Below are 57671 nucleotides of genomic sequence, written 5' to 3'. Positions count from 1 at the left end.
AGGACGCGCCATTTCTTGACATTGCCAAGCGCTTCTCCGAAGCTGACCTTCCCCGAGGCAAGAGCATGGGCAAGTCCTGACCTCAGAGCAGGCATCCTTTCGAGAAGCGCGATGCTCGTCGTCAGGCCACCCGTTCCACGCCGATATCTCCGTTTCAGCGGCCTCTTCCAAAGAGATTCCGCCTACTCCATCGATTTGGGATATAGTTGGGAGAACAGGGCAGCCCCCGCAGCCGAAAAGGAGAAGGGGCGTGGATATCGCGAAATGGCTACGGAGCCTCGGCCTGCAGCAATACGAGCAGGCTTTTCGCGACAACGACATTGAAGCTGAAACGCTTCCCCAGCTCACGGCCGACGATCTCGTGCTCGCCGCTATCGCCGCCCTGCGCGCGAATTCGGATACAGCGGCCACCTCGACCACGCGATCCCTGGCGGCGATCTCAGGGACAGCCCCGCCGCTTCCAGAGGCTGAGCGGCGGCAGCTAACGGTGATGTTCGTTGACGTCGTCGGCTCGACGGCACTCGCAGGCCGCCTAGATCCGGAGGACATGCGCGAGATCATCGGAACCTACCATCGCTGCGTCGCCAGACTGAACCGAAATTCCTGGAGTAGGATACAGTTAAGTACCTTCCTTGCCGAGGAGTTACACCCTAGCTAGACTAGGTTGAGAACCCATAACTGACATCGGCAAGATCGCTCGATTGTTGAGCGCTGGCAAAGCGGCGTGAAAAAGCCCTCGATTGTTGCAATCCAACGCCTCGACGTGGTCGCAGGCCTGACGGCCTCAGCCGTCGTCCTGCCAAAGGCGATGGCCTACGCGACGGTTGCGGGCCTGCCGGTGAGTGTCGGACTTTACACGGCCTTCGTGCCGATGATCGTCTACGCGTTGCTTGGCACATCGCGCGTCCTGAGTGTAAGCTCTACGACCACCCTTGCGATTCTCGCTGGGACACAGCTCGGGCTCGCAGTTCCGGACGGTGATCCGGATAAGCTGATCACGGCAACTGCGACGCTCACCGCGCTGACCGGAGCCCTGCTGATCGGGGCCTCAGTGCTTCGCCTCGGGTTCGTCGCCAATTTCATTTCGTCTCCCGTTCTGACCGGCTTCAAGGCCGGTATCGGTCTTGTGATCTTACTCGATCAGGTGCCGAAGCTGCTCGGCGTGCACATTGCGAAGGAAGGCTTCCTCCGCGACATTCTGAGTGTGGCGCACCATTTACCCAACACGTCGCTGCTCACTTTGACCATCGCCATCGCGGCAATACTGGCGCTGTTGGCTATGGAGCGGCTCTGGCCCCATTCGCCGGCTCCCCTCGTAGCGGTGAGCGCGGGGATTGGGCTCTCATGGTTCGTCGGTTTGGATTCTCTGGGCGTCGCGATTGTGGGGTTCATCCCACAGTCGCTCCCTTCGATCACCCTGCCGACTCTCAGCCTCGTCCAGCAACTCTTGCCGGGCGCGCTCGGCATCGCATTGATGAGCTTCACTGAATCGATCGCCGCCGGGCGAGCCTTCGCCGCCCCCGCCGAGCCGCTCATCAAGGCCGACCGCGAGCTTCTTGCAACAGGGGCCGCCAACTTGGCGGGTGCGTTGTTCGGCGCCATGCCGGCGGGCGGTGGTACTTCCCAGACTGCCGTGGTCCGCGCGGTCGGGGGACAAACGCAGAAGGCATCTCTCGTCACGGCCTGTGCCGCGGCGGCCACCATGCTGCTCCTCGCCCCGCTGCTCAGCCTGTTGCCTCAGGCTGTGCTGGCGGCAATCGTGATCGTCTACTCGATCGGACTGATCAAGCCGGCCGAGTTCGTGTCGATCCGCAAGGTACGGCGAATGGAGTTTCGATGGGCGCTGGCGGCCTTCCTTGGCGTACTTGCCTTCGGCACGCTGCAGGGCATCGTCGTGGCGATCGTTCTGTCGCTCGTTGGCTTGGCCAGTCAGTCGGCCAACCCAAATGTCTACGTGATCGGCCGCAAGCGGGGCACCGACGTAGTCCGTCCGTTGTCACCCGAGCACCCGGACGATGAGACATTCGAGGGCCTGCTTATCCTCCGGCCGGAGGGACGGCTCTTCTTCGCCAATGCCCAACGGGTCGCGGATCAGATCCAGGCCCTGGTCGTCGAGCACAAGCCGCGCGTCCTCGCGCTCGACATGAGCCGGGTTTTCGACATCGAGTATTCCGCCCTCCAGATGATAATGGAGGGTGAACGCCGCATAACCGAGCAAGGAATGACGTGTTGGATAGTGGCGCTGAACCCCAGCGTACTCGAATACATCCGGGCCTCTGGCTTCGCCGATCGACTAGGACCCGAGCGTCTATTCTCCAGCGTACGGGGAGCCATCCAGCACTATACGACGAGTTTCAATCAAAACTAGGCACCCATTGGCGCTCGGTCGTGAGCCACCTCTCGGTGGGCGTGAATATGACTGGGGATCCTGCCGTGAAGAGCGGTCGGATGGAACTTCGCTGATCATCCCATGTACTCTGTCAGGCGCGAGACAGGCAGCATTGGCTTGGCTCGAAGGAAGGCACGTACGAAGACCGGGCATTCAGCCGGCCACAGCCGGTGTCCTAGCTGAGATAGTAGGTCAAAGAATAAGACTACATTCCTCAAAGATCAGTGTTGCAAGTCATATGCTTGACCCGTCGATCGTAGTTGCTCAAGTGTTTTTCCTGCGCAACTTCCCGACCCGTCTCCGCCCACCGGATCGGCCTTGCCGCTTACAGTTATGGTGCCGGCCTGCCTGTCTGGCGAAATATAGACGGCAACCCCGTCTTGGCCAATTGTGGACAAATAGAAAGCACGATGCAGGCCGCTAACCTCGCAATGTACTAAGAAAGGAAAGTCATCAAATGATCCCTCGCTGGCATGCGCGATGGCCGCTAACTGCGACAACGCAGTGGCGGCGAAAGTTGCTCTTATGACCATACCACGCGCCTTCACGCGAGGATTCCGCCAAGACGCGACATATGCCATTTGATTGGACCCCACTTTGCTCGCCGTTATTTTTGATGCCGGTTGTGACGGTGGTGTGGACAACCACGCTATTCCCACATCTGCTCTATGAGTGGCTCTTCGAAAACCAAGTTTCGCGCATAAAGTGTCATCTGGCAAGTTTAGGCTCAGCGCATAAGTCCGTCACCCAACTAAGGACTCACTTCACCCTTACAGAGCCAGACGGGCGGATGCGGACCCGAGCGCCACCAACGTCTTACTGAGGGGCGGCGCGCCGACGTTCTTTGGATTCTGTGTTGCGTGCGTGTATCTTGTGGTCCTGCCCAGGGTCAACGACAGGAGGGTCATACGACTGACGGCAAGACCATGCGGGCTCTTCGATTTGTCGGGTATCAGAAGCCCTTTGAGTTTTGCGACGTACCAATTCCGGAGGCTGGGCCAGGCTCTGTACCCGGGTGGAGATCACCGGGAAGAATGCGCCGTTCATAAGATGGCACGGGACGCGGCCAGTGGATTAGTCACTGAACTGGTTCAAGGTTCCGCAACCCGTCGCTGACTAGCTGCAGCGTGGCGATCAGGCGCTTGTATTCCTCGATGATATCAGTCGAGAAATGCGCGAGTTGGACTGCATCGCCCCAATGGTGTGACGCTTCCCACGCAATCATGTCGCGGCAAAGCTCAATCTGTTGCTCGCGGATTGCTATTCGGTCGGCATTGGTTGGACGCAAGCGCCATGCTCCCGATCAAGAGCCGCCGGCTACGCGCTCGGCTATTGCGAACGCCTGCAGGTTCTTGACCTTGCCGTGGTCCTGATCGGCGGTTGCAATAATCGAGAAGAACGCCGCGCAGGCGATATCCTTCTTTGACGCGTTCGGATGCGCTTTCATTGCCGCCTTGGTCAATTGCTTGGGCGTCATGTCTGGCGTCACGACCCGCATCAGGGTGTCGCAATAGCCTGCATCTCAGCAAAACTCCACTTGGCGACGCCAAGCATATTAGCAGGATTGCGGGGAAACGCCATCAACCAAAGTTTGGTCTGTCAAACAATCGCCGCGTCTTCCGGAGGCCAAAGCCGGGCCAGCGATCTCCATGCAGCGGGGCCCGTCACTTCCAGAAGGGGCGGGTCTCGTCGAGGCTTCCCCACAAGGTTTTTGCGCCAGCCCAGCCAAATTCGGCGCGCGCCTGACTCGCTCCGATCACCCATCCGATGGCGCGTTGCGCGGCCGGATCGCCGGCGCCGGGCGCTTCCGCTCCCGTCAACATGGCTCTGGCGACCGCCGCGTCGTTCAGATCGCCGAAGACCGTCTGAAGTTTCTTCAATTGCTTCAGGAACGGTTCAGCACGTTTCGCCGGGTACAAGGGAGAGAAGAACTCAACCGCATAGCGCAGCTTCTTTAGTTCCTTGCGCAACTCGTGGCGCTGCTCCACTTCGAGAGTCTCCAGTCCACGTGCGTGCTTGCTAACTTTCTTCCAGCGCTTGCTGAGTGCCTTGCCAGCCAACTCGACGACCGGCGCTGCAAGCCGCTCGGTCTGGCCAAAATCTTGAGGAACGAGCCAGCCTCGCGCCTCCACGAAACGCGCCAGGTCGATCAGGAACGCCTGCACGCGCGCGTCGGGGAGAACCTTGCGAAGGTGATCGCGCAGTCCCCCCGCCTGCTTCGAGAGAGCATCGGCAAGCGGCGGCAGACCCGGTTCATCCGCGTGGGCCTCGGCCTCCCGCCGTACGATATTGTTCGCCACCATATCGATATCCCTGAGACGCCCGACCTCCTGGCCAAACCAGCGGGCTTCCATGCTGAGCCGCGTCATTTCCGGGCTCTTCAGAACGGAAGCGCAGACAGAGAACGCGCTTCGCAATCGGCGCAGGCCGATCCGCAACTGGTGCGGCCCTTCGGGATCGTCCAGCTCCCGGATCACCACGACATTCGTGGCGACCTGATCGAGGCACTCGCGAAGGACGTCGCGTGCCGCCTGCTCGGCGATCTGAGCCCGATCGAGTGCAACGTCCTCGGCATTGCGGGGCGCGAGCGGCGGGTCGATCCATCCCTGTTCCGCGAGCAGATAGCCGCGCGCCGCCTTGGAAAGGCGGGAGAACCTCAGGCCCCCCTCAGGAAACAGTAGATGTGCAATGTCGAACAATCCGCCGGGGCTGCCCTCGATGATTTCGATCTCGAGTTCACGCAACTCGGCCGAGCGCCCCCCGGCGTGGATTTCGCCGATGTCTATTGCCAGTTCCGCACGCGTGCCGTCCTCAAGGGACAACTCGCTGGCGGAACGCCTGATCACGGTCTCGCAGACGAACTCAAGCGGCGCGCCGTTCACGCGGCGAACGACCTCCTCTCGGACCGCTGCGTCCGGAATCGCTTCGAGACACAGCCGCCCGCCCGGAGCCGGGTTCTCCACCTCGCCAACCTGCGACAGACCGCCATGCTGCTCTGGCTTGGTCTTAACGGTCTGTATCCAACGCCGCCCGTCGCGCCGGAGTCTGAGCGCAATTCCTGCCTTCTTCAGCGCATGATCAGGGGTGTCGAGATAGATGCTTTTGAGCGTCCTGGTTTTCGGGCGGCCAGTAACCAGCTTCAACGCCTTCGCGCGCACGCCCAGTTGGCTCGACGTCAGTTCGTCGAGGAGAAATTTTAGCTCGATCTCGCTCATGGCCGAGTGTTGTAGTATTGTCAGGCCCGGTGCAAGACTATAGAGTAGCTTAAGCTAATAAAATAGTTATGCCAACTAAGGATTCAACCCGGTGGGCTTGCGCCTTCCCGTGCTTACGAGCCTTTCCGGTTATCAACCGGGCTGGGTGCGGAGCGATGTCCCTGCCGGGCTTGCAGTTGCCGCGGTTGGGCTTCCCAGTGCTATCGCCTATCCTGCGATAGCGGGCCTGCCGCCTGAGACCGGCATCTACGCGAGCATCGCGCCGCTGGTTGCCTACGCGATCTTTGGCCCCTCGCGTCAGCTCATAGTCGGTCCGGACGCGGCTACGATGACGGTGCTTGCGGCGGTTTTGGTCGCGGTTACCGCGAGCGTGCCAGTCGGGCTCGAAGTGGACCGAACTGCGATCGCAGCAATCCTCGCGCTTGGCGTCGGTTTGTTTTGCCTGGCGGCGTGGGTGCTTCGGCTCGGCGTTCTTGCAACCTTCCTGTCGCGTCCCATCCTGACGGGGTTCTTCATCGGCATCTCGCTTTCGATCCTGATCGGCCAAATCGGTCGCTTCACCGGACTCAAGATCGAGGCGGAAGGCCTGCTCGCACCGGTCCTCGAACTTCTGCGCAAGGCCGGATCGATACATTGGCCGTCTCTTCTGCTGGCCTTGGGGATGTTCGGTTTGTTGCAGATCGCGCGGGCCATGCGTTTTCCGGTTCCCGGGCCAGTGCTGGTCGTGGTCCTCTCCGTAGTGCTTTCGGCCGTTTTCGACTTTGAAGGACGCGGCATCGCCGTAGTCGGCGATATTCCGACAGGGTTGCCCTCGTTGTCGTTGCCAGCGATCGCTGACCTTCCGATCCAGACATTGGCCCTCGGCGCCGCGGCGATCTTCCTCGTGAGCTACGGCGCCGGCATCATTACGGCCCGCAGCTTTGGGGCAATAGGCGGCTACCCGGTCGATCCAAACCGCGAACTCATCGGATTTGGCGCTGCGAACATAGGGGCGGGCCTTTTCGGCGCCTTCCCGGTGACGGCCTCCGACTCGCGCACGGCGGTCAACCTTACCGTTGGCGGACGCTCGCAGGTGACGAGCATCGTGGCTGCCGCGACCCTGATCGCGACACTGCTGTTTCTCGGTCCGACCCTAAGGATTATCCCGATCCCTGCGCTCGGGGCGATTCTTGCGGCTACTGCAATCAGCCTGATAGATCTCGCCGCCCTTAGGCAGATTTGGCGCATCAGCCGCATGGAGTTCGTCTTCGCCCTTATCGCGATGTGGGGTCCGATCGGTCTGGGCGTCCTTAACGGGGTTGTCATCGCGATCGGCGCGACGCTGGTCTATGTTTTGCGCAAGCTGATGTTTCCCCGCGACGCTATGCTCGGCCGTGTTCCAGGCCATGACGGTTTCTACAAACTGCATCGAACGCCCGAGGCTCGTCAGGTACCCGGCCTCGCCGTATGCCTCATTCAAGGCAGCCTGCTGTTCTTCAACACCGACTACGTCGCATCGCGGCTGCGGTCCATTGCCCAGGAATTGCCGGCCGACACACGCTGGCTGCTGATTGATGCAAGTGCAATTTCCCAGATCGACAGCTCGGCAGCGGCAATGCTGGAGGAGCTATGTGACGAATTGCGCAATCGCGGGATCAGGCTTGGCGTAGCGGAGCTTCACGCCGAAGCGCGCGATATCCTTGTTCGCGCCGGCGTGATCGAGCGCATTGGCTCCGACATGGTCTTCGACATTCCCGAAGAGGCGTATCATGCGTTCGAGGCCCAAGCGTGACAGTTCAGGGACTCTCCTGCTGTCACCTAACTGTCATTTTAATGGCTGCGTGTCAGTGGAGTGGAGGAAGACATGAGTAAGAAGAATAGAGACAGGGCGGCGGCTACGATATCCGAACCGGCGGAGGAAGCAAAATCGGGAGGAAAAAAATATGCGAAGGAACTCGCCCGGTTGCAGGTCGAGCTTTCCCACCTTCAGGCCTGGGTAAAGAAGTCTGGTGCCCGCATCTTGATCATTTTCGAGGGCCGTGACGCCGCCGGGAAAGGCGGCGTGATCAAGCGCATCACCGAGCGCGTCAGCCCACGCGTGTTCCGCGTCGTCGCCCTGCCGGCTCCGACCGATCGGGAGAAGACCCAGATCTACATTCAGCGCTACGTCCAGCACCTGCCCGCCGGAGGCGAGATCGTGATATTCGACCGCTCCTGGTACAACCGTCCTGGCGTTGAACGCGTCATGGGCTTCTGTAGCGAGAAGCAGGTGCGGCGCTTTCTCGAACAGGCGCCAGGTTTTGAAGCCACCCTTGTCGAAAGCGGCATAACGTTGCTCAAATACTTCCTCGATGTGAGTGAGGAAGAACAGGAGCGGCGTTTCCGACAGCGGGCCGACGACCCCCTTCGACAGTGGAAACTGAGCCCGATGGATGTCGAATCGTACAACCGCTGGTGGGATTACACCCGCGCTTACGACGAGATGATCCGTGCAACAGACACAAGGCATGCGCCCTGGTGGATTGTGCCGTCAAACGACAAGAAGCGCGCGCGCATCAACTGCATTTCGCACATTCTGAGCTCCATCCCCTATGAGCGCGTCGAGTTCGAAAAACCTAACTTCAGCAAACGCCAGAAGCGGCCCGACAACTTCGTGGACGATGCAACTCCGCGCAACGTGGTGCCGAACGTGCTTTGACCCAGCTATACACGCAGTTCAGAACCATTTACCGGTTCCTATTTGGTTTCGGGCTCCCAATTTAAGAAGAAGCCGACGTCGCCAGGGATTCCGCCGGGGAAGTTAATAATCATGGCCTTAAGCTTGTAACCCTGCGGCTTCGCATTCTTCTGGTAGCGCTCATAGAACTGCTTGGCCTTCCCCTGGAGCGTTTCGGGCCATTGCGGATCAGCGCTGTTGATGGCTCGGCCGCTGTCAGTGCAAAGGCCCGACGGAAAACTATATACTAGTGCTTCGTACTTGCCGTTCTTGACAGCGTTCATCACCAGGCGGCGGACCATCGCGATTTCATTCTCGTTCACCTGGTCCTTGAGGAAACTTTCTGTGAACTTCGTGAGCTCCTGATTTTTTTTCGCCCGCAGCTTTTCCTGCTTGTCTGCCTCCGCCATCTGCTCCTCTAGGAGAGCCATTCGCAGTTGCTCAGCGCTCGGCGGCGCCGCATTTATGTCTAAAGCTGTGTCTTTGATGTTGGCCATTTTCTCCTCCACTCGAAACCGTTCGAGAATAGAACACAGAGGCAGATCGACGTCTTGCCAATCTCGTTCGTTGGGCTCAATTCATGCCCACCCAACCGCAAGACGTAAATCAGCAGGGTAGTCGACTGAGGCAGGCTTCCAGCCGCACGTTGAAGGAATCGGCCGCCGCGGCAAGAAGTCTTGTCTTCGCAGTCCAGCTACCATTCCATGATGCCATGTGGGCACATCAAGGTCAAATTCGCGATAGGCGGTAGAATGTGTCGCGACAGGCCGCGCTAGTAGCAATTACCGGAATCGGCTTCCCGGGGCGAGCATGGGCGATAGGACCTGTTTGAGTGATACCCATTGCCATAATACCGGTCGCCATAATACCGGTTGCGGTAATACCGGTCGCGGTAATACGGTTCGCCATAATACCGGTCGCCATAATACCGGTTGCGGTAATACCGGTCGCGGTAATACGGTTCGCCATAATAGGATCCGCCATAATAGGCTCCGCCATAATAAGGTCTGCCATAATAGGATCCGCCATAATAGGCTCCGCCATAATAAGGTCTGCCATAATAAGGTCTGCCATAATAAGGTCTGCCGTAATAAGGATCGCCGTAGAAGCCGCTTCGGTAATACCCGCCGTAGTAGCCGTTGTTGTTGGCGATCATGCTGCCGAGCAGCGCTCCAGCGACAAATGCGCCGGCGGGAAACCAAAAGTCGTTGTGCCTATGGTATCCCGGACGATAGTGGCGATAGCCGCGATAACCCCTGTACCAGCCATCTCGAATTTGGATGACATCGGACTGCGCGCTTTGTGCCCTGGGCACGAAGATCGGTGCGGCATCAACTGGAACAGTGCTTGTAAGTGCAAAAGTGGCGACCAGGGAGGTCGCTATACCTGACAGGAACCTCATGATCGCGTCCCTCGCTGGTGGCAATGTTTGCCGTATGCGAAACGTCGTCATTAACTGAAAGAATCCAAATTTGTTCCCGAGACCGGCAAATTGTCTCAAGCCGCTCCGAACCTTTGACGGTCAGACAGGCCGCCGTCCCCAGAGCTACGGGCGCCGGCAACATCGATTCGCCTGCGTCCGGATGGGGATCCCCGCCGCCGAAAAACTCCCGATGCGTTTTAAGCGAGAATACCAGACCCAGTGAGTAGATGATCAGTTCGGTGAGGTTGCCCAGCGTCGCATTGAGAAGGCCGCCCACCCGTATCGCCCGTTTTGGTCGCCATCGACTCGGTGGCGTAGCTCAGCAGCGCGGCCAGCGGCACGATCGCCAGCACGGAAAGCACAAAAAGCAGCGTGTGTGCTTCGGGCTCGAGTGCTTGGGCGACGAACACCGCAGGCGCAAAGGCCAACAACCAGAGAACGGGATTGTCACGGATTTCTTTGAGCAAGGGGGGCCATGGATACGATCAGCGAAATACTGTTTGTCTTAGAACGAGCGCTGGCTGGTCCATGGCTTCAACCCCGCCAGCAGGCTTCCGAGCCATCAGTGCTGGTTGCCAAAAATGTCAGCTATCAGGCAGCGAAATGGGCTGATGAAGGGCGGCTTCGGGTCAACTTATTCCGTAGCGCGAGCGAATCTGGACGACTGGAACGGGTCGAAATCGGTATTTATTTCGTCTTCGGTACCAAGCGTCAGATTTCAACACTAGTGTCTATTTCGCGCCGAGCCTGGCCAGCACGGCCTTGGGGATGTTGTATTCCCGGATCACTGCGTCGTGCTTGCGCAAGCCGCACAATTCGCGCTGGATGAAATAGCCATGGACCGCCTCCGCCGCGTCCCTGAGCAGGCGAGCACGACGTTCGCCATCCTCGCCATGTTCACGCAACCTCGCCAGCGTTTCATCCACCCGCCGGCCGGCGCGGCCGAGCGCCGCCGCCTTTTCGCCGAGGATTTCATGGCCGAGCAGGTCGAGCGCGCTCTCCCGCGCTCCCGACCGTCCGAAATTCGATGGCATTCTCACCGACATGATTCACTCCGTTTTTTGCTGAAATCTGGCCCTACTCCGCCGGCCGCGTCTCCTCCAGCACGCTCTCCTCGTTGAACAGGAAGCCGCCGGACTGCCGCTTCCACAGCCGCGCATAAAGCCCGTCGATAGCGACCAGTTCGTCATGCGTGCCTTGTTCGACGATGCGGCCGCCGTCGAGCACCACCAGGCGATCGAGTGCCGCGATGGTCGACAGCCGGTGCGCGATGGCGATGACCGTCTTGTTCTCCATCAGCCGCACCAGATTTTCCTGGATGGCCGCCTCGATGTCGGAATCGAGCGCCGACGTCGCCTCGTCGAGTATCAGGATCGGCGCGTCCTTGAGGAAGACGCGGGCGATCGCCACGCGCTGGCGCTGGCCGCCAGACAATTTCACGCCGCGCTCGCCGACAAAGGCCTCATAGCCCTGGCGATCGCGATTGTCGCGCAAGTCGAGGATGAAATCGTGCGCCTCGGCCTTCTTCGCGGCCGCGATCACCTCGGCGTCGGTTGCTTCCGGCATGCCGAGCTTGATGTTGTCGCGCAAGGAACGGTGGAAAAGCGCGGTATCCTGGCTGACGACACCAATGTTGGCACGCAGCGAATTCTGCGTCACCTTCGAGACGTCCTGGCCGTCGATGGTGATCTTGCCGGCCTCGAGCTCGTAGAGGCGCAGGATCAGATTGGCCAGCGTCGTCTTGCCGGCGCCGGACGGACCGACCAGTCCGACCTTCTCGCCCGGCCGCACGACAAGATCGATGCCGTTGAGCACGCCGAATCCCTTGCCGTAGTGGAACTCGACGTTGTTCACTTCGATCCGGCCGCCGGTCACGACAAGCTCCTTGGCGTCGGGCGTATCGGTCAGGCCGAGCGGCTGCGAGATCAGCGCCTTCGAGTTTTCCAGCACGCCGAGATTCCGCAGGATGCTGTTGAGCTGCATCATCAGCCGGCCGAGCAGCATGTTGAGCCGCAACACCAGGGACAGCGTGAAGGCGACGGCGCCGACGGTGATCGAGCCTTCGAGCCAGAGATAGACGGCAAAACAGGCGATCGCGGTGATCATGATCCCCGACAGCGTCGTCAGCGCCATGCGCACGCCGGTCAGCCTGCGGGTGAACGGGCGCAGCGCATCGAGATAGATGTTGAAGCCGCTCCTGATGTATCGGTCGTCGCCATCGGCGGAGAACAGCTTCAGCGTCTGCACGTTCGAGTAGGAATCGACAAAGCGGCCGGTGATCATCGAACCGGCCTCTGCGGTTTGCTCGGCATGCTTGCGGATCGCCGGCAGATAGCGCTTGGCCAGCCAGCCGAAGGCGGTGATCCAGATCACCACCAGCGCCGCCAGCCGCAAGTCGAGGCCGGCGACCAGCACCAGCGTCGTCACCGTATAGACGACCATGAACCAGACGACCTCGATGAAGCTTTGCATCAAATCGCCGGTCGCCTGCCCGGCCTGCCAGACTTTTGTTGCGATGCGGCCGGCGAAATCGTTCTGGAAGAAGTTGTAGGACTGGCGCGAGACATGGCGGTGCGCCTGCCAGCGCACCAGATTGTAGAAGCCGGGGGTGATCGTCTGCTCGTCGACCAGCGCCGCCAGGCCTACGACGATGGTGCGGACGACCAGCACCACGGCGGCCATGAAGACAAGTTCGGGACCGGCGGCAATCCACAGCGCATCCCAGCTACGCTCGCCAGGGAGCTGGTCGAGAATGTCGACCAGCCTGCCGACGAAGTAGAACAGCCCAGCCTCGACCAGCGGCGCAATGCCGCCGATGACAAGCATGGCGAAGAAGGCGACCTTCGCCTGGCCGACATAGTGCCAGAGGAAACCGCTGACGCTGACCGGTGGCCGAAGGCTCGCGGGCTCCCTGAACGGATAGACCCAGTTCTCGAACCAGCGATAGACGGCAATCATCATTCTGGTGCCATCATTCTGCGGCCCATCATTCCGCTGCTTGACCCTTGACCATGGCATCGTTGGCGGCCGCACGCTCGTCGAGCAGGAAGCCGCCCGACTGACGCTGCCAAAGCTGCGCATAGAGCCCGCCGCTGGCGACGAGTTGCTCATGCGAACCCTCCTCGATGACGCGGCCCTTGTCCATAACGACGAGCCGGTCCATCGCCGCGATCGTCGAGAGCCGGTGCGCGATGGCGATGACGGTCTTGCCTTGCATGAGCTTGTAAAGGTTCTCCTGGATCGCCGCCTCGGCCTCTGAATCGAGCGCAGACGTCGCCTCGTCGAGGATGAGGATCGGTGCGTCCTTCAGCATAACACGGGCAATCGCGATGCGTTGCCGCTGGCCGCCTGACAATTTGACGCCACGATCGCCGACATGCGCATCGAAACCGGTGCGGCCACTGGCGTCCGAAAGCCTTGATATGAAATCAAGCGCCTCGGCGCGGCGTGCTGCCTCGACCAGCATCTCGTTGCTGGCGTCCGGTCGGCCATAAAGGATGTTCTCGCGCACTGAGCGATGCAGCAGCGAGGTATCCTGCGTGACCATGGCGATCTGGGCGCGCAGCGAATCCTGCGTCACCGCCGCGATTTCCTGGCCGTCGATCAGGATCTTGCCGCTTTCAAGGTCGTAGAAGCGCAACAGAAGGTTGACCAGCGTCGACTTGCCGGCGCCCGAGCGGCCAACGATGCCGACCTTTTCGCCCGGCTTCACCGTCAGCGACAGGCGTTCGATCATGCCTTTCTGCTTGCCGTAGTGGAAGCGGATGTCTTCGAAACGGATCTCGCCCTTGGTCACGACAATGTCCTTGGCGCCAGGCCTGTCTTCGACGACGCGCGGCAGCGAGATCGAGCTGATGCCGTCCTGCACCGTGCCGATATTCTCGAACAGGGTGGACATCTCCCACATGATCCATTGCGACATGCCCCAGAGCCGAAGCACGAGGCCGATGACCAGGGCGACGGCGCCGATCGTCACCACCTGGCCGAGCCAAAGCCACAGCGAGATCGCAGTGACCGAAAACAACAGCAGTGAGTTGAGGACGTAGAGCAGGCCGTAGAGCTGCGTCACCAACCGCATCGATCGGTAGACCGTATCGAGAAAGCCGGCCATGCCTTCCCGGGCGAAGGACGCCTCGCGCCGCGCATGCGAGAACAGCTTGACCGTCTGGATGTTGGAGTAGCTGTCGACGACGCGGCCGGTCATGGTCGAGCGCGCGTTGGCCTGCTCCTCGCCGACCTTGCCCAACCGCGGGATGAAATAGCGCAGCAGCAAGACATAGCCGGCAAGCCAGACGGCAAGCGGTCCCGCCAGCCGCCAGTCGGCCGAGCCGACGATGAACAGCATGCCGAGGAAATACACCACGACATAATTGAGCACATCGATAAGCTTGATGACGCATTCGCGCACGGCGAGCGCCGTCTGCATCAGCTTGGTCGCGATGCGTCCGGCGAACTCGTCCTGGTAGAAGGCCATCGACTGCTTGAGCAGGTAGCGATGCACCTGCCAGCGGATACGCATCGGATAGTTGCCCATCAGCGTCTGCTGGTTGAGGAGCGCATGGAACCAGACCGTCGCCGGCAGCGCGAAAACCACGATGAAAGCCATGCCTGCGAGCTTCCAGCCCTCGGTCTGCAGGAATGTCTCGCGATTCTGCACCGACAGCCAGTCGACGATCCTGCCCATGAAGCCGAACATCCACACTTCGGCAAGGGCGATAGCCGTCACCAGCATCGCATCGATTGCGATGTAGGGCCAGGCGCCGCGCGTATAGTGGACGCAGAAGGCGATCAGCGTCTTCGGCGGCTCGACCGGCTCCTCGGCAGGGAACGGATCGAGCCTTGTTTCAAACCAGCGGAACATTGTCTTGGTACTCACATGCTCGTTTTCGCTCTCGCCGCGCGGGAGCGTGTAGCGTCCTGGGAGCGCATGGCGTCATGGGTCGCGTGGCAGCAAGGACCGGCGTCCCGGAATCACCCGGGCCGCCGATCCTGCTTCGCGCAATATAGGATGTCGCGGGCTTTTCGCCGACAGGCTCGTTTGACGATCCTGACAGCGCTGCGTCGACGACCCGGAGTTTCGCGCCGGATTTCGCGCCAGGGCGGATCAGCCTGATAATCCGGCGCACCAGCGACGGCCGGCTGCGGTCGGGAACCGCGCGCGAGAAGTCGACGTCCGGCAGCATGCCGCGATGCGGGCGCCGGCGGGTTTCGGCGTGAACCGCCGACGAGTAGGTTTCGCCGACCAACAGCGCCCAGGTCGCCATCCTGCGCTCGTGCAGGTTTCTTGAACCGGGAATTTTGCAGGGATCGAACATCGGTCCGTCCTCCATGTGAAAATCGGGAGAAAAATCCGGCCTGTTCGCAGCTGAATGGCCAGCGAAAGGCTGGGGTTGAACAGCGGCGTGCTCAGGCGGGGCGTTCAGCCCCTTCGACAGCTTGAAAAACATCGCAGGATTCCTTCGAAGACCGAAAAAGGGTTTCGGCTAAGAATCGGTGCGATCGAAGTCTAAAAGGTCAGGAGAATCGTCGAACCGAAACCGCCGGCAGGCTGGTAAGCCCACATGAGGGGCGCTGGATGTGCATGATCATCATGAATTACCCCTCCATCGGTTCGGGTTGACAATGCCCGGCGTATAACCGACTTCGCAGAAAATGACCACCCGCCGGTCCAGAAATTTCCAAAACGGCGAACCTGTTGTGGCCGATCTGCCACTTATTAGAAGGATGCGGAAATGAACAACCGTCTCCGCATTGCGCTCTACCAGCCGGATATCGCCGGCAACACCGGGACAATCCTGCGGTTCGCGGCTTGCCTCGGTCTCGGCGTCGACATCATCGAACCGGCCGGCTTCCCGCTCTCCGACCGGGCGCTGAAACGGGCCGGCATGGATTATCTCGAAATGGCGGCCCTGACCCGGCATGTCGAATGGCAAGCCTTCGAGCACTGGCGCAGAGGCGAAGCGCGGCGGCTGGTGCTGCTGTCGACCAGAGCCGCGACCGCCTACACCGATTTCGCCTTCGCCGGTGCCGACATTCTTCTGTTCGGCCGCGAATCCGCAGGCGTGCCTGACCCTGTCCACGAGGCGGCGGATGCGCGACTGATCATCCCGATGCAGCCGGGCGCGCGCAGCATCAACGTCGCGCTTTCCGTCGCCATGGTGGCCGGCGAGGCGATCCGACAGCTCGGATAGGATTTGCAGATCCTCAGCGGGTGCAGCGATTGTGGCGGCTTTCTCGCCGACGACCGCACCGTCACTTGTCATTCTCACCCAGGCGCACATCGCCTTCTCCTGCGGTTTGCATTTCAAGGGTTTCTTCGTTACAAGCTCAACTTAACTTGAGGTCAAGCGGAAAATTCGAATGGCTGCGGTGATGGAACTGACGGTCGGCCAGGTGGCCACGCGTAGCGGGGTGGCAGTGTCGGCGCTGCATTTCTACGAGGCGCGCGGACTGATCCGCAGCCACCGCACATCAGGCAACCAGCGGCGCTACGGCCGCGACGTGCTGCGGCGGGTGGCGATCATCAAGGTGGCACAGGAGGTCGGCATCTCGCTGGCCGAGATTGGCGAGGCATTGGCATCGCTGCCTGAAGGCCGCACGCCGACGCGCGAGGACTGGAATGTGCTTTCAACCGCCTGGCGCGACCAGCTCGATCGCAAGATTGCCCAGTTGAAGAAGCTGCGCGACGGGCTGACCGACTGCATCGGCTGCGGCTGCATGTCGATCGACAAGTGCCCGCTGCGTAACAAGGAAGACCGGCTGAGCGCCCAAGGCCCGGGAGCAAGGCGGTTGTTGGTCGCTCGCTAATCCGCCGCCGGCAATCGCCTGATGGTGAATTCGATGACGTCGCCCGGCCGCTCGAACCAGCTTTCGATCTCGGTCCAGTAGGCCTGCTTGGGAAAGCGCTCGAACCACTCTTTCGCCTTGAGCCGCGCATCGGAGCGCGGCAGGACGAAGGTCTCGCGCAAAAACCCGTCGCGCGGCATGCGCTCGCGCTCGGCACGCGAACGGTCGAGCCTCTTCTTCAGGCCATCCAGCGGCGGTCTTGCCGGAGTGCGCACGAAAGAACTCCATTCACACTTGACCCTTGCACCTAAGAGATTAGGGATCGCGGCCGGAAAAGACGAGTCATTTGTCGGGGTACGCCCGACAACAGGAGACAGCATTTGCAACGACCCGAAATACCGGCGGGGCTGCCGGCCGACATCGAACAGAAGAAGATGAAGGCGCGGCTGTGGTTCGAGACGCTGCGCGAGCGCATCTGCGCCGCCTTCGAGCAGATCGAGCAGGACCTGCAGGGGCCGCAGGCCTCATGGTCGCCCGGCCGCTTCGAAAAGACGCCGTGGCAGCGCGACGCCGGCAAGGGCGGCGGCGGCACCATGTCGATGATGCGCGGCCGCGTCTTCGAGAAGGTCGGCGTCCACACCTCGACGGTCTATGGCGAGTTCTCGCCGGAGTTCAGGAAGCAGATGCCGGGCGCCGAGGAAGACCCGCGCTTCTGGGCGAGCGGCATTTCGCTGATCGCCCATCCGTGGAACCCCAACGTGCCGGCGGTGCACATGAACACGCGCATGGTCGTCACCTCGCGCCAATGGTTCGGCGGCGGCGCCGACCTGACGCCGGTGCTCGACCGTCGCCGCAGCCAGGAGGACCCGGACACGGTCGCCTTCCACCGCGCCATGCAATTTGCCTGCGAGAAGCACGCTGGCGTCGCCGACCACGCGAAATTCAAGGCCTGGTGCGACGAGTATTTCTATCTGCCGCACCGCAACGAACCGCGCGGCACCGGCGGCATCTTCTTCGACTGGCTGCATTCGGACGAGGACAAAGGCGGTTGGAACGCCGATTTCAACTTCGTCCAGGATGTCGGGCGCACTTTTCTCGTCGTCTACGGGCATTTGGTGCGGGCCAATTTCAACGACAACTGGACCGAGGGCGACCGCGAAGAACAGCTCATTCGCCGCGGCCGCTATGTCGAATTCAATTTGCTTCACGATCGCGGCACCATCTTCGGGCTGAGGACCGGCGGCAACGTTGCCGCGATCCTGTCCAGCCTGCCGCCAGAGGTGAAATGGCCGTAAACTCTCGGTGAGTTGGACGTGAGTCGTAATCAGGTCCAAATCGCAGGATTCTGGCGGCGAATGTGGCGCGCAGAATATCTTTTTCGTCTAATATCTACTTGAAAAAACAAGACTATTTTTCGTTACGGGCCGGGAAACGCCGGCGGTTCTCGCCTCCCTGGAACCGCGACCCGACGCGACCGGACGGCCCATGATTGAGTGGGGCACCTTCCAAAAATGGTGCCTTCATTTCCAGGAGAGCATGCCATGCGCAAGCTTATTATGTCGGTTGCGGCTGCTGCCGTTCTTGCCTCTGGTGGCGCTGCCTTCGCAGCGGTCAAGCACACTACGGGCACGGTCAAGATCTATGATGGAACGGCCATGAGCCTTGTTCTGGATAACGGATCTACCTTTACGCTGCCCAAGGCCTTCAAGAATCCTGGCCTGAAGGTCGGCGAAAAGGTCCGCGTTTCGTGGGACATGAGCGGCAAGCACAAAATCGCCGAGGCAGTCAGGATCGTGAAGTGATGGCCTGGCCGCTGGAGCAAGACGGGGTCTTGCCTCCGGGGTAGCGTCAAGAGGGCGGAGCAGCGATGCTCCGCCTTTTTCGGTCTCTGCAGCAACCAAAACCATCCGATCGTGTTATGCTGGTTCGGCCAGCGCATGACCCGAATACCGAGCCGGTTTCCGACAGGGATCATGCGTCGATCAAAGGTGCTGGAGCTTCCGTGTCAGAGCAGATGCGGCGCTTCGAGGAGGAAAAGGGAGAAATCCGATGAAGGAATTCCACTGCGGCTCGCTGGTTCCGGGTTGTGACTGGCATACGCGCGCCGACGAGGAAGCCGAGATCATGCGTCGTGCCGTCGAGCATATGCGTGAGACGCATGGCGAGACGATCATTCGCGAGACGATGATCGAAGCGATCCGTTCGCGCATCGAAAAGGCTCGCGACGCGGCCTGATTTGCCTAATTTTCGAGTGCTTCTGCGGCGCGGTTGAGAAGTGCGCCGCGATCCAGCGCAAAGCCGGACTCGATCCACTCGTTTTCGAGGTTCTTCAGGGTTGCGCCGAGTTTCGGCCCGGGCGACGCGCCAAGCCTCGTCAGATCGGCGCCCTTGAGCGGAAAGTCGGGCTTTTTCCATTTTCCGGCAAAGGCCAGCAGCCGCGAAAAGCCGCCAGCTTCGAGCAGCGCGTCGTTGTCCTCGACGGCGCGGGCTCGAGCGGAAGCGAGCGACAGCCGCAAGCGATCGACAAGGCCCTGACGATCGCCGCGATAGAGCCGTTTTGCGAGTTCCGCTTCGGTCGTCTTCGGCCCGACGGGCGCTGTCAGCGCCCACTGCCTGAGACGACCGGCGTCGCTGACGGAGAACCTCAACCGCTCGGCGAGCGTCTTCATCCGCGCTGCGTCCGGCGGCACGATCGCTTCCAGCCTGAGCAGCGGGTCCGGCATCCAGTCGAGATCCTTCTCCGCCCTGGTCAGCGCATGGATCGCATCGATGCCCCATTTCTCGCTCTCCGGCAGAACGCTGGTGAGCACGCCCGCCTGGCGCATCCACAGCAGGGCGCGCGATGGATCGGGGGCCGACAGCAGCTTCTTCAGTTCGGACCAGACGCGCTCGACCGAGAGTTGGCCAAGCCCCTCCTTGAGCCGGGCGCAAGCCTTCAGCCCTTCGGCATCCGGCCGGCCGTCGCCATACCAGGCGAAGAAGCGGAAAAAGCGTAGGATGCGCAGATAATCCTCGCGGATGCGCGCCTCCGGATCGCCGATGAAGCGCAGCCGGCGCGCCTCGATATCGGCAATGCCGCCGACCAGGTCGACGATCGTGCCGTCGGCCTCGGCATAGAGCGCGTTGATGGTGAAATCGCGTCGTTCCGCATCGGCCTTCCAGTCGCGCCCGAACAACACTTTTGCCCGCCGTCCGTCGGTCTCGATGTCGGCGCGCAGCGTGGTCACCTCGAATGGCTTGCCGCCGGCGACAATCGTGATGGTGCCGTGCTCGATGCCGGTCGGCACCGCCTTGAAACCCGCCGCCTTGGCGCGGCGGATGGTCTCGTCAGGCACGGTTGTGGTGGCGATATCGACGTCGGCAACCGGCTGGCCGATGAGCGCATTGCGCACCGCACCGCCGGCGACGCGCGCCTCCTCGCCGCCATCCGCCAAAGCCGCCAGCAGGCGCTGCAAATGCCGTTCCCCGAGCCAGTCGGCTTTGCCCGCGAGCGACACCCGGCCGCTCACGTATAGAGCCTTTCATAGAGCGTGCGGATGATGCCCGCGGTGACGCCCCAGATGCGTTGTCCGTCATAGGGCATTTCGTAGAAGACCCATTCGAGATCGTTCCACATGCGGCTGTCGCGGCCGTGGTTGGCCGGGTCCATCAGAAAGCGCAGCGGCACTTCGAAGGCGGCGTCGACCTCCTCGGAATTCAGCGTCAGTGAAAAGTCCGGCCGCACTATTCCCAGCACCGGGGCGATCCGGTAGCCGCTGCCGGAGACGTAATCGGGCATGCGGCCAATGATCTCGACCCGATCCTGGCCAAGCCCGATCTCCTCGAATGTCTCGCGCAATGCCGCCGCCTCCGGGCTCGGATCGGTAGGATCGATCGTGCCTCCGGGAAAGGCCACCTGCCCCGAATGGCTGCGCAGCTTTTCCGCCCGCTTGGTCAGCAGAACCGTTGCATCGCGTCCATGATCGACCACCGCGATCAGCACGGCGGCATCGCGCAGCGCCTTTGCGAGCTTCAAACGCGGATGTCCCGGGTTGAAGCGATGGTCGCCATAATCGTCGGCGGCATGCGCCAGCGGCTGCGCCGCGACGCGGGCGCGAAAATCTGCGGCCGAAAACGGCGCCGGCGTCACTTGGTCCATAGTGTCACCTGGTTCATCGCGTCACCTGGTCCATCATGCCCCGGTTCATTTGGCCCCGGTCCATTTGGCGTCGCCCGCTCACGCGCTCAGCCGCTGCAGTTTTTCCGCCGGCATGATCGGATAGACCGCACCCTTCGAGCGGACGGCAAACATCCTTCGGCCGCCGACCTCGATCTCCTCGCCATGCTCGACCAATTCATACATGACCGGCCGCGCCAGCAGCGCCTCCAGCCGTCCGCGCACCAGCACATAGGGTTTCAGGCCGCCGGTTGCCTCCTCGTCGAGAAAGCGCAGCGGATGCTCCGGCCCGGCCTCGACCACATCGCCGACATTGGTACGAAAGGTGATGACCTGGCCATCGCCGGTGCCGCAAACATCCATCTCGACGGCTATGAAGGGCGCGTCGACCACGCGGATGCCGACCCTTTCCACCGGCGTCACCAGGTAGGTCCTGCCGTCTTCGTCCTTGCGCAGCACGGAGGAAAACAGCTGCACCAGCGGCATGCGGCCGATCGGCGTGCCCTGGTAGAACCAGGTGCCGTCCTGCCGGATCTCCATGTCGAGATCGCCGCAAAAGGCCGGATTCCAACGATCCACCGGCGCCGGCCCGTTGCCCGCGCGGGCGGCACGCGAGATCAGCGCCTCCAGTCCGCGCGCCTCGGTCGCTGCCGTCAAACTTCCTTCACGATCGTCGGCGCGTTCTGTCATGGTCACGAAATAGTCACTGTTGTTCCGCTTGTCAGCCTAAGTCAGTGATTTAAGTTCAAAGACGGGCGCCACGCGAGGCCGAATCGCGGCACTCTGTGGCGTCGAAGCTGCAAGCCGGTATTTCCAACGAGAAGGATCGATGCTGCATGAGCGTGATGATCAAGGAAAGCCCGATCAGCGAAGAGGACATGATCGCCCTGGCCGAGACGGCGCTGGCCGACATTTCCAGGGTTCGCGAGGGCGTCGGCCGCGTCATCTTCGGCCAGGAAAGCGTCGTCGAACGCACGCTGGTGGCGCTGCTCGCAGGCGGCCATGCGCTGCTGGTCGGCGTGCCCGGCCTCGCCAAGACCAAGCTGGTCGAGACGCTGGGCATCGTGCTCGGCCTCGATTCCCGCCGCATCCAGTTCACGCCCGACCTGATGCCGTCCGATATTCTCGGCTCCGAGGTGATGGAGCAGGACGAATTCGGCAAGCGCTCGTTCCGCTTCATCTCCGGGCCGATCTTCGCGCAACTGCTGATGGCCGACGAGATCAACCGCGCCTCGCCGCGCACCCAGTCGGCGCTGCTACAGGCGATGCAGGAATACCACGTCACCATTGCCGGTGTCCGCCATGACCTGCCGGCGCCCTTCCACGTGCTGGCGACGCAGAACCCGCTGGAGCAGGAGGGCACCTATCCGCTGCCCGAGGCGCAGCTTGACCGTTTCCTGATGCAGGTCGACATCCTCTATCCGGAAATCGAGGCGGAGCGCCGCATCCTCCTGGAGACCACCGGCATTGAGGACGCCAAGGCGCAGAACGTGTTGCAGCCGGCGCGGCTGAAGGAGATCCAGACCCTCATTCGCCGCATGCCGGTGCCGGAAAGCGTCGTCGAGGCGATCCTCCAGTTGGTGCGCTCGGCGCGCCCCGGCCAGGGCAATGCCGAGACCGACAAGCACGTCGCCTGGGGCCCGGGCCCGCGCGCCAGCCAGTCGCTGACACTGTGCGCCCGCGCCCGCGCCCTTTATGACGGACGGCTGGCGCCGTCGATCGACGATATCAGAGCGCTGGCCGAGCCGGTGCTGCAGCACCGCATGGCGCTGACCTTTGCCGCCCGTGCCGAGGGCACGACCGTGCGTGACGTGGTGGCGAAACTGGCAAAAGGCATCTGATGGCGCGTATAGGCGAGGCCCAGGCTCCGGCAGCGACGCGTGACGCGCTCGCCCGCGGCCGGTTGCGGGCATCGCTGGTGCCGGACCTGCTGGTCGAGGCGCGTCGCATCGTCAACACGGTGATCGCCGGCTGGCACGGCCGCCGCAAGCGCGGCATCGGCGAGAATTTCTGGCAGTTCCGGCCCTATGTCGAGGGCGACTCCTCGCGCATCGACTGGCGCCGCTCGGCCCGCGACGACCACATCTATGTGCGAGACCGCGAATGGGAGGCCGCCCATACGGTGTGGCTGTGGGCAGATCCCTCGCCTTCCATGCTCTACAAATCGACCGGCGCCACCGTCTCGAAGGAGTCCCGCGCGCTGGTGCTGGCGCTGGCCATGGCCGAGCTTCTGTCGCGCAGCGGCGAGCGTATCGCCTGGCCCGGGCTGACCGATCCGTTCACCGCCCGCAACGGCGCCGAGCGGATCGCAGCACAACTCAGCCATGCCGGCGAATTGCCGGCAAAGCCCGACCTGTCCGCCATCCGCCGCTTCTGCGACATCGTCATCGTCAGCGACTTCCTCGATCCGGTCGAGGACACAATCGCCTGGCTTGAGGTGCTCGCCCGCCACGGCGTGCGTGCCCATCTGATCGAGGTCGCCGACCCGGCCGAGGAGAGATTCCCCTATGCCGGCCGCACCGAATTCACCGATCCCGAGACCGGCGACAAGCTGACCGCGGGCCGCGCCGAAACGCTGGGCGACGACTACCGACTGCTTTACATCGCCCGCCGCCAGGAACTGACCGACTGGTGCAAGCGCCTCGGCTGGAGCTTTACCGTCAACCACACCGACCGCCTCGCCTCCGATGCGCTGGTGCGTGTCCACATGGCGATGACCGTCGATGGCAGCTCAGCCGGGAGGATCCGCGCATGAGCTGGCTGCCACTCTCCTTCGGGGCGCCGATGGTGCTGTGGGGCCTTCTGGCCCTGCCGGTGATCTGGTGGCTTTTGCGGTTCACCCCGCCCAAGCCGCAGACCGAGGTCTTCCCGCCGCTGAAGATCCTGGCCCGCGTGCTGAAGCGCGAGGAGACGCCGCAACAGAGCCCGTGGTGGCTGACGCTGCTCAGGCTGCTGATGGCGGCCCTTATCGTTGCGGCGCTGGCCGAACCTGTGTTCAACCCGCGTGAAAGACTGCCGGCCGAGGGCACCGCGCTTGCGCTGGTCATCGACAATGACTGGGCAAGTGCCGCCGACTGGGGCCAGCGCGTCGCCACTGCCGAACGGCTGATCGCCGATGCCAGCTCCAACGACGTGCCTGTCATCATCGCCTTCACCGCCGAAAAACCGAATGCCGAGATCGGCCCGTTCGACGCCGCCACCGCGCTCGACCGGCTGCGCGCGGCAAAGCCGCGGCCGATCCCGACCGACCGCCCGGCCGTCTATGCCCGCGTCGCGACAACCCTGGAGAGCTTGCCGGGCGCCAGCGTCGCCGTGCTCGCCGACGGTCTGGCGGCGGAAGGCGACGAGGCGGCCTTCAACACGCTTCTGTCGAAGAACGCCGCCCGTGTCGTCTGGGCCGCCTCCGACCGGCCCGGCCTGATCGGCCTGACTGGCGCCGACAACCAGGTGGACGGCTTCGAGCTGACCGCCATCCGCGCGCCGGGCGATCCGGCGCCGGCTCAGGTGACCGCCGGCGCCTTCGACGACAAGGGCCGCCGCATCGCCGACGCCACGCTGACCTTCTCGCCGGGCGAATCCACCGCCACCGGCACGATGGCGGTGCCTTTCGAGCTGCGCAACGACTTCGCCTCGATCACGCTCGACGGTCAGCGGCAGGCCGGCGCCGTTCGCGTGCTCGACGAGAGTTCCAAGCGCCGCCGCGTCGGACTGCTGTCGCAGGCCGAAGCCGACCAGGCGCAGCCGCTTCTGTCGCCGCTGTACTACATCCGCCGCGCGCTGCAGCCCTTCGCCGATCTGGCCGAGCCGTCGAGCGCCGACCTTGCCGACGCCATCCCGCAGCTCCTCGACCAGAAGCCGGCGATGATCGTCATGGCCGATGTCGGCACCATTCCGCAGCAGGTGCGGCAAAGGCTGGTCGACTGGGTCGACAATGGCGGCACGCTGGTGCGATTCGCCGGCTCGCGGCTGGTCGCCGCCGGCAATGACGACGACCTGCTGCCGGTCAGGCTGCGCACCGGCGAGCGCTCGCTCGGCGGCGCGCTGTCGTGGACGACGCCGCAGCCGGTCACCGATTTTCCGAAGACCGGCCCCTTCGCCGATCTCGCTCCACCGGCCGAGGTCACCGTCACCAGGCAGGTGCTGGCCGAGCCGACGCCCGATATCGTCGAGCGCAGCTGGGCCACGCTTGCCGACGGCACGCCACTGGTGACCGGGATGAAGAAGGGCAAAGGCACGCTTGTCCTGTTCCATGTCACGCCGGAGGCGACCTGGTCGAACCTGCCGATCTCCGGCAGTTTCGTCGAGATGCTGCGCCGCATCGTGCAACTGTCGCGCAACCAGGGTGCGGCGGTCGCCAATGCCGAAGCCGCCGCCGCCTCGCTGGCGCCCTACCGCATGATATCAGCCGATGGCACGCTGGTGCCGCCGACGCCGGATGCACGGCCGCTGGTGCCGGGTGCCGGCCCGCTGCCGGTGACGTTCGAGAATCCGCCCGGCCTGTATGGCTCCGACACCGGCGTCATCGCTCACAATCTGCTCAATGCCGAAAGCCGCTTGGCGCCGCTGGTCCGTCCTCAGATCACCGTGCCGGTCACCACCGTCCAGTACGCTTTCGACGAATCGCACAATTTGAAGGGCCCGCTGGTGGCGGCAGCTCTCCTGCTGATGGTCCTTGATACGCTGGCGGTGTTCTGGATGGGCGGCCTGTTATCGCGCCGGCCGCGCCGCGCCGGCACGGCCGCCGCAACCACCGCCGCCCTGCTGATTACGCTCGGCGCCCTGGTCGGCCACACCGACATCGCCCGCGCCGACGATGCCAAACCCGGTGATGAGCGGGCGATCGAGGACATTTCGAAAACCCGGATCGGCTATGTGCAGACCGGCGACCGGAGCGTCGATTCGATCAGCCAGGCCGGGCTGGAGGGCCTGACCCGCTTTCTGATCGAGAAGACCGCGCTTGAGCCGGGGGCGCCGGCCAGCGTCGATATCTCGAAGGACCAGCTTGCCTTCTATCCGCTGATCTACTGGCCGATCGATCCTGCCGCGCCGATGCCGAGCCAGGCCGCGATCGCCCGCGTCGACGCCTATATGCAGCAGGGCGGCACGGTGCTGTTCGACACGCGCGACCAGTTCGCCACCGGCATCGGCGCGGAGCAGGCCAGCCCGGCGACGGAGCGGCTGCGCGACATCCTCGGCAACCTCAACGTGCCGGCGCTGGAGCCGGTGCCGTCGGACCATGTGCTGACCAAATCCTTTTACATCCTGCCTGAGTTTCCCGGACGCTTCGCCGGTGGCCCGCTCTGGGTCGCGGCGTCGCTCGAAGCCAGCAACACCGAGAACCGCCCGGTACGCACCGGCGACGGCGTCTCGCCGATCATGATCACCGCCAATGATCTCGCCGGCGCCTGGGCGGTCGACGAGAATGGCGACCCGCTTTTGCCGACCGTGCCGTCGGATCCGATGCAGCGCATTTATGCGCTGCGCGGCGGCGTCAACATCATGATGTACATGCTGACCGGCAACTACAAATCCGATCAGGTGCATGTGCCGGTGCTGCTCGAACGGCTGGGGCAGTAAGCCATGAACTTGTCGCTCGCCTTCGAACCGCTCATCTCCTGGCCGCTGCTCGGCCTGGTGCTGGCGCCGCTGTTGCTGCTGGCATTGGTCGGCCTGTGGTTCCGCCAGCGCGGCGCGGTCTTCCGTTTTGCCGCCCTGCTGGCGCTGACTGCTGCCCTGCTCAACCCGGTGTTGCTCGACGAAGAGCGCGAGGCGCTGAAAAGCGTCGTCGCCGTCGTCGTCGACCGCAGCCAGAGCCAGGACATTGGCGAGCGCACCAGGCAGACCGACGAGGCGCTGGTCGGGCTTCAGCAGCGCCTCGGCCGCTTCAAGCAGTTCGACGTCCGCGTCGTCGAGGCCGGCAAGTCGGAAGCCGCCGAGGAGCGCACCGAAACGCGGCTTTTCGGGGCACTTGAGAGCGCTTTCCGCGACGTGCCGCCTTCGCGCATCGGCGGCGCCATCATGATCACCGACGGCGAGGTGCATGACGCCCCAGGCGGAACGCCCGACTTCAACGCCCCGCTGCACGCGCTAATCACCGGCAACGACCAGGAAAAGGATCGCCGCATCCGCTTCGAGAATGCGCCGCGCTTCGGTCTGGTCGGCAAGCCGCTCGAAATGACCTATCGCGTCATCGGTACCAACAACGAGGCCGGCTCGGTCGATGTGCGCGTCTCGGTCAATGGCGAGCAGGTCTCGGTCGAGCGCGCCACCATCGGCCGGGCCATGCCGCTGCAGGTGACCATTCCCGGCGCCGGCCGCAACATCGTCGAACTCGCCATCGATCCCGAGCCCGACGAACTCACCGACACCAACAACCGCGCCATCGCGCTGATCGACGGCATCCGCGAGAATTTGCGCGTGCTGCTGGTCTCCGGCGAACCGCATGCCGGCGAACGCACCTGGCGCAACCTTCTGAAATCCGACGCCTCGGTCGATCTTGTCCACTTCACCATTCTGCGGCCGCCGGAAAAGCAGGACGGCACGCCGATCAACGAATTGTCGCTGATCGCCTTCCCGACGCGCGAACTGTTCGTCGAGAAGATCAAGGATTTCGACCTGATCATCTTCGACCGCTACCAGCACCGCGACGTGCTGCCGGTCCTCTATTACGACTACATCGCCGAATATGTTGAAAAGGGCGGCGCGCTGCTGATCGCGGCAGGACCCGAATATGCCGGCGAAAGTTCCATCGCCCGCACGCCTTTGATGTCGGCGCTGCCGGCGATGCCGACCGGCGAAGTCGTCGAAAAGGCCTTTTATCCGCGCCTCACCGAGCTCGGCCAGCGCCATCCGGTGACGCGCGGGCTTGACGGCTCCGCCACCGAGCCGCCGCACTGGAGCCGCTGGTTCCGCACCATCGGCGTCGAGAACCCCGGGGGCGAGGCGGTAATGAAGGGCGCCGACAACCGTCCGCTGCTGCTGCTCGACCGCAAGGGTGAAGGCCGCGTCGGCATGTTTTTGTCCGACCAGGGCTGGTTGTGGGCGCGCGGCTTCGAGGGCGGCGGCCCGCATGTCCAGCTCTATCGCCGCATCGCCCACTGGCTGATGAAGGAGCCCGAACTCGAGGAGGAGCGGCTGACTGCCGACGGCCGCGGCATGATGCTGGAAATCCGCCGCCAGACGATGAGCGACGATCCCGGCCCGGCGCAGATCATCACCCCGTCCGGCAAGGCGATGACCGTCAAGCTCGAGAGAGCCGAACCCGGCGTCTTCCTCGGCAGCATCGAGACCAGCGAGATCGGCCTCTATCAGGTCGGCAATGGCGACCTGAAAGCGCTTGCCCATGTCGGCCCGGTCAACGCACCGGAATTCACCGACGTCGTCTCCACCGAGAACCGGCTGAGAGCCCCGGCCGAGGCCACCGGCGGCAGCGTGCGCCGGCTGGCGCAATCGTCGACCCTTGGCAATCTCGCCGGCGGCGTGACGCTGCCGTCGGTCGTCCCGGTCCGCTCCACGGGCGCGGCGGCCGGCAACGACTGGATCGGCCTGCGCACCACCGACGACAGTGTGCTGAAGGCCGTCTCGCGCGTGCCGCTGTTCGGCGGGTTCCTCGGCCTCGGCCTGCTGCTGCTGGCATTGGGCTCGATGTGGTACCGCGAGGGGTGGTAGCGACGCCGATTTTCCTTCTCCCCTTGTGGGAGAAGGTGGCCGAGCCCACGGGTCTTGCCTCCGGCAAGCCCGAGGACAGGCTCCGCTCGGTCGGATGAGGGGTGTTCCAGCTTGGCAGCGACGGCACTCCGTCCAGCACCCCTCAACCGTCTTGGCGCTGCGCGCCAATCCACCTTCTCCCACAGGGGGAAGGGAAGCGGGCGCGCTACTCCTCCGGTTCCGTCGTGAACATCAGCGGGTAGCCCTTGGCCTTGCCGGCATCGGTCGCCCGAGTCGCCTTGGTCTCGGCGACGTCCCTTGTGAAGACGGCGACGACGCAGACGGCTCAGTCGCCCGGGCCAGCAAACAAAATGAGATTTCCGTCTGGATCCATAACAATGAAGTTTCTGGCACCCCAGGGTTCTTTCCTGAGGACTTAGTGAAAGGGCACCCCTGCGGCCTGAAAATTCAGAAAAGAGCTGTTTAATCTCGTCTGCAGTATCGACTGTGATCCCGGCGGAGAGCAGGTGTTCACGTTGCCGTATATCGCCAACGAACACAGGTTCGCAAACCAGCCTCAGCGCGAGTTGCGCATTGTCACGTGTCACCTGTCCGTAAAATGCCGGGTCGCCGTAAACAAAGTCGACTCCGAAGCCGAGCTTGGTGGTGAAGAATTCGAACGACGCTTTGATGTCGGTGACGAACAACTGCGCTGAGGTTGAACTCAGAACGGGTGCAGGTACGGTCTGTTTTTTCTGATCTGTCATGGCTGGGGCTCCTGTCTTGAGCGCCTGCCATCCCTCGAACCCCGATTGACGCGCGATCAGTTCCTGCGCGTCGCTGAGCTTGAAATTTGCTTCCAGTACCTGATTGTCATCGAGATGCTGGAAGCGTGGCAACGCAGCCCTGATCTCGGCTGCGACCGGATAGTACCGTTCGCGGTGCCACCGCAAATATTGTTTGGCCTGCTTTTTGAGGTTTTCGAGATTCGGCATGGGCGCAACTGTGGTTACAGTATAGGCGGGCATTGCCCTTTCGACGTTACATCGATGCGCCCTACGCAGCGCTGCGAACGTGCCTCGGCGATGAGCAGTTGTCAATCACCGCACTCCGTACAGTACCCTCAACCGTCTTGGCGCTGCACGCCAATCCACCTTCTCCCGCAGCAAGGGGAGGAGGGGAAACCGGCACTACTCCTCCGGTTCCGTCGTGAACATCAGCGGGTAGCCCTTGGCCTTGCCGGCATCGGTCGCCCGTGTCGCCTTGGTCTCGGCGACGTCCCTGGTGAAGACGGCGACGACGCAGACGCCGCGCTGGTGCGCGGTGATCATCACCCGCCGAGCCTGGTCCTCGCTCAGCTTGAACTCGCCCTTGAGCACCGTCACCACGAACTCGCGCGGCGTGAAATCGTCATTAAGGAGGATGACCTTGTAGAGCTTCGGCCGTTCGATCTTCGGCTTCGTCTTGGTGCGGGGTTTGGTGACGATCTCAGGCATCGGAACCGGCAACTGCGCGCAAGAATTTCGCTTTTATCCTGACATGAACGAAAGCAATCGTCCATTTTGAACCGCCCGCAAACCGCCTTCCTGGCGGGGCGCCGCCGTTCACAAGTCCATGCCTTATGTGGGACCGCCGCTAAGCCGCGCAGAGACCGCGAAGAAACGATACGGGCCGTTTCGTTTAGAAATAGCTACCGCCGCAACACCGCCGACAACACATCCCTGATGCCGATGGCGCCGACGAAGCGCGACTGGTCGTCGAACAGCGCCACCGGTGCGGTCTGCGAGCGGTGCATGGCCAGCATCACCGTCTTCAGCGAGGTGCCGGGATTGGCCCAGAATACCTGCGTCGTCTCCTCCGGCTGCGCCTCGACATCGGCGCACGACACCCAGAACGCCGGCTTGCCATCGCGCTCGGCCGCCGCCACCAGCCCGTGCTCATCGATCTTGAAACGCGTCGTCTTGCGGCGGTCGAGCCACACCCAGCCGTCCTCGCCGTGGTCGAGATCACGGCGGTCGCGCATCACGTTCCAGGCAGTCAGCACCGAGAGCGGATTCACATTGGCGATGAAGTCGCGGACATAGTCGTTGGCGGGGCGCAGCACGATGTCTTCCGGCGCGCCGGTCTGCACGATGCGCCCGCCTTCCATGATGGTGATGTGGCTGCCGATCTTCAGCGCCTCCTCGAGATCGTGGCTGACGAAGACGATGGTCTTCTTCAGCTCGGCCTGAAGCTGCAGCAATTCGTCCTGCAGCTTGGTCCGGATCAGCGGGTCGAGCGCCGAGAACGGCTCGTCCATCAGCAGGATCGGCGCTTCGGTGGCAAACGCGCGCGCCAGCCCGACGCGCTGCTGCATGCCGCCGGAAAGCTCGTGGGCGTATTTCGACGCCCACTGGTCGAGGCCGACGAGCTTCAACTGGCGGTCGACGCGCGCCTTGCGCTCGGCTTCGGGCACGCCGGAAAGCTCGAGCCCAAAGCCGACATTTTCCGCGACGGTGCGCCAGGGCAGAAGGCCGAACTGCTGAAACACCATGGCGACCCGCGTCTGTCGGATGTGGCGCAGCGTGGCGGCGTCGCAGGTTGCGACATCGACCATGCGGTCGCCGTCCTTGACCATGACGTTGCCGCGCGCCGGCACGTTGAGCAGGTTGACGGCGCGCAGCAGCGTCGATTTGCCGGAGCCGGAGAGGCCCATCAGGACGGAAATCTCGCCCTCGTTGACGGTCAAATTGGCACCGGCGCAGCCGAGCACGGCGCCGGTCTTCTCCAAAATTTCCTGACGCGTTGCGCCCCTGTCGACGAGCGCCAGCGCTTCCTTGCGCGCCGCGCCGAAGACGATGTCGACATTCTTGAAATCGACCGCAGCGCTCATTTGGCGGCTCCCGTGCCGATGCGGCTGATGCGGTCGAGGATGATGGCGAGCACGACGATGGCGAGGCCGGCTTCGAGGCCGAGCGGGATGTTGACCGAGTTCAGCGCGCGCACCACCGGCTTGCCCAGGCCGTTGGCGCCGATGAGCGCAGCGATCACCACCATGGAGAGGCATAGCATGATGCACTGCGTCAGGCCCGCCATGATGGTCGGCAGCGCCGCCGGCAGCTCGACTTTCCACAGCAGCTGGCGTTTCGTCGCGCCGAAGGCTTCGCCGGCCTCGATCATCGGTTTCGGCACCGAGGTGATGCCGAGATGCGTCAGGCGGATCGGCGCGGGAGCGGCGAAGATGACGGTGACGATGAGGCCGGGTGCGATGCCGAGGCCGAAGAGAATGAGCACCGGGATCAGGTAGACGAAGGTCGGCATGGTCTGCATCAGGTCGAGGACCGGCTGGAGATAGCGGTAGCCGCGCTCGTTATGCGCCGCCCAGATGCCGATCGGCACGCCGATGGCCATCGAGGCCGCAGCGGCGCCCACGACCAACACCAGCGTCTCGACGGTTTCCTGCCAGAGATCCTGGTTGACGATGAAGAGCAGGCCGAGCGCGACGGCAAGCGCCAGCTTCCATGATTTCTGCAGGTACCAGGCAAGCCCGGCTATGGCGGCGACCAGGAGGACCGGGGGGACGAGCAGCAAAAGATCGACGAGCCCGTCGAGAACGACGGTGAGCCCGTCGGCGATACTGTCGAAAAACCACTCGAAATTGGTGGTCAGAAAGTCGAAGAAGGTCTTGCCCCACCGCCCGATCGGGATCTTGAAGCTCGAAATCAGTTGCGAAACCGGATCCATGGCAAATGTCCCCTCATTCTTCTTCACCTCTCCCCTGACGGGGTGGGCCGAACCGCGCAGCCGAGCCGGGTGGGATGGTCACGGTTATGCTCCGTTCCGAACCATCCCAACCGCGGCGCGTGGCGCGCCGAACCTCCCACACGGGGGAGGTATAAGTTTGCTACGAACCCAGTGCGGTTTTCACCGCGGCCGCGGCGTCGCCGCCGTCGAAGGTCGTCACGCCGGCGAGCCATGGCGTCATCGCGTCCGGATTGGCCTTGAGCCATTCGGTGGCCGCGGCTTTCGGGTCGGCGCCGTCATTGAGGATCGCACCCATGATCTCGTTTTCCATCTTGAGCGAGAACACCATGTTCTTGAGCAGCGCGCCGACGTTCGGGCATTCGGTGGTGTAGCCGGCCCGGACATTGGTGGCGACGGTCGCGCCGCCGAAATTCGGGCCGAACACCTCGTCGCCACCCGACAGATAGGCCATCTTGATGTTGGCGTTCATCGGATGCGGCTCCCAGCCGAGGAAGACCACGTCTTCGCCCGATGCGGCCGCCTTCTGCACCGCCGACAGCATGCCGGCTTCGGAGCTTTCGACAAGCTCGAAATCCTTCAGGCCGAACTTGTCGGCAGCGATCATGTCGAGGATCAGGCGGTTGCCGTCATTGCCGGCTTCGATGCCGTAAATCTTGCCGTCGAGCTTGTCCTTGAATTTGGCGATATCGGCGAAATCCTTCAGACCGGCATCATAGGTGTGCTGTGGAACGGCGAGCGTATATTTCGCGCCTTCCAGGTTGGTCACGACCGTCTCGACCGACTTGTCTTCGAGATAGGGTTTTATGTCGGCTTCCATGGTCGGCATCCAATTGCCAAGGAAGACGTCGACGTCCTTGTTCTTCAGCGAGGTGTAGGTGACCGGAACCGACAGCACCTGCACGTCGGGCTCGTAGCCGAGCGCTTCGAGGATGACGCTGGCGGTAGCGGTGGTGGCGGTGATGTCGGTCCAGCCGACATCGGCAAAACGCACCGGCTTGCAGCTTTCCGGCTCGGCGGCGAGTGCACCGCTCGCCGAAAGAAATGCCGCCAGACCGAAGCCGGCGGCGAGTAGTTTCATACGCGACATCTGTATTCTCCCATTGTGATCTGTCGGCGAAGCGAAATTGCGGATTTGTCTCCGCCTTGTTTCGTCAGCCAAACACCATTCTGGTGCGGTTTCAAGCGATAAGACAATCGCGATCAACGGCGCGGGCTGGCCGACCAGCGACAGATTCGCCGCTTTTCCGGTGGCCAGGCGCTTTTCCGGTGGAACGTCGGGACGCCCCCTCCCCGCGTTGGGACAACTCGGCTTAAAGAGGCGGCATGGCCAAGCTGTACTTCCACTATGCGACGATGAATGCCGGCAAGACGACGATGCTGCTGCAGGCCTCCTACAATTACCGCGAGCGCGGCATGATGACGATGCTGTTCGTCGCCGGCCACTACCGCAAGGGCGACACCGGGCTGATCTCGTCGCGCATCGGCCTGGAGGCGGAGGCTGAGATGTTCCGCGACGGCGACGACCTGTTCGCCAGGGTCGCCGAGCATCACGACCACACGACCGTGCATTGCGTCTTCGTCGACGAGGCGCAGTTCCTCGAAGAGGAGCAGGCGTGGCAGCTTGCCCGCATCGCCGACCGGCTGGACATCCCGGTGATGTGCTACGGCCTGCGCACGGATTTCCAGGGCAAGCTGTTTTCCGGCTCGCGCGCGCTCCTGGCGATAGCAGACGATCTGCGCGAGGTGCGCACCATCTGCCGCTGCGGCCGCAAGGCGACGATGGTCGTGCGCCTCGGCGCGGACGGCAAGGTGGCGAGACAGGGCGAACAGGTGGCGATCGGCAAGGATGTTTATGTCTCGCTCTGCCGCCGCCATTGGGAAGAGGAAATGGGCCGCGCCGCGCCCGACGATTTCATCGGCTTCACCAAGGCCTGAGCAGCGCCGTCGGCGACGCTGCCGATCTCCCCCCTTGCGGGCCCTTGCGGGGGAGATCGGGTGCGGCTTCGGCTTTTCGCCAATCACCAGCGGTGGAAGGCAGGCCGATGGGTCGGGTTTTGTTTGAGGTATCGCGGCATCTTCCGCCTTTCCTTCCCCCCTTGCCATACATATATTCGCGGCGTTCGCGACACGAACAATTGCCGAAGCGGGAGGCTCCTATGGCGACATTGCAGAATTTCGATGCCGAAATTGCCAAGACCAATCAGGTCGTGCAGGACATGCGCACCAAGATCGAGCAGTCCGGCGCCGTGCTCGACACGCTCGCCAGGACCGACAGGAAGATCGGCGACGCCAATTTCGACCTCGAGAATGCCCGCATCGAGGATGTGCTGAAGCAGCAGAAGGTGATGGAAGGCAACATCGCCGACCTGATCATCGGGCTGGAGGACGCCACCAACGTCTTCGGCGCCGAATTCGAGAGCATGAAGAACTACACCGGCTGGGAAAGCTTCGTCGGCATATTTTCCGACCAGAGCAAGCAGCGCATGCGCACCGACCGCGTCCGCAACATGTCGCTGGCCGGCAATCTGCAGGAGCTTCTGGCGAAATCCGACACCATCGTCGGCATCCTCAAGGCGCAGAAGCAGATCCTCGACCAGCGTTACAAGACCTCCGAGGCCAGCCTGTCGCAGGTGATCGAGCGCCGCAAGGCAACCATGTCGAATCTCGAGACCGTGCAAAAGCGCATCGAGGAGCTCAATCCGATGCTGCTCGACATCGAGAACAAGATCGCCGCCTCGACCAGCCAGAAGGAGCGCACCGAGCTTGAGGGCGAGCGTTCGAAACTGGCAACCGAGTACAACGAGAAGCAGGCCAAGGAGCAGGAACTGCTGGCCGAAAGCCAGACGCTGGAGCGCTACACCTCGATGTTCCAGACCTTCGTCGATTCGCTCAACAACCAGATCGCGGCGCAGTCGACGCTGATCAACAAGCTGACCATCGATACCGAGCAGCGCATCGTGCTCTACAAGGCCCTGGAAGATTCGCTGAAGACCGCCGCCCAGCAGGACGTCGCTCACAAGATCAACACGCTGGGCAGCCAGGTCGACAACACCGCCGAGGAAACCATGGCCGGCATCGGCGCGGCCTCGCAGAAGCACATTGGCGATCTCCTCGAAATGCACGAGAAGAACATGGTGGCGACCGCCGACATCCAGCGCCGCAAGAAGCTGGCCGACGATGCCTTTGCCCGCCGCTTCGACGACGTGCTGAAAAAGCACAATGCGGCAAACTACGTGCAGTCGTAATTGCTGCATATCTCCCAAGGGCTGGCTGCATGACCCCCGAAAACGAAGCCGCAACGCGGTATTTCTCGGCGATCACCGCGGCACTCAGCGGCCTCGAAGTGTTCATGCGCGACGATCGCTCGCCGCTCTACCGGCACGGCATCGTCGCCAAGATCGTCGCCGAATACATTGCGCGGCTCGACAACTCGTTTTCCTGCTGGCGCAACCGGCTGGGCTTCATGGAGACATTCCGCATCTCGCGCGCCGAAAGCGGCTTTCCGGTCTTCCAGAACGTGCTCGAACTGGAAAACGACCGCCGCCAGGCCGATACGCGTCTCGCCAACATACCGCTGGCCGACGAGTTGCGCGAGGAAATGGCCGACTTCATCCTGCGCCACAAGGAATTCCCCGAGGCGCTGCAGAAGTCGATGGCCGAGCGGCTCTATCTGGAAGGCGTCAGGAGCGAGACGACCTTCGGGCCGTTCACCTTGGCGCAGACGGCAAAAGTCTCGGTCAATCCGAAGACCAGGCGGCCTTACTACCTCGCCCATTGGGCAGCCTTCGACGGCAGCGCCAACCTGCCGCTGGTCTACATGGTGACGGTCGAGGATTCCTCCGAAGAGATGATCGGGCAGCTTGTCGACCGCAATGGCAAGCTCAACGAAAAGGTCGACATTCCGCTTCCGGTTGAAGGACTGCTCAATCCCGAGCTTGCCCACCGCTTCGACGACTTCACGGAGAAGAACTCCGCCTATACGCTGTCGCCGGCCACGATCGCGGTCAACCTCGACAAGGATTTCGAGCAACTCCACCCCAAGCAGCTGCGCCGCGTCGTGCTCGGGCCTTTCTATTCGGCCGGGATCACCGACAACAATTCGACGGTGACCGACATTCTGGACAAGGTGCGCAAGCCGGAAAACGCCTGGCTGCTGACCTGGACCATCCAGGAGGTTTATTCGAAATCCGAAAAGCCAGGTCGCAAGGGGTTGTTTTCGAGCGAGAAGGCGACGCAGGAATTCTTCATCGACACCGACGATCTGGAGGCGGCGCGACAAGGCGTGTCGAGCTACGAGAAGCACGCGCTGATCCCGCATGAGGCCTATCAGGCGCTCTACGCCGCCGGCGAGGCGCAGAAGATCTTTTCCGGCTACAAGGTCCACATCCTGTCCAAAGGACAGGTCATCAGTGACGTCTGACAGTCAAACCGCGGAGCATCCTTCATGGACACCGGCCTGACCACGATTTCGGAAGCGGCAATCGAAAAGCACCGCGCCGCCGCGCAGAGCTTCATCACCCGCATCGTCGTGCTGGAGGACCCGTCGCGGGAATCCGGTACCGCACTGGCCGGCACCAACCGCCGCTTCGTCTCGACCGTCTCGGTCGGCTCGGTGCGCCGCACGCGCGAGGTGGAGCTTTCCAAGACCGTCGCCGCCGTCCATCCCGACGACCAGCTGCTGAGCATTGCACAGCACATGCTGCTTTATCGCACCCGGCGCGGGCTGGCGATCGCGCTGGCCATCGCCGATGTCTTCGCCGAAGGCTCAGATCTCGAGAGCCTGAAGGCGAAAAACGCCCGCGCGCCGCTCGAAGGCGACGAGGCCGCCGCCTTCAAGAAGCTGCTGTCGGCCTCGGCCTATATTTCGGCCTTCAGCCTCGCCTCCTATCTGTTCCAGCTGATCGACAGCGACGGCGAGGCGCCGAACGACACGCCCGAGCCGGACTTTTTGTTCGACACGCCGCAGGACGCGGTGAAATCGATCGTGGCCGGCCTCGACAGGGCGATAGCAGGCGCGAAGGACGACGCCGATCTGATGACCCGGGCGCGCGCATTCGCCCGTGTCGTCATCGACGGGCTTTTGGCGCGAAAGGGCCGCTTCGACGGCATTGGTCCGTTTGAGAATGCGCATATCCGCATCGACGTCGACGACTTCACCCTCGACGGCTTCGACGTCGCGCCGGGCAAGCGGTCGAAGCCGCTGGTGATGACCTTCAAGAAGCCGGAAGAGGTCGTCGGCAACCACATCGCCAAATACCAGTCGGTCAAGCTCGCCAAGATGCTGATGGCATACGATTTCGAGCGCGAGCTGAACCCGTTTGTCGAGCTCGGCGGCTTCCTGTTCACCTTCATCGGCGACGGCGCGCCCGGCACCGGCAAGACGACGCTGATCCAGATGATCGCCGGTCTCGTCAACGGCTACTGCCAGGTCGCCGGCTATCCCTTCGCCTACGAGAATTTCGGCGTCGACCAGATCTCCTCCTACCAGGGCAAGTCGGGCCAGAACTGCCGCCAGTTCATCAACAATGTGCTGAACTCGCGCGTCATCGGCTTCGGCACCATCGACGATATCGACCAGGTGGCGGCCCGCCGCTCCGACGATCGCGCCTCGGCCGGCCAGCAGGAAATCACCGGCGTCCTGATGGACGCATTCGGGGGTGCGGCCACGGTGGTGCGCGGCAACTGCTCCTTCGGCATGTTCTCCAACTATCCCGAAAACGTCGACGACGCGCTGCGCCAACGCGCCGGCGCCCGCTGGCTGGTCGATGGGCCCCAAACGCGCGACGACTATATCGACATCTTCGTGCTGCTCGCCGGCAAGAACCACAAGATCCCGCTCGGCGACCACAAGCTCTATGCCGCCCAAGAAATCCAGCGCGCGGTGATGGAGGCCTATGAAGAGCACGAGAAGCCCAGGGAAGACGGGCTGATGAAGGTCTATGAGCGCTACATGAAGGAGAACGGCGCGCCGAAGTCGATGGCCGACATCGGCACCTATCTGCACATGATCAAGGAGGCCGAGCCGCGCTTCACCGGCCGCGCCATCAAGAATGTCACCGATGCGATCAAGATGCGCGCCATGGACATCGAGTTGCCGGACGAATGGTTCGAGAAGCCTGAAGTCTTCATGCACAAGAGCTACGACGACAAGAAGGCGATGATCGAGGAACTGCGCGGCCCGTTCTCGATGGACATGGTCATGCAGGAGGTCAACCGCTACGCCGACTCGGAGTTCCGCTATTCCGACAAGTCAGACGACGCCGCAGTGACCAAGATGATCCGCGACACCCGCCTGCGCGACCGCGCGGTCCGCGAGATCGAGGAGCTGAAGAAGAAGGGCCTGTGGAATGCGTGAGACGCGCCGACGCTCCCTTCTCCCCTTGTGGGAGAAGGTGTCGCCGAAGGCGACGGATGAGGGGTGCTCCAGCTTGGCGCCGATGGCGCTCCGTCCAGCACCCCTCATCCGTCTCGGCGCTGCGCGCCGATCCACCTTCTCCCACAAGGGGAGAAGGGATGCCCGCGCCCCTCATCCGCCCTTCGGGCACCTTCTCCCCGTGAACGGGGAGAAGAGATAGATGAGCCCCGCCAGGAAGTCCGACCTTTTGCGCGAGAACGAGCTGATCTATGGCCGGCTGCTGACCATCGACGAGCCGCATCTGATCCAGCGCTACAACAAGGCTTTGGTCGCCTTTGGCCTGAAGCCGACGAAGCTGAAGAGCTTCGAGATCGACCGCACCGGCTTCTCGCCGCAGGTGGCCGAGGAATGCGGCGACTACAGCTATCTCGATCCCAACGAGATCAACCGCCGCTTCATCATCCTGACGCCGTCGCAGGTCGACCTGCCGGTGGTCCACACCGCCTTTTCCAACACCTCGCAGCTGATGTTCGAGTTCATGTCGACGAACCAGCGCGCCATCGACGCGCTGACCATCAAGGATGTCATCTATGGCGAGATCGAGGATTCGGTCCCCAAGGTCGACGACATCGAGGACCTGCTGTCGATCAACCAGGTCGAGTTCAAGGTTCTGTCGGCGGAGGACGTGCTCGGCAAAGCCGCCGAACTCGGCAAGCTCGTCGACCGGTTGAAGCAGGAGCCGGACGCCTGGCGCGACAGCGCCATGCTCACCCGCATGGTCGAGCTTGCCAAGATCTGCGGCGACATCCGCGAGAACGCGCTGGTGCCGGATCAGGTGATCTTTCGCCACAGCGCCTATTGGACCAGCCATTTCGGCGGGCTCTATGTGTTCATCGACCCCGACATGACGACGGTGATCAGCGACCCGGCAGCACCCGGCTTCCGCCGCTCGCGGCCGTGGCAGGTGAGCTACCTCTCGATCAACGATGCCGACAGGGTGTTCAAGTTCCTTGCCGCGACCGGCCGCATCGAACTGCCTCGGGCCTCGTGGATCGAAACATCAGGCTATCTCGAGCACCGCGCCGAAATGGTGGTGCGGGCGCTGATCCGCGACGCCGAGCCCGACCGCAACCTGACCGACGTCGACAAGGTCTGGCTGCAGACCTGGATCCACAGCCATGCCGACCTGATCACCAGGGACGGAAATTTTCCCTTTCTCAACGCCGCCAAGCGCGAGATCGCTCACCTCGGCTATCTCAAGATCGAGGACGTTTTCCCGCAGCAGCGTTTCCTGGTGATCCGGGCCAAGCCCGGCCACCCCGACGCCTGGCTGACCAACCAGCTGATTTCGGATTTCGTGCCGCAGGACTTCGTCTCGCGCTACGTCTTCAACAAACCGGGTTTTTACAGGGACTATGACGGCTTCAGCGACGCCTGGCGATCGCATGTTGTGGACGTTCTGAAAACCACATATCTGAAAGACAAGGTGGCGTTTCGCACACGCCTCTACGGCCTTACCGATTGAATGCCTAACCTTATCGAATACTTGGCTGACTGACGAGGGGTGACATCGCCATGCTTGATCCGATCGTGAACTTCTTCACACGGATGTTCCAGTGGATCGGCCGCGGCATCGGCTTCGCCGTCGGCGTGATCCTGTGGCCGTTCCTGTGGGCTGGGCGCTGGTATACGCAGCGCGGCTGGATCCTGAAGGCGGTGCTCGGCCTCGCTCTGCTCATGCTGATCGGCCTCTACGGCTATTTCATCTGGAACACGCAGGTCTGGAGCAATTTCAATCCCGCCTATGCGGAAGCATATAGGTTCACGCAGCCGGCCGGAACCACGCCGGCACAGCCCGCTCCTTCCGCCACCGGGGAAACTGCTGGCGTCGAGGGAGAGGTCAAGACCTGCACCCACTCGGCCATTGTCCAGGTTACGGCCGATCTCATCGATTTCAACGTCAACGAGAATGCCTGGATCTCGTCGATGATACTCTACAAGCTCGGGCTCTTCGGCATGGACTGGGACCGCACGCCGTTTCTCGACAACAAGGCCTCCTTCCAGCGCGGGGTCAATCAGGCCATCCGGCGCACCACGGTCGAGCTTGTCGACACGCTGGGCCGCGTCCGCGGCACCAGCCAGATCGACCAGAACCTGCAGGATGCGCGCGGCGCGATCACCTTCGACGAGGAAACCTGGTACTTCGGCCTCAGGCCCTTTGGTCCGAAAACTCCGACGCCGAGTTTTTATCGCACGGCGGCGAGCAGCCTTCGCGCCTTCAACGACCGGCTCATGAAATGCGAGGTTGTCTTCAACGCGCGCGCCGACAATCTGTTGCAGTTCGTCGATCGGATCGCGAGTGACATAGGCTCGACGTCGGATCTGATCCGTGACCGTTCGCAGAACTTCAACAGCGGCTGGTTCGACACGCGCGCTGACGACCGCTTCTGGTTCGCCTACGGCCAGCTCTACGGCTATTATGGCATCCTGACGGCGGCGCATCACGATTTTCAGCAGATCCTCGACAATCGCGGCCTCACGCCGCTGTGGAACAGCGTGGAAGGCCAGCTCAAGGCAGCGCTCGCCATCCAGCCTCTGATAATCTCCAACGGCCGCGAGGATGGCTGGATCATGCCCACCCACCTCACCACGATGGGTTTCTATGTGCTTAGGGTTCGATCGAACCTCGTCGAGGTCAGGTCTGTCCTGGATCGGTGAAGCAAGCGATTGGTGAAAGACGCCTTGGCTTGAATCACCGCTGGCCCCGTCGGGATCGGCGACGTGCTGACGCAGCAGTTCGGCTGCGCATTGCGAGGAGCGGAACCTGATCGTCGCGCCGTCGTTCAACCGTGGGCGGCAGCCAGCGAGGACACGCGATGGATATCCGGGAATTTGCTCGAAATTTCTATGCCACGATCGATGCGCAAGACTGGGATAAACTGGCCGGTCTGGTCTCTCCGGATCTCACCGTTCATCTCGCCAGCGCCAATCCGATCGGCTTTGATGACTGGCGAAAATCCCTGACCGAATTCTTTGTTGGTTTCCCGGACGGACATCACGTCATCGACGACTTTGTCGGCGATGCCGACAAAGTGGTCACGCGCGGTCGCTTTCAGGGCACGCACACCGGCATCTTCCACGGCGTCGAACCGAGCGGAAATTGCGTCTCGGTTGGTGTGATTAACATTGATCGCGTCGAGAACGGCATCGTGGTCGAACATTTCGGCCAGCTTGACGGCTTGGGGCTGATGCACCAGATCGGTGCATTCTAATGCATGTCGCGCAAAAGCATGCCCTTGGGCCTGAACCGAGGGTGCGCAGCGGATTTGCGATAACGACATGCATCAAGCAAGAACTTAAAGCGCGTTGACGCGCTTTGGCGCCACCGCTCGACACGCCGACCGGCGCTCGAACCCTGTCGCATTCCGTGCATTCCGCGGCTGTTTTGAGACGGCAGGACGGCGCGTGCTCTGGCTTCTATACGGCGCGACAACCCGCGAAGATCCGGGTCAGGTCGACCAGGAGCCGTCTTTCTCTATAGGAAACATAGTTGCATGCAAGTTGACGCCACGGCAGCGACAGGGGTAGAACGTGCCCTCGCCTGCAGCGCCAGGCTGTTCCGAACAGGCTTGCGACCACACTGATCAAACCCGTCACCGTCCAATCCAGAGGAAAGCCGCCATGGCCGAAGTGAAGTCCGACATCGAGATCGCGCGCGCCGCCGACAAGAAGCAGATCCAGGCGGTCGGCCAGAAGATCGGCATTCCAAGCGAGCATCTTTTGCCTTACGGCCACGACAAGGCGAAGATCTCGGCCGAGTTCATCAAGTCGGTGAAGGCAAACAAGGACGGCAAGCTGATCCTCGTCACCGCCATCAACCCGACGCCGGCCGGCGAAGGCAAGACGACGACGACGGTGGGCCTCGGCGACGGTCTCAACCGCATCGGCAAGAAGGCCATCGTCTGTATCCGCGAGGCCTCGCTCGGGCCGAATTTCGGCGTCAAGGGCGGCGCTGCCGGCGGCGGCTATGCGCAGGTCGTGCCGATGGAGGACATGAACCTCCACTTCACCGGCGATTTCCATGCCATCACCACGGCGCATAATTTGCTTTCGGCGCTGATCGACAACCACATCTACTGGGGCAACGAACTCGGTATCGACATCCGCCGCGTCGTCTGGCGCCGCGTCATGGACATGAACGACCGCGCACTGCGCGAGATCATTTGCTCGCTCGGCGGCGTCGCCAACGGTTTTCCGCGCGAGGGCGGCTTTGACATCACCGTCGCCTCGGAGGTCATGGCGATCCTGTGCCTCGCCACCGACCTGAAGGATTTGGAAAAGCGCCTCGGCGACATCATCGTCGCCTATCGCCGCGACAAGTCGGCCGTCTATGCCCGCGACCTCAAGGCCGACGGCGCCATGGCCGTGCTGCTCAAGGACGCCATGCAGCCCAACCTCGTGCAGACGCTGGAGAACAACCCGGCCTTCGTCCATGGCGGCCCCTTCGCCAACATCGCGCATGGCTGCAACTCGGTCGTCGCCACCACGACGGCGCTAAAACTTGCCGACTATGTCGTCACCGAAGCCGGTTTCGGCGCCGATCTCGGTGCCGAAAAGTTCTTCGACATCAAGTGCCGCAAGGCCGGCCTGAAGCCGGCGGCCACGGTCATCGTCGCCACCGTGCGCGCCATGAAGATGAATGGCGGCGTCAAGAAGGAAGACCTCGGCAAGGAGAACGTCGAGGCGGTGAAGAAGGGCTGCGCCAATCTCGGCCGTCACATCGAGAATGTCAGGCAGTTCGGCGTGCCTGCGGTGGTCGCCATCAACCATTTCTATTCCGACACCGACGCTGAAATCAGGGCGATGAAGGACTACGTCGCCTCGATGGGCGAAGAGGCGATCCTGTGCAAGCACTGGGCCCACGGCTCGGCCGGCATCGAGGAACTCGCCAACAAGGTGGTGACACTCGCCGAATCCGGCTCCTCGCAGTTTGCGCCGCTCTATCCCGACGCCATGCCGCTGTTCGAGAAGATCAACACCATCGTCCAGCGCATCTATCGCGGTTCCGAAGCGATCGCCGACAAATCGGTGCGCGACCAGCTCCACGCCTGGGAGCACGCCGGCTACGGCAACCTGCCGGTCTGCATGGCCAAGACGCAGTACTCGTTCTCGACCGACCCGAACCTGCGCGGCGCGCCGACCGGCCACACCGTGCCGGTGCGCGAGGTCAGGCTGTCTGCCGGTGCCGGCTTCATCGTCGTCATCTGCGGCGAGGTCATGACCATGCCCGGCCTGCCCAAGGCGCCGTCCTCGGAGAAGATATTCCTCAACGAGATGGGCCAGATCGAAGGCCTGTTCTGAGGGCTCGCTGCCCCTCACCCTTGCCTCAGCTTCGGCGACTGGCTGATTGACCAGCGCGTCGACCCAATTCTCAATGTCGGCGCTGCCCCTCATCTGCCTGCCGGCATCTTCTCCCCGTGAACGGGGAGAAGGGGCTAGGCCGCAACCTCGGCACCCATTCTGCAACGCTGTAGATTGGCGAAATCGGCGATGAAGGCATCTTTCTCCCCGTCACTATACGGGGAGAAATGCCCGGCAGGGCAATGAGGGGCGGCGCTGATTTCAACAATTGTCCTTACTTAAGGAACGCGGGAGACGCCTGAACATCTAAGTTCGCCTAAGCGGCGCTCCGCGCCAGCGCGCGCTGGTTGGAGGCATAGGGCGTATCGCGCTCGGGCAGCACGCCGGTCTTCAGGCAGTCGATCGATTGGGCGGTCTTGAGAACGGCGGCGAAGCGCGACTGCAGGACAACAGTCACCACGCGATGGATGTCCTCGGCCGAGGCGTAGCCGGCGCTGTTGGCATAGGGTAGCGACCCCGTTGCATCCGACAGGAACTCGACCGCAAAGCCCATATGGACGGCATGGATGACCGTCGACAGATCGCAATTATGCGTCATGTAGCCGATGACCGTAATCGTATCGATAGCGTTGGCGCGCAGCCATTCCTCGAGGTCGGTGCCGGTGAAGGCGCTTGGCAAGGTCTTTTCGATGTAGTGGTCACGGTTTCGCCTCGCGATCTCGGGATGCAATTCGGCGCCATGGCTGCCCTTGGCGAAGACTGGTGAGGTTTCCGGCGCCAACTGCTTGACGACCACCACCTTGACGCCTGCCTCGGCGGCCGCGTCCATGGCGCGCGCCACATTGGCGACGGTGTCGCGGAAGGGTGGGTGCTTGATGGCGAGATTGCCGCCGTCATAGTCGTTCTGAACGTCGACGACGATGAGGGCACGGCGCGGCGCTTTGCCTTTGGCTGAGTCCGACATGGGGCTTTCCTTTCCCGTTGACATTGATGGGTCGAGGATAGACTCGGCATCAGGCCGCAAAAGTGTCCCGATTGACATAGTTCGAAATAATTGGGACATTCCGGAAATTCTCATGGTGCTTATCATGGCCGATCCGATCGTTGCCGCCATCGCCTTCGATGGCATCAGCCCTTTCCACCTCTCCGTGCCCTGCCTTGTATTCGCAGAGGATCGCACGACGCTCGGCCTGCCGCGCTTCGAGTTCCGGGTCTGCGCGATTGAGGACGGGCCGATCCGCACCGATGCGGGGCTGACCATCAGCGCCCCGCACGGGCTTTCCGCGCTTGATGGCGCCGACATCGTCATCGTGCCCAGCTGGAAGAACCTCGAAGTCCCACCGCCAGCGGCACTGATCGAGGCGCTGCGTCGCGCGCACCGGGGCGGTGCGCTGATTGTCGGATTGTGCCTGGGAACGTTCGCTGTTGCGGCGACCGGACTGCTTTCGGGGCGGCGAGCCGCGACGCACTGGGCTTTTTCCGACCAGCTGCAGGCCCTCTATCCCGACATTCTCGTCGAGCCGGAGGTGCTCTACATCGACAATGGCGATGTCGTGACCTCGGCCGGCGTCGCCGCCGGGCTCGACTGCTGTCTCCACATCATACGGGCTCGCTATGGCGCGGAGGCGGCACTCCGGCTTGCCCGGCAGATCGTGCTTTCTCCTCATCGTCAGGGCGGGCAGGCGCAGTTCATAGAACGCCCCATCGCCAGGACCGGCAATGCCGACCGCTTCGCACAGGCTCTCGACACCGTGCGCAAGACGTTGCACGAGACGCACAGCCTCGACAGTGTCGCCGACATCGCCGGCCTAACCCGCCGGACATTCACCCGCCGCTTCCAGAAAACAATCGGCACCAGCTTCGGCGACTGGCTGACCGACCAGCGCGTCGCGCTGGCGCAGCGGCTGCTGGAAGCAACGGAAAAATCGATGGACACGGTTGCCTTCGAGGCCGGGTTCGGCAGCGCCACCTCGCTGCGCCAGCATTTTTCGGCGCGGCTCAGGACCACGCCCGCGCAGTACCGGCGCGAATTCTCGAAGAACGTTCAGGAGCGCGTGGCGCAGGCGCCGAGGTGAGGCAATCGCTTCAGGTCTGGCGCTGCCCCTCATTGCCCTGCCGGGCATTTCTCCCCGTATAGTGACGGGGAGAAAGACGCCGTCTCCGACGATTTCGCCAACTGTCAGCGTTGCAAAAGGGGTGCCGAGGTTGCGGCCAGCCCCTTCTCCCCGTCACCATACGGGGAGAAGATGCCGGCAGGCAGATGAGGGGCCGCGCCGACGCCGATTGCCATCCAACAAGCTGTCTTTTCTCTGCTCTCTATCCTGCGCTCGCTTCGGGCCACGGTGATCCGTCCTGCTACGCCTCTGGTCAAATGCCGAACCTATGCTAGCCTGCCCCGGCTGGGCTGTCCCAGGCCGTGTGATCGAGGGGCCAATCATGCTGTACATTCTTGCACTTCTCATCGGCGTCGTTGCCGGTCTTCGCGCCATGACCGCGCCCGCCGCCGTCGCCTGGGGCGCCTGGCTCGGCTGGCTGCCGGTCGCCGGAACCTGGGCCAGCTTCATGGGCCACTGGATCACCGTCGGCATCTTCACCATCCTGGCCATTGCCGAACTGGTCACCGACCAGTTGCCGTCCACGCCGAGCCGCAAGGTGCCGCAGCAGTTTGGCGCGCGCATCGCTGTCGGCGCCTTCACCGGCGCGGTGATCGGCGCGACCGGCGGCGCCACCGTCGGCGGCCTGATCGCCGGCGCCATCGGCGCGGTGATCGGCACGCTGGGCGGCGCCGAACTGCGCAAACGCCTGGCGCTGGCTTTCGGCAAGGACCAGCCCGCCGCCTTCATCGAGGACGCGGTGGCGATCGTCGGCGGTCTGCTGATCGTGGCGGCGGTGGCATGACGGCAAAGTCATTCGACGCCATCATCATCGGCGCCGGCCAGGCCGGCCCGCCGCTCGCCGGCCGGCTGACGGCGGCCGGCATGAGCGTGGCGCTGATCGAGCGAAAGCTGGTCGGCGGCACCTGCGTCAACACCGGCTGCATGCCGACCAAGGCCATGGTCGCCAGCGCCTATGCCGCGCATCTCGCCCGCCGCGCCGCCGACTACGGCGTGACGCTCTCCGGTCCGGTCGGCGTCGACTACACGGCGATCAAGGCCCGCAAGGACAAGGTGTCGGACGACGCCCGCGGCAACCTCGAAAGCTGGATTGCCGGCATGGACAAATGCACGCTTTATCGCGGCCATGCGCGCTTCGAGACGTCCGATACCGTGCGCGTCGGCGACGACCTGCTGAGCGCCGGCAAAATATTCATCAACACCGGCGGCCGTGCCTCGGTGCCTGATCTGCCAGGCGTCGACGAGATTCCGTTCCTGACCAACTCGTCGATGATGGATCTCGACGTGCTGCCGCGCCACCTCGTCGTCGTCGGCGGCAGCTACGTCTCGCTCGAATTCGCGCAGATGTTCCGCCGTTTCGGTTCACAGGTCACGGTGATCGAAAAGAGCCCGCGGCTGATCGGCCGCGAGGACGAGGATGTCTCGGCCGCCATTCTGTCCATCCTCGAAAACGAAGGCATCACGGTTCATCTCGGCGCCGGCGACATCGGCTTCGCCAGGCAGGGCAGCGACATTGCCGTGACTTTCACGGCCGGCAAGGCGCCGGCTGTCGGCTCGCATGTGCTGCTGGCAGTAGGCCGGACCCCCAACACCGACGATCTCGGCCTCGACAAGGCCGGCATCGAGCTCGACAAACGCGGCTTCATTGTCGTCGACGACCAGCTTCGCACCAGCGTGCCCGGCATCTGGGCGATGGGCGACTGCAACGGCAAGGGCGCCTTCACCCACACCTCCTACAATGACTACGAGATCGTCGCCGCCAATCTGCTCGACAGCGACCCGCGCAGGGTGAGCGACCGCATCGAGGCCTATGCGCTCTATACCGACCCGCCGCTCGGCCGCTGCGGCATGACCGAGGCAGCGGTAAGAAAGTCCGGCCGCCGCGCGCTGGTCGGCCAGCGCCCGATGACACGCGTCGGCCGTGCCGTCGAGAAAGGCGAGACGCAAGGTTTCATGAAGATCCTGGCCGATGCCGACACCAACGAAATCCTCGGCTGCTCGGTGCTCGGCCCCGGCGGCGACGAGGCGATACACTGCGTGCTCGATCTGATGTACGCCAAGGCGCCGATCAGCACGCTCGCGCGCGCCATGCACATCCACCCCAACGTCTCGGAACTTCTGCCCACCATTGCCCAGGAGTTGAAGCCGCTGGCATAGGCCGGGCAGCCGCGCCCGGCCGAGGAGAGCCTTGCGCCCATAACGTGAAAAGCTGGACCAATCGACAGCGTGTCGACGAAAGGGCATGAGTTTTCCTGGAGGATCATCATGCAGAAATCGATCGAGCGCATTGCCGGCGACAGCGAAGGCGTTTGCTACGAATTCCCGGTCTTCCGCTTCGAGGGAGCGGATAAGGCGGCATCCTCGGCCTATCTGCAGGCCGCACTCCATGCCGGCGAACTGCCGGGGGTCGTCGCCATCGACGCGCTGATGCCGATGCTTGAAAAGGCCGAAGCCGAAGGCCGCATCAAGGGCAATATCACCGTCGTGCCGCAAGCCAATCCGATCGGCCGCGCCCAGTATCATTTCGGCGAGCACCAGGGCCGTTTTCACCTGGGCACGCGCACCAACTTCAACCGCGGCTTTCCGCTGCTGGCCGCGCCTGACGTAAAATTGTTGCCCGACACCACGCTTGGCACTGCCGATCAGCGGCTGAAGACGCGGCTGCTGCAGCTGTCGATCGGCCACGACATCGTGCTCGACCTGCACTGCGACGACGAGGGCCTCGCCTACCTCTATGTCCATACCAGCCTGTGGCCGGCCATGGCGGATTGTGCGGCGGCCATGGGCGTCGATGCGGTGGTCCTGTGGGATGAAGATACCGACGGCACCTTCGAAGGCGCCTCGATCACGCCGTATCTGAAGGTCCCTGCAGAGGTGGCGCGGTTCGACCGGCGCGTCGCCACCACGGTCGAGTATCGCGGCATACTCGATGTCGACGGCGCTCTGGCCGGCGCCGATGCCGAAGGGCTCTATCGGCTGCTGGTGGGGCGCGGCGTGGTCCTGGACCAGGCCTTGTCCACGTCCGGCAGCTTCGCCGGTTTCGTCGCGCCGCTCGAAAACATCGACATGATGCCGGCGCCGCGGGCGGGCGCGGTCCTCTACAAAGTGAAGCCCGGCGACCGTGTGGCAAAAGGCGCGCTGCTCGCCACCATCGTCCATGCGCCGGGTGAAGCCGGCGGCCGCACCCAGCTGTTCGCGCCGCAGGCGGGCATCATCCTGACACGGCGTTCCCGGCGCATCATCCGCGCCGGCGAAGATCTGCTGAAGCTGGTCGGCGACAGGAAAAGCGCCGATGCACGGTCGGGAACGCTGGAGGATTGAGCGGCTCATGCCCTTCTCCACGCCCTCCCCCTTCCCCTTCTCCAGGCCCCTCATTGAATCCAGTTGCGCGGCCGTTCAATCGCCGCTATTGGAATCGCCATGAACATGCGCTCGATCAAGACCGTTTGGTGGTGGGCTCGCTGACAGCGGCCTGTTCGAACGCGTGCGCGTGAAAAATGGAAGGTGGCCGCAGCGGAAATGTCCGGGCGGCCATTTGTTTTTTTAAAGCCATGCCCCGGGTCCGTTGCCCCCAAGACGCTGAAATATCCAAGACGCTGAAATAGCCAAGACGCTGATGGAGACGGCAATGATGACGAAAATTCTGGAGAACGGGGCGGAGCGCTTCGTCACGGCGGGTGGCGTGACGATTACCCGCGAGCGCCATGACCGGCCTTACGAAGGCGCGATCGACGCCTATGTCGACGGGCTGAATGCGCGCCGCGGCGCCGTGTTTTCGTCGAATTACGAATATCCCGGCCGCTATACGCGCTGGGACACCGCCATCATCGACCCGCCGCTGGTGATCTCGGCGCGTGGCCGCGCCATGCGCATCGAGGCGTTGAACAGCCGTGGCGAGATGCTTCTGCCGGTGGTCGGCAAGGCGCTCGGCGGCCTTGACGAGGTGACGATCGCCGAGACGTCGAAAAGACTGATCCGCCTCGACGTGGCCAGGCCCGGCCGTGTTTTCACTGAAGAAGAACGCAGCCGCGTTCCCTCCGTCTTCACCGTGCTGCGCGCCATCACCGCTCTGTTCAAGACAGAGGAAGACGCCAATCTCGGTCTTTATGGCGCCTTCGGGTACGATCTCGCCTTCCAGTTCGATCCGGTCGACTACAAGCTCGAGCGCCAGCAAAGCCAGCGCGACCTCGTGCTGTTCCTGCCCGACGAGATTCTGGTCGTCGACCACTATTCGACCAAGGCCTGGACCGACCGCTACGACTATTCCAGCGATGGGTTTTCGACACAGGGATTGCCGCGCGACGAAATCGTCGAGCCGTTCAGGACCGCCGACCGCATCCCGCCGCGCGGCGACCATGAGCCCGGCGAATATGCCAATCTGGTGCGCAAGGCGATGCAGAGTTTCAAGCGCGGCGACCTGTTCGAGGTGGTGCCCGGCCAGATGTTCTACGAGCGCTGCGAGACACCGCCCTCCGATATCTCCCGCAAGCTGAAGGCCATCAACCCCTCGCCCTATTCCTTCTTCATCAATCTCGGCGAAGGCGAATATTTGGTCGGCGCCTCGCCCGAGATGTTCGTGCGCGTCAACGGCCGCCGTGTCGAGACCTGCCCGATCTCCGGCACGATCAAGCGCGGCGGCGACGCCATTTCCGATAGCGAGCAGATCCTGAAGCTGCTCAATTCGAAGAAGGACGAATCCGAGCTGACCATGTGCTCGGACGTCGACCGCAACGACAAGTCGAGGGTCTGCGACCCGGGCTCGGTGCGCGTCATCGGCCGCCGCCAGATCGAGATGTATTCGCGGCTGATCCACACCGTCGACCATATCGAGGGGCGGCTGCGCGAAGGCATGGACGCCTTCGACGCGTTCTTGTCGCATGCCTGGGCGGTCACCGTCACCGGCGCGCCGAAATTATGGGCGATGCGCTTCATCGAGCAGAACGAGAAGAGCCCGCGCGCCTGGTATGGCGGGGCGATCGGCATGGTCAATTTCAACGGTGACATGAACACCGGCATGACGCTTCGCACCATCCGCATCAAGGACGGCATCGCCGAGGTGCGCGCCGGCGCCACGCTGCTCTTCGACAGCATTCCCGAGGAAGAAGAAGCCGAAACCGAACTGAAGGCATCCGCCATGATCTCCGCCATCCGCGACGCCAAATTAGGCAATGCCGCCGATACCGAACGCGCCACCGCGCGCGTCGGCGACGGCGTCAACATCCTGCTGGTCGACCACGAGGACTCCTTCGTCCACACGCTGGCCAATTATTTCCGCCAGACCGGCGCCAATGTCTCGACCGTGCGCACGCCTGTGCCGGACGAGGTCTTCGACCGGCTGAAACCCAACCTGGTCGTGCTGTCGCCCGGTCCCGGCACGCCGAAGGATTTTGACTGCGCCGCCACCATCAAGCGGGCCCGCGCGCGCGACCTGCCGATCTTCGGCGTCTGCCTCGGCCTGCAGGCGCTGGCCGAGGCCTATGGCGGAGAGCTGCGGCAGTTGCACGTGCCGATGCATGGCAAACCGTCGCGCATCCGCGTGTCGAAGCCGGGTATTATCTTTTCCGGCCTGCCCAAGGAGGTGACGGTCGGCCGCTATCACTCGATCTTCGCCGATCCGGTGCGGCTGCCCGACGGCTTCGTCGTCACGGCCGAGACGGAAGAAGGCGTCATCATGGCCTTCGAGCACAGCAAGGAGCCGATCGCCGCAGTGCAGTTCCACCCGGAATCGATCATGACGCTCGGCCACAATGCCGGCATGCGCATCATCGAGAACATCGTTGCGCATCTGCCGCGCAAGGCCAAGGAAAAGGCGGCTTAGGGCGAGGAGTTTCCGTGTTGAGGTTTGCGCCCTACGTCGCCCCCCTCTGTCCTGCCGGACATCTCCCCCACTTGGGGGGAGATTGTCTCTCATTTCGGCTTTCGCCAATCTCAAGCATTGCAGATCTAGCCCGAATATCTCGCACGACGTCATCCATGACAGCCGATCTCCCCCCTTGTGGGGGAGATGTCCGGCAGGACAGAGGGGGGCGCCGAAGAACGCGGCTTCCTCAATGACAACAGCCGAAATCAAGGCGACCGCCAAGCGCAAGGTCGCCAGCCTCGCCTTCTGGTCGATCATCCTCGCCTTCGTCGTGCTCGGCCTGAAGCTGGCGGCCTGGTACGTCACCGGCTCCGTGGCGCTGTATTCGGACGCGCTGGAATCGATCGTCAACGTCATTGCCTCTGCCGCCGCCTACTGGGCGATCCAGGTCAGCCACAAGCCGGCCGACCAGGATCATCCGTTCGGTCATCACAAGGCCGAGTATTTCTCGGCTGTCCTGGAAGGCGTGCTGATCGTGCTGGCAGCCCTGCTGATCCTCAACGAAGTATGGTGGTCCTTGCGGCACCCCGTGCCGCTCGAACAGCCCTGGACCGGCCTTGCCATCAACGGCGTCGCGACGGTGATCAACGCCTTCTGGGCCTTGACGCTGATCCGTGCCGGCCGTGCCGAGAAGTCACCGGCACTGGTCGCCGACGGCAGGCACATCATGACCGACGTGGCGACCTCGGTCGGCGTGTTCATTGGCCTGGTCGGCGCCGTGCTGACCGGCTGGCAAGTGCTCGATCCTGCTCTTGCCGTCATCGTCGCGCTCAACATCCTGTGGCAGGGCTGGCACGTCATCGGCTCGTCGATGAACGGTCTGATGGACCGCGCCGTCGACACGCAGGAGCACATGCGCATCCGCGACATCATCTCGGCCAATTGCAAAGGCGCGCTGGAAGTCCACGATCTGAAGACGCGGATTGCCGGCCGCGCCACCTTCATCGAGTTCCACCTGGTCGTCGACGCCGACATGTCGGTGGGCGCCAGCCACGTCATCTGCGACCGCATCGAGGATGCGCTGAAGGCGGAAAACCGCTCGGTGCGCGTCACCATCCATGTCGAGCCCGATGACGAGGCAAAACTGCCCAGGGGCACGACGGCCGTGCCGTTCGCGTGAGGCGGCAGCGAACGTCGATGGTCCCTTCAGTGGCAAAATCGCCCCTTGCAGATGGCCGCAACACCCCTCCCTCGTCATCCCAGGGCGGAGCAGGAGCGAAGCGACGTCGCGGAGACCCTGGGATCCATGCCGTTACCTCTGTGGCACACGAAGGCGGACCAGAATCGAGTGCTTCTTCGTCACGACGGGTCCGGAACGGAGGACGACACATTCCGAACTGCTGCATTCTTCGGCGGATGTTACGGCATGGATCCCAGGGTCTGCGCTCCGCTTCGCGTTCACTCCGCCCTGGGATGACGAAGGCATGTTGGTCTCTGGCTAATCGTTGGCGCTGGCGATTGGCAGGCGCACCGCCTGCGAACGACCGACCAGAACGCGTTTGCCTTGCGCATTTCCATCCAGCTCCCGTCATATCCGCCAATTTCCGAACCAAGGATTCGGATCCGATCAAGGCGCGCAGGCAGCCTGCGGCATCGGCTCCAGCCGATAGACCTTGTCGTCGGATGCGGTCTCGCCGACGGTCGCCTTCGAGCAGAGGTCGACGATCGGCAGGCTGCTGTTGGGATTGGCCAGCATCATCGTGCCGTTGGCGCCGCGACGCAGAAAAATTTCCCTGGCCGCGATGTCGCAGGAAAAGTCGCTCGTCCTTCCGCTCGCCACACAGCGCCACTGGTCCGCTTCGCCGTCACAACTGTAGCTCTGCGTGACCTCTACGGCATTCTGGCGCGTGGTGACGGAAATGGCTATGTCGGCGCCATCAGGCCAGTTTGCAGTATCGCCATTCTTGGCGAAGGCGGCCAGCTCGATCGGGCCGCGGAAAACCCGGATGGTGTGGGTAAGTTGATCTGGATGCGAGCCGAGATGCGCGGCATCGTAGTCGCGCCCGTAGCAGAACGGCTGGTCCGGTTTCAGCCGCTCGCGCAGCGGTGCTCCCAGCGCCGGATCGACCGGATCGATGCGCGCGAATTCGGCCTTGCAGGTCTGCGCCGGCATGCGGTCGAGCCGGAAGCCGTCGTCTTCCGTGCCGAGTGCCTGCCTGGCGAACTCCTTTTCGCCAAGTTCATCCTCGGCGCCGGCATCGAGATAAAGGTTGCGATGCACGCCGGAGACGATCAGCCGGCCTTTTTCGTCGACGTTCACCAGGGCCATGGTGCGGTCGCATTCCATGCCGCAATGGATGTCGCCCGATTGCGGATCATCCTTGCCGCACCAGCCGCCGACCCATTCGGGCTTGTTGGCGCCGCGCACCGTCGTCGCCAGAAAACCGTTGTAGCCGGATGGACCACTGCTCGGCTCCTCGGTCGGAGGGCTCACCGGATCGCTGCCATGGTAGAAGAAAATCCGTCCCACCTTCTGGTTCGGGTGCACCTTGAGATGCGCGGCATCGTAGATGCGCCCGAAACAGGCATCCTTGCCGTCCGGGCTGAGTTCGGTGAGCTCGGGCGTATCGTCGGCAAGGGCCGTGCTGGCGACAGCGGCCAGCAAGGCGACAGCAAGTCCGGCGCCCACAATGGTCTTCCCCACAATGGTCTTCCCCCGAATGGTCTTCAATATCATGTGCCCCTCCTCGCCCGACCACTCTTCGCCCGACCACCACGTAACGTCAATTTATGCTAGGATCGGGGCCGAAGCCACGCAATTTGCGAGGACATGCTGGAGAACGACATGATGCGACGCCGCGATATTTTCCGCGCCGGCCTTGCCGGAGCCGCCGGTCTTCTCGGGCTGCGCCAGGTCAAGGCGGCGACCGTGGCAGAGGAAAGGCAGAAGGTCGCCTATCACCTCAGCGACCTCGACAAGGTCGGCTTCGCGCTTAGCAATATCAAGAACCACTATGAGGGCACCGGCGGCAAGGTCGACATCGTGCTGGTCGTGCACGGACCGGCACTCGCCGCCTTCAAGGCGAAGAGCGCGTCGGCTGCCATTTCCAGCCGTTTTTCCGGTCTGGTTCGCGACGGGCTGGCCCCGCATGCTTGCGCCAATACCATGCAGGGCATGGACGTTGCGCTCACCGATCTGCTCGACGGCTTCCATGCCGCCGCGACCGGCGGCGTCGTCAAGCTCGCCGAATTGCAGCGCCAGGGCTACGCCTATTTGCGGCCCTGAACCTCTACGGACTTGAACATGAGCACGGCGAGGCCCTACGAAGAGCAGGAGGACCCCGGAGGAATGCCAGCCACCACAACCGCCCCTGTCACCTCCACCCCTGTCACTTCCGCCCTTGTCACCCCCACTTTGGCGACCTCGCCGGCAAGGCGGTGCTGGTCACCGCGACCGGCATCGGGGCGGCACTTGCACTGGCCTACGCCGCGCAGAAATGCCGCGTCGCGCTGCATTACAATTCAAGTCGGCGAAAACCTGGCCAAAACCACCCGCAACGGCGGTGGCGAGGTATTCCCGGTCCAGGGCGATTTCTCGATCGTTGCCGATGTCGAGCGCGTCGTCACGCACAACATTTCGGCCGGCTCGATGGCCTGGTCAACAATGCCGCCTCGGCCGCGTGCCTTAGCCGAACTGACCGAGGCGCATTACGACCCGGACATCAACGCCCGCTCCGTGCTGACCGCATCACGCAAGGCGATGCCATGGCTGAAACGCCAGGGCGGCTTCATCGTCAACACCTCGTCGATCGCGGCGCGCAATGGCGCCGGCGGCGGCGCCGGTCTTTATGGCTCGGCTCGTCTCCAAAGTGACCCGCGGCATGGCCAAGGATCTGATCGGCTCGCCTCAACGCGGTGGCGCCGGGCAGCATCGCGACCCCCTTCCATGAGCGCTATTCGACCGAGGAGCAGGCCATGGTTGCCACCATTCCGCAGGGCCGCGCCGGCACGGCCGAGGACTGCGTCGGCCTATCTCTTCCTCTCGTCCGCCCTGTTGAGCGGTTGCATCGCCGGCCACGAGGTGAACGGCGGCCAGTTGATGCCGTGAGCGGCGACCTGCATACTTGTCGCAACAGGCAACGGAGAAACCGGCAATGTACGGTCTGATCGGCAAGCTGCGGGCGACGCGCGGCCAGCGCGACGCCATGATGGATGTCCTGCTTGCCAGCACCGGCGCCTTGCCGGGCTGCCTGAGCTACATCATCGCCACCGATCCGGCCGATGCCGACGCGATCTGGGTGACCGAGGTATGGACCGACCAGGCAAGCCACAAGGCTTCGCTGCAACTGCCGGAAGTCCAGGCAGCGATCGCCAAGGCGCGGCCGATCATCGCCGGGTTCGAGTTCCAGGTGGAAACGCACCCTGTTGGTGGGTTTGGGTTGCCGGCGAAGGCGAGCTGAGGGGGATAGGCCGGCGGGACAGCGCCCCCCTCTGTCCTGCCGGACATCTCCCCCACTTGGGGGGAGATCGGCCGTCATCCCGGGTTTCGCCAATCTCTGATGGTGCAAGAGTGGGCGAGACGCTGAAGCCGCCAATCTCCCCCCTCGTGGGGGAGATGTCCGGCAGGACAGAGGGGGGCGCGAAGGATCGCGATGCAAGGCGTTGTACCATCCGCCACCATACTCCCCGGCAAAAACGGTTCGTATTTTTCCGCAACCCATCTAAGAGCCGTCTATGGATTCTTCCCCCAACCCGCCGGCCCTCGAGCATCTGGCGCGGATACCCAAAGTCTGGCAGTGGCTGGCCCTGCTGATCTTCTCGATGCTGTTTGCCGGCGCGCTGGAATTCTGCGCCTTGCCGGCAGCGCTGCTGATCGGGCCGATGCTGGCGGCGATCCTGGCCGGCACCAACGGCGCGACGGTGCGTGTGCCGCGCCCTTTGTTCGGCGCCGCCCAGGCGATCGTCGGCTGCCTTGTCGCCGCTTCGATCTCCGCCGACATCTTTCCGCTCTTCTACAAGGAATGGCCGCTGTTCCTCGGCGTCGTGGTGGCCACCGTTGCGGCGTCCAGCCTGCTCGGCTGGCTGATCAGCCGCTGGCGTATCCTGCCCGGCACCACCGCGGTCTGGGGCTCATCGCCGGGCGCGGCCACCGCCATGGTGCTGATGGCCGGCGCCTTCGGCGCCGACCAGCGCCTCGTCGCCTTCATGCAATATCTGCGCGTCATCCTGGTCTCGATGACTGCCGCACTTGTCGCAAGGGTCTCCACATCAGGCATCGAGACCCCGGCCATCATCTGGTTCCCGCCGATCGATCCAACTGCCTTTGCCGCAACACTTGGCGTGGCGGTCGTTGGCAGCCTCATCGGCAAGCTGTTCAGGCTGCCGTCACCGTTTTTCCTCGGCACCTTCATTTTCGGCACTGCGGTGCATCTCGGCCTTGACGTGACGATGCAGTTGCCGCCCTGGCTGCTCGCCCTCTTCTATACGATGATCGGCTGGACCATCGGCCTGAATTTCACCAGGGCTATCCTGCGGCACGCGACGCGTGCGCTGCCGCAGATCGTCGGCTCGATCATCATCCTCATCGCCTTCTGCGGCGGCCTCGGCTTCATGCTCAGCCATGTGCTCGACATCGATCCGCTGACCGCCTATCTGGCGACCAGCCCCGGCGGCATGGACAGCGTCGCCATCATCGCCGCCGCCGCACAGCATGTCGACATCTCCTTCGTCATGGCGCTGCAATCGGCCCGCTTCCTCGTCGTGCTGCTGGTCGGACCGAGCGTGGCGCGGCTGGTGGCGCGAAGTCTGAGGGAATAAAGCTGCGGCTGCAGAAAGCCCTGCCGCGCTGTCACATAAATGGACCGCAATCTGCTCGCGGCGCTGAAGGACCAGCCCCGTCGCTCAGGATTGCGCTATAAACAGAACCGATCCGAGGAGATATTTATCCCATTCCGATGGCCGGTCGCTCAAGATGAAAGTCTCTCGA

At 63.1% G+C, this 57671-nt stretch carries 49 protein-coding genes and 4 pseudogenes; 32 read left to right on the top strand and 21 right to left on the bottom strand.

Annotation, left to right across the window (positions count from 1 at the left end; translation table 11 throughout):
* Positions 1-250 precede the first annotated feature (250 nt).
* Both AC0L2K_RS25050 and AC0L2K_RS25045 read left to right on the top strand, forming a co-directional pair.
* Positions 251-658, top strand: a complete 408-nt coding sequence (locus tag AC0L2K_RS25050; protein WP_128247203.1) for an SAM domain-containing protein — start codon at positions 251-253, stop codon at positions 656-658.
* 66 nt (positions 659-724) lie between these two features.
* Positions 725-2368, top strand: coding sequence for a SulP family inorganic anion transporter (locus AC0L2K_RS25045; RefSeq protein ID WP_287319660.1), 1644 nt, complete (start codon positions 725-727; stop codon positions 2366-2368).
* 1099 nt (positions 2369-3467) lie between these two features.
* Here AC0L2K_RS25045 and AC0L2K_RS25040 read toward each other — a convergent pair.
* The 3 genes from AC0L2K_RS25040 to AC0L2K_RS25030 form a co-directional block, all read right to left on the bottom strand.
* A complete protein-coding gene (locus tag AC0L2K_RS25040; protein WP_023799928.1) occupies positions 3468-3677 on the bottom strand; it encodes a hypothetical protein in 210 nt (69 codons plus the stop codon).
* 15 nt (positions 3678-3692) lie between these two features.
* A complete protein-coding gene (locus tag AC0L2K_RS25035; RefSeq protein ID WP_473532575.1) occupies positions 3693-3887 on the bottom strand; it encodes a hypothetical protein in 195 nt (64 codons plus the stop codon).
* Between the two features lie 166 nt (positions 3888-4053).
* Positions 4054-5604: a CYTH and CHAD domain-containing protein gene (locus tag AC0L2K_RS25030; RefSeq protein WP_473532574.1), complete on the bottom strand. Its 1551-nt coding sequence runs from the start codon at positions 5602-5604 to the stop codon at positions 4054-4056.
* 91 nt (positions 5605-5695) lie between these two features.
* Between AC0L2K_RS25030 and AC0L2K_RS25025 the strand changes: the two genes are divergently transcribed.
* Both AC0L2K_RS25025 and ppk2 read left to right on the top strand, forming a co-directional pair.
* A complete protein-coding gene (locus AC0L2K_RS25025) occupies positions 5696-7375 on the top strand; it encodes a SulP family inorganic anion transporter (protein WP_473532573.1) in 1680 nt (559 codons plus the stop codon).
* A 72-nt stretch (positions 7376-7447) separates the two neighbouring features.
* Positions 7448-8281: a polyphosphate kinase 2 gene (ppk2, locus tag AC0L2K_RS25020; RefSeq protein ID WP_128247200.1), complete on the top strand. Its 834-nt coding sequence runs from the start codon at positions 7448-7450 to the stop codon at positions 8279-8281.
* Positions 8282-8319: 38 nt separating this feature from the next.
* On the opposite strand, the gene AC0L2K_RS25015 is transcribed toward ppk2, so the two are convergent.
* The gene (locus AC0L2K_RS25015; protein ID WP_287238919.1) at positions 8320-8796 is read right to left on the bottom strand and encodes a histidine kinase; all 477 of its coding nucleotides are present in this window, start codon (positions 8794-8796) and stop codon (positions 8320-8322) included.
* A gap of 313 nt (positions 8797-9109) precedes the next feature.
* Between AC0L2K_RS25015 and AC0L2K_RS25010 the strand changes: the two genes are divergently transcribed.
* On the top strand, positions 9110-9583 hold the full coding sequence (locus tag AC0L2K_RS25010) for a pentapeptide repeat-containing protein (RefSeq protein WP_473532572.1): 474 nt from the start codon (positions 9110-9112) through the stop codon (positions 9581-9583).
* 365 nt (positions 9584-9948) lie between these two features.
* On the opposite strand, the pseudogene AC0L2K_RS25005 reads toward AC0L2K_RS25010, so the two are convergent.
* From AC0L2K_RS25005 to AC0L2K_RS24985, 5 genes and pseudogenes are all read right to left on the bottom strand, one after another.
* Positions 9949-10189 (bottom strand): annotated as a pseudogene (locus AC0L2K_RS25005) (calcium/proton exchanger); the annotation flags it as partial.
* Positions 10190-10453: 264 nt separating this feature from the next.
* Entirely contained in the window at positions 10454-10768 is a 315-nt protein-coding gene (locus tag AC0L2K_RS25000) for a DUF6665 family protein (protein WP_128174437.1), read from the bottom strand.
* A gap of 31 nt (positions 10769-10799) precedes the next feature.
* Positions 10800-12683, bottom strand: a complete 1884-nt coding sequence (locus AC0L2K_RS24995; RefSeq protein ID WP_473532571.1) for an ABC transporter ATP-binding protein — start codon at positions 12681-12683, stop codon at positions 10800-10802.
* Positions 12684-12708: 25 nt separating this feature from the next.
* A complete protein-coding gene (locus tag AC0L2K_RS24990; RefSeq protein ID WP_287239008.1) occupies positions 12709-14583 on the bottom strand; it encodes an ABC transporter ATP-binding protein in 1875 nt (624 codons plus the stop codon).
* A complete protein-coding gene (locus AC0L2K_RS24985; RefSeq protein WP_287064227.1) occupies positions 14567-15037 on the bottom strand; it encodes a hypothetical protein in 471 nt (156 codons plus the stop codon). The genes AC0L2K_RS24990 and AC0L2K_RS24985 overlap by 17 nt, the downstream gene beginning before the upstream one ends.
* 417 nt (positions 15038-15454) lie before the next feature.
* Between AC0L2K_RS24985 and AC0L2K_RS24980 the strand changes: the two genes are divergently transcribed.
* A complete protein-coding gene (locus AC0L2K_RS24980; protein ID WP_287064228.1) occupies positions 15455-15913 on the top strand; it encodes a tRNA (cytidine(34)-2'-O)-methyltransferase in 459 nt (152 codons plus the stop codon).
* A 169-nt stretch (positions 15914-16082) separates the two neighbouring features.
* Positions 16083-16529: a redox-sensitive transcriptional activator SoxR gene (soxR, locus tag AC0L2K_RS24975; protein WP_473532570.1), complete on the top strand. Its 447-nt coding sequence runs from the start codon at positions 16083-16085 to the stop codon at positions 16527-16529.
* On the opposite strand, the gene AC0L2K_RS24970 is transcribed toward soxR, so the two are convergent.
* Entirely contained in the window at positions 16526-16783 is a 258-nt protein-coding gene (locus tag AC0L2K_RS24970) for a hypothetical protein (RefSeq protein WP_006202578.1), read from the bottom strand. The genes soxR and AC0L2K_RS24970 overlap by 4 nt on opposite strands.
* A gap of 105 nt (positions 16784-16888) precedes the next feature.
* Between AC0L2K_RS24970 and hemF the strand changes: the two genes are divergently transcribed.
* The 3 genes from hemF to AC0L2K_RS24955 all read left to right on the top strand — a co-directional run bounded on the left by hemF (position 16889) and on the right by AC0L2K_RS24955 (position 18743).
* Positions 16889-17803 (top strand): oxygen-dependent coproporphyrinogen oxidase, encoded by a 915-nt coding sequence (gene hemF / locus AC0L2K_RS24965; protein ID WP_287238910.1) that lies wholly within the window; start codon positions 16889-16891, stop codon positions 17801-17803.
* A 246-nt stretch (positions 17804-18049) separates the two neighbouring features.
* A complete protein-coding gene (locus AC0L2K_RS24960; RefSeq protein WP_287238909.1) occupies positions 18050-18310 on the top strand; it encodes a DUF1344 domain-containing protein in 261 nt (86 codons plus the stop codon).
* 247 nt (positions 18311-18557) lie between these two features.
* Complete coding sequence (locus AC0L2K_RS24955) at positions 18558-18743, top strand: DUF1059 domain-containing protein (RefSeq protein WP_023799945.1); 186 nt, start codon at positions 18558-18560, stop codon at positions 18741-18743.
* Between the two features lie 5 nt (positions 18744-18748).
* Here the strand turns inward: AC0L2K_RS24955 and AC0L2K_RS24950 are convergent, their stop codons facing one another.
* The 3 genes from AC0L2K_RS24950 to AC0L2K_RS24940 form a co-directional block, all read right to left on the bottom strand.
* Positions 18749-20017 carry a CCA tRNA nucleotidyltransferase gene (locus tag AC0L2K_RS24950; protein WP_473532569.1) on the bottom strand — a complete coding sequence of 423 codons (1269 nt, stop codon included), beginning with the start codon at positions 20015-20017 and terminating at the stop codon, positions 18749-18751.
* A complete protein-coding gene (locus tag AC0L2K_RS24945; RefSeq protein ID WP_473532568.1) occupies positions 20014-20646 on the bottom strand; it encodes a CoA pyrophosphatase in 633 nt (210 codons plus the stop codon). Before AC0L2K_RS24945 ends, AC0L2K_RS24950 begins: the two co-directional genes overlap by 4 nt.
* A 78-nt stretch (positions 20647-20724) precedes the next feature.
* Entirely contained in the window at positions 20725-21354 is a 630-nt protein-coding gene (locus tag AC0L2K_RS24940) for a DUF1285 domain-containing protein (RefSeq protein WP_473532609.1), read from the bottom strand.
* A gap of 146 nt (positions 21355-21500) precedes the next feature.
* Here AC0L2K_RS24940 and AC0L2K_RS24935 point away from each other — a divergent pair, with 146 nt between their 5' ends.
* The 4 genes from AC0L2K_RS24935 to AC0L2K_RS24920 are packed head-to-tail and all read left to right on the top strand — an operon-like array spanning position 21501 to position 28332.
* A complete protein-coding gene (locus tag AC0L2K_RS24935; protein WP_023799949.1) occupies positions 21501-22505 on the top strand; it encodes an AAA family ATPase in 1005 nt (334 codons plus the stop codon).
* The gene (locus AC0L2K_RS24930; protein WP_473532567.1) at positions 22505-23419 is read left to right on the top strand and encodes a DUF58 domain-containing protein; all 915 of its coding nucleotides are present in this window, start codon (positions 22505-22507) and stop codon (positions 23417-23419) included. The genes AC0L2K_RS24935 and AC0L2K_RS24930 overlap by 1 nt, the downstream gene beginning before the upstream one ends.
* On the top strand, positions 23416-26241 hold the full coding sequence (locus AC0L2K_RS24925) for a DUF4159 domain-containing protein (protein WP_128169701.1): 2826 nt from the start codon (positions 23416-23418) through the stop codon (positions 26239-26241). Before AC0L2K_RS24930 ends, AC0L2K_RS24925 begins: the two co-directional genes overlap by 4 nt.
* A gap of 3 nt (positions 26242-26244) precedes the next feature.
* Complete coding sequence (locus AC0L2K_RS24920) at positions 26245-28332, top strand: hypothetical protein (RefSeq protein WP_473532566.1); 2088 nt, start codon at positions 26245-26247, stop codon at positions 28330-28332.
* 205 nt (positions 28333-28537) lie between these two features.
* Here the strand turns inward: AC0L2K_RS24920 and clpS (AC0L2K_RS24915) are convergent.
* From clpS (AC0L2K_RS24915) to AC0L2K_RS24890, 6 genes and pseudogenes are all read right to left on the bottom strand, one after another.
* A pseudogene (gene clpS, locus AC0L2K_RS24915) lies at positions 28538-28654 on the bottom strand (ATP-dependent Clp protease adaptor ClpS); the annotation flags it as partial.
* Between the two features lie 3 nt (positions 28655-28657).
* Positions 28658-29306, bottom strand: a pseudogene (locus tag AC0L2K_RS24910) (VOC family protein).
* Positions 29307-29501: 195 nt separating this feature from the next.
* On the bottom strand, positions 29502-29807 hold the full coding sequence (clpS, locus tag AC0L2K_RS24905) for an ATP-dependent Clp protease adapter ClpS (protein ID WP_023799954.1): 306 nt from the start codon (positions 29805-29807) through the stop codon (positions 29502-29504).
* A gap of 194 nt (positions 29808-30001) precedes the next feature.
* Positions 30002-31183, bottom strand: coding sequence for a choline ABC transporter ATP-binding protein (choV, locus tag AC0L2K_RS24900; RefSeq protein WP_023799955.1), 1182 nt, complete (start codon positions 31181-31183; stop codon positions 30002-30004).
* On the bottom strand, positions 31180-32034 hold the full coding sequence (gene choW / locus AC0L2K_RS24895) for a choline ABC transporter permease subunit (protein ID WP_023799956.1): 855 nt from the start codon (positions 32032-32034) through the stop codon (positions 31180-31182). Before choW ends, choV begins: the two co-directional genes overlap by 4 nt.
* A 160-nt stretch (positions 32035-32194) precedes the next feature.
* The gene (locus tag AC0L2K_RS24890; protein WP_023799957.1) at positions 32195-33142 is read right to left on the bottom strand and encodes a choline ABC transporter substrate-binding protein; all 948 of its coding nucleotides are present in this window, start codon (positions 33140-33142) and stop codon (positions 32195-32197) included.
* Between the two features lie 236 nt (positions 33143-33378).
* Here AC0L2K_RS24890 and AC0L2K_RS24885 point away from each other — a divergent pair, with 236 nt between their 5' ends.
* From AC0L2K_RS24885 to AC0L2K_RS24850, 8 genes are all read left to right on the top strand, one after another.
* Positions 33379-33990 (top strand): thymidine kinase, encoded by a 612-nt coding sequence (locus tag AC0L2K_RS24885; RefSeq protein ID WP_128169406.1) that lies wholly within the window; start codon positions 33379-33381, stop codon positions 33988-33990.
* Between the two features lie 221 nt (positions 33991-34211).
* Entirely contained in the window at positions 34212-35300 is a 1089-nt protein-coding gene (locus AC0L2K_RS24880) for a hypothetical protein (protein WP_023799959.1), read from the top strand.
* 29 nt (positions 35301-35329) lie between these two features.
* Positions 35330-36475 (top strand): hypothetical protein, encoded by a 1146-nt coding sequence (locus tag AC0L2K_RS24875; protein ID WP_027151017.1) that lies wholly within the window; start codon positions 35330-35332, stop codon positions 36473-36475.
* 24 nt (positions 36476-36499) lie between these two features.
* Complete coding sequence (locus tag AC0L2K_RS24870; protein WP_473532565.1) at positions 36500-38410, top strand: AAA family ATPase; 1911 nt, start codon at positions 36500-36502, stop codon at positions 38408-38410.
* A gap of 220 nt (positions 38411-38630) precedes the next feature.
* The gene (locus AC0L2K_RS24865) at positions 38631-39935 is read left to right on the top strand and encodes a DUF6638 family protein (RefSeq protein ID WP_473532564.1); all 1305 of its coding nucleotides are present in this window, start codon (positions 38631-38633) and stop codon (positions 39933-39935) included.
* Between the two features lie 50 nt (positions 39936-39985).
* Complete coding sequence (locus tag AC0L2K_RS24860) at positions 39986-41128, top strand: DUF2333 family protein (RefSeq protein WP_128247185.1); 1143 nt, start codon at positions 39986-39988, stop codon at positions 41126-41128.
* A 158-nt stretch (positions 41129-41286) separates the two neighbouring features.
* Positions 41287-41682, top strand: coding sequence for an ester cyclase (locus AC0L2K_RS24855; RefSeq protein WP_287344740.1), 396 nt, complete (start codon positions 41287-41289; stop codon positions 41680-41682).
* Positions 41683-42091: 409 nt separating this feature from the next.
* Positions 42092-43771, top strand: a complete 1680-nt coding sequence (locus AC0L2K_RS24850; protein WP_473532563.1) for a formate--tetrahydrofolate ligase — start codon at positions 42092-42094, stop codon at positions 43769-43771.
* A 316-nt stretch (positions 43772-44087) separates the two neighbouring features.
* Here AC0L2K_RS24850 and AC0L2K_RS24845 read toward each other — a convergent pair whose 3' ends face one another.
* Positions 44088-44735, bottom strand: coding sequence for a cysteine hydrolase family protein (locus AC0L2K_RS24845; RefSeq protein WP_473532562.1), 648 nt, complete (start codon positions 44733-44735; stop codon positions 44088-44090).
* Positions 44736-44859: 124 nt separating this feature from the next.
* On the opposite strand from AC0L2K_RS24845, the gene AC0L2K_RS24840 reads away from it, so the two are divergent.
* From AC0L2K_RS24840 to AC0L2K_RS24815, 6 genes are all read left to right on the top strand, one after another.
* On the top strand, positions 44860-45846 hold the full coding sequence (locus tag AC0L2K_RS24840; protein ID WP_473532608.1) for a helix-turn-helix domain-containing protein: 987 nt from the start codon (positions 44860-44862) through the stop codon (positions 45844-45846).
* Between the two features lie 361 nt (positions 45847-46207).
* Positions 46208-46669 carry a membrane protein gene (locus AC0L2K_RS24835; protein WP_023797878.1) on the top strand — a complete coding sequence of 154 codons (462 nt, stop codon included), beginning with the start codon at positions 46208-46210 and terminating at the stop codon, positions 46667-46669.
* Positions 46666-48042, top strand: a complete 1377-nt coding sequence (locus AC0L2K_RS24830) for an FAD-containing oxidoreductase (RefSeq protein ID WP_473532561.1) — start codon at positions 46666-46668, stop codon at positions 48040-48042. The genes AC0L2K_RS24835 and AC0L2K_RS24830 overlap by 4 nt, the downstream gene beginning before the upstream one ends.
* A gap of 108 nt (positions 48043-48150) precedes the next feature.
* Positions 48151-49206, top strand: coding sequence for a succinylglutamate desuccinylase/aspartoacylase family protein (locus AC0L2K_RS24825; protein WP_473532560.1), 1056 nt, complete (start codon positions 48151-48153; stop codon positions 49204-49206).
* A gap of 307 nt (positions 49207-49513) precedes the next feature.
* Positions 49514-51703, top strand: coding sequence for an anthranilate synthase (locus AC0L2K_RS24820; protein WP_473532559.1), 2190 nt, complete (start codon positions 49514-49516; stop codon positions 51701-51703).
* A 232-nt stretch (positions 51704-51935) separates the two neighbouring features.
* Entirely contained in the window at positions 51936-52865 is a 930-nt protein-coding gene (locus tag AC0L2K_RS24815) for a cation diffusion facilitator family transporter (RefSeq protein WP_473532558.1), read from the top strand.
* A gap of 447 nt (positions 52866-53312) precedes the next feature.
* Here AC0L2K_RS24815 and AC0L2K_RS24810 read toward each other — a convergent pair whose 3' ends face one another.
* The gene (locus tag AC0L2K_RS24810; RefSeq protein WP_473532557.1) at positions 53313-54422 is read right to left on the bottom strand and encodes a hypothetical protein; all 1110 of its coding nucleotides are present in this window, start codon (positions 54420-54422) and stop codon (positions 53313-53315) included.
* A gap of 111 nt (positions 54423-54533) precedes the next feature.
* Here AC0L2K_RS24810 and AC0L2K_RS24805 point away from each other — a divergent pair, with 111 nt between their 5' ends.
* The 4 genes and pseudogenes from AC0L2K_RS24805 to AC0L2K_RS24790 all read left to right on the top strand — a co-directional run bounded on the left by AC0L2K_RS24805 (position 54534) and on the right by AC0L2K_RS24790 (position 57502).
* Positions 54534-54971 (top strand): DsrE family protein, encoded by a 438-nt coding sequence (locus AC0L2K_RS24805; RefSeq protein ID WP_473532607.1) that lies wholly within the window; start codon positions 54534-54536, stop codon positions 54969-54971.
* A 152-nt stretch (positions 54972-55123) separates the two neighbouring features.
* Positions 55124-55793: pseudogene (locus AC0L2K_RS24800) on the top strand (SDR family NAD(P)-dependent oxidoreductase).
* Positions 55794-55839: 46 nt separating this feature from the next.
* Positions 55840-56145 carry a putative quinol monooxygenase gene (locus AC0L2K_RS24795; protein WP_287344716.1) on the top strand — a complete coding sequence of 102 codons (306 nt, stop codon included), beginning with the start codon at positions 55840-55842 and terminating at the stop codon, positions 56143-56145.
* A gap of 274 nt (positions 56146-56419) precedes the next feature.
* On the top strand, positions 56420-57502 hold the full coding sequence (locus tag AC0L2K_RS24790) for an AbrB family transcriptional regulator (protein WP_473532556.1): 1083 nt from the start codon (positions 56420-56422) through the stop codon (positions 57500-57502).
* Positions 57503-57671 lie beyond the last annotated feature (169 nt).

This window comes from Mesorhizobium sp. WSM4817 (assembly GCF_055811135.1).
Note: the sequence above shows the minus strand (reverse complement) of the source record. Positions and strands in the feature narration are given on the sequence as shown.

Bases quoted from the DNA above. Each gene is read 5' to 3' on its own strand.
- AC0L2K_RS25035 (WP_473532575.1), bottom strand. From the start codon at position 3,887: ATGCGGGTCGTGACGCCAGACATGACGCCCAAGCAATTGACCAAGGCG.
- AC0L2K_RS25030 (WP_473532574.1), bottom strand. From the start codon at position 5,604: ATGAGCGAGATCGAGCTAAAATTTCTCCTCGACGAACTGACGTCGAGC.
- ppk2 (WP_128247200.1), top strand. From the start codon at position 7,448: ATGAGTAAGAAGAATAGAGACAGGGCGGCGGCTACGATATCCGAACCG.
- AC0L2K_RS25015 (WP_287238919.1), bottom strand. From the start codon at position 8,796: ATGGCCAACATCAAAGACACAGCTTTAGACATAAATGCGGCGCCGCCG.
- AC0L2K_RS25010 (WP_473532572.1), top strand. From the start codon at position 9,110: ATGGGCGATAGGACCTGTTTGAGTGATACCCATTGCCATAATACCGGT.
- AC0L2K_RS25000 (WP_128174437.1), bottom strand. From the start codon at position 10,768: ATGTCGGTGAGAATGCCATCGAATTTCGGACGGTCGGGAGCGCGGGAG.
- AC0L2K_RS24995 (WP_473532571.1), bottom strand. From the start codon at position 12,683: ATGATGATTGCCGTCTATCGCTGGTTCGAGAACTGGGTCTATCCGTTC.
- AC0L2K_RS24990 (WP_287239008.1), bottom strand. From the start codon at position 14,583: ATGTTCCGCTGGTTTGAAACAAGGCTCGATCCGTTCCCTGCCGAGGAG.
- AC0L2K_RS24985 (WP_287064227.1), bottom strand. From the start codon at position 15,037: ATGTTCGATCCCTGCAAAATTCCCGGTTCAAGAAACCTGCACGAGCGC.
- AC0L2K_RS24980 (WP_287064228.1), top strand. From the start codon at position 15,455: ATGAACAACCGTCTCCGCATTGCGCTCTACCAGCCGGATATCGCCGGC.
- soxR (WP_473532570.1), top strand. From the start codon at position 16,083: ATGGCTGCGGTGATGGAACTGACGGTCGGCCAGGTGGCCACGCGTAGC.
- AC0L2K_RS24960 (WP_287238909.1), top strand. From the start codon at position 18,050: ATGCGCAAGCTTATTATGTCGGTTGCGGCTGCTGCCGTTCTTGCCTCT.
- AC0L2K_RS24955 (WP_023799945.1), top strand. From the start codon at position 18,558: ATGAAGGAATTCCACTGCGGCTCGCTGGTTCCGGGTTGTGACTGGCAT.
- AC0L2K_RS24945 (WP_473532568.1), bottom strand. From the start codon at position 20,646: ATGGACCAAGTGACGCCGGCGCCGTTTTCGGCCGCAGATTTTCGCGCC.
- AC0L2K_RS24940 (WP_473532609.1), bottom strand. From the start codon at position 21,354: ATGACAGAACGCGCCGACGATCGTGAAGGAAGTTTGACGGCAGCGACC.
- AC0L2K_RS24935 (WP_023799949.1), top strand. From the start codon at position 21,501: ATGAGCGTGATGATCAAGGAAAGCCCGATCAGCGAAGAGGACATGATC.
- AC0L2K_RS24930 (WP_473532567.1), top strand. From the start codon at position 22,505: ATGGCGCGTATAGGCGAGGCCCAGGCTCCGGCAGCGACGCGTGACGCG.
- AC0L2K_RS24925 (WP_128169701.1), top strand. From the start codon at position 23,416: ATGAGCTGGCTGCCACTCTCCTTCGGGGCGCCGATGGTGCTGTGGGGC.
- AC0L2K_RS24920 (WP_473532566.1), top strand. From the start codon at position 26,245: ATGAACTTGTCGCTCGCCTTCGAACCGCTCATCTCCTGGCCGCTGCTC.
- clpS (WP_023799954.1), bottom strand. From the start codon at position 29,807: ATGCCTGAGATCGTCACCAAACCCCGCACCAAGACGAAGCCGAAGATC.
- choV (WP_023799955.1), bottom strand. From the start codon at position 31,183: ATGAGCGCTGCGGTCGATTTCAAGAATGTCGACATCGTCTTCGGCGCG.
- choW (WP_023799956.1), bottom strand. From the start codon at position 32,034: ATGGATCCGGTTTCGCAACTGATTTCGAGCTTCAAGATCCCGATCGGG.
- AC0L2K_RS24890 (WP_023799957.1), bottom strand. From the start codon at position 33,142: ATGTCGCGTATGAAACTACTCGCCGCCGGCTTCGGTCTGGCGGCATTT.
- AC0L2K_RS24885 (WP_128169406.1), top strand. From the start codon at position 33,379: ATGGCCAAGCTGTACTTCCACTATGCGACGATGAATGCCGGCAAGACG.
- AC0L2K_RS24880 (WP_023799959.1), top strand. From the start codon at position 34,212: ATGGCGACATTGCAGAATTTCGATGCCGAAATTGCCAAGACCAATCAG.
- AC0L2K_RS24875 (WP_027151017.1), top strand. From the start codon at position 35,330: ATGACCCCCGAAAACGAAGCCGCAACGCGGTATTTCTCGGCGATCACC.
- AC0L2K_RS24870 (WP_473532565.1), top strand. From the start codon at position 36,500: ATGGACACCGGCCTGACCACGATTTCGGAAGCGGCAATCGAAAAGCAC.
- AC0L2K_RS24865 (WP_473532564.1), top strand. From the start codon at position 38,631: ATGAGCCCCGCCAGGAAGTCCGACCTTTTGCGCGAGAACGAGCTGATC.
- AC0L2K_RS24860 (WP_128247185.1), top strand. From the start codon at position 39,986: ATGCTTGATCCGATCGTGAACTTCTTCACACGGATGTTCCAGTGGATC.
- AC0L2K_RS24855 (WP_287344740.1), top strand. From the start codon at position 41,287: ATGGATATCCGGGAATTTGCTCGAAATTTCTATGCCACGATCGATGCG.
- AC0L2K_RS24850 (WP_473532563.1), top strand. From the start codon at position 42,092: ATGGCCGAAGTGAAGTCCGACATCGAGATCGCGCGCGCCGCCGACAAG.
- AC0L2K_RS24845 (WP_473532562.1), bottom strand. From the start codon at position 44,735: ATGTCGGACTCAGCCAAAGGCAAAGCGCCGCGCCGTGCCCTCATCGTC.
- AC0L2K_RS24840 (WP_473532608.1), top strand. From the start codon at position 44,860: ATGGCCGATCCGATCGTTGCCGCCATCGCCTTCGATGGCATCAGCCCT.
- AC0L2K_RS24835 (WP_023797878.1), top strand. From the start codon at position 46,208: ATGCTGTACATTCTTGCACTTCTCATCGGCGTCGTTGCCGGTCTTCGC.
- AC0L2K_RS24830 (WP_473532561.1), top strand. From the start codon at position 46,666: ATGACGGCAAAGTCATTCGACGCCATCATCATCGGCGCCGGCCAGGCC.
- AC0L2K_RS24825 (WP_473532560.1), top strand. From the start codon at position 48,151: ATGCAGAAATCGATCGAGCGCATTGCCGGCGACAGCGAAGGCGTTTGC.
- AC0L2K_RS24820 (WP_473532559.1), top strand. From the start codon at position 49,514: ATGATGACGAAAATTCTGGAGAACGGGGCGGAGCGCTTCGTCACGGCG.
- AC0L2K_RS24815 (WP_473532558.1), top strand. From the start codon at position 51,936: ATGACAACAGCCGAAATCAAGGCGACCGCCAAGCGCAAGGTCGCCAGC.
- AC0L2K_RS24810 (WP_473532557.1), bottom strand. From the start codon at position 54,422: ATGATATTGAAGACCATTCGGGGGAAGACCATTGTGGGGAAGACCATT.
- AC0L2K_RS24805 (WP_473532607.1), top strand. From the start codon at position 54,534: ATGCGACGCCGCGATATTTTCCGCGCCGGCCTTGCCGGAGCCGCCGGT.
- AC0L2K_RS24795 (WP_287344716.1), top strand. From the start codon at position 55,840: ATGTACGGTCTGATCGGCAAGCTGCGGGCGACGCGCGGCCAGCGCGAC.
- AC0L2K_RS24790 (WP_473532556.1), top strand. From the start codon at position 56,420: ATGGATTCTTCCCCCAACCCGCCGGCCCTCGAGCATCTGGCGCGGATA.